The following is a 57671-nucleotide window of genomic DNA, read 5'->3' on the forward strand; positions in this document are numbered from 1 at the left end:
AATATTTTTCGGCAATTTCCTTCGCGCCGGCAGAAGCGGCTTTTTGAGCTTCCGCAAATATAGACTTTATCTCTTTTTCATCGCTTTTTTTAACCCATTTAAGAACCGGCGTTACATCGTTTTTTTCAAATGCAGCTTTCGCCTCCTTTATCAGCGGGCCTTCAATAGTGTCACAATGAGCTAAAACACTTGCCGAAAAAAGAACCGTTAAAACTAATGATAATGCTAAAACCGCTGTCTTCTTCATAATTTCCCTCCTTGTTTTTTATATATCACCATTATTGTAATATATTAGCGGTGTTGTGTCAAACTATTAATATTAACTGCATTAAATTCATTATCCCCTTATTATTCTTTATTAAACCTTTTCTTCATCGCCCTTGTCGGAAAAAGGACTGAATACTTTTCCCCCTGCCATTTAATGAATTTATCTGTACAGTCACTGCATATGTCATAACTGTGTTTTTCGTCAATAACAATATGATGGAATTGCGATGTATAGTTGTCTATCTCTTTTTCACACAGGCTGCATTTCATTTTATGTCCTTTGTTGTTTTTATAAATTATACATCGCAGAAATGACTTGTCAATGGAGGGCTGCCACAATCCCCAAAATAAAAAAGCCACAGGATACTAAACCTGTGGCTTTTTTATTTTATATGGCGGAGGACGAGGGACTCGAACCCCCAAGGGCTTTCACCCGTCTGATTTCAAGTCAGATGCCTTACCATTAGACTAGTCCTCCGAAGGCCAACTGTATAATCTTTTAAAAACCTCGGACAGCACAGGAGCGCTGTCCCTACAAGAGCTTTTTCTATGGCGGAAAGGCCATAGTGCCTTCTACCTTTAATTATCCTATCATATAAAAAAGGCCGAAGGTACCGACTCTTCCTTGCTGTAAATTTCATGGCGGAAAGGGGGGGATTCGAACCCCCGGGCCCAGTCACCCGGACCAACTGATTAGCAGTCAGCTGCCATCGGCCACTCGGCCACCTTTCCGCATAATAATGCTAAGTTAACAAGTTACACAATTATGTAATAAAAGTCAATAATATAAGGTATTATTTAACCTCTTTTTTCACATACTCTGAAGCTTCAACACCGTCAAAATAAAGGCTTTTCAGTATCATATCGCCATTTTTAACGGACGCCTTTACGTATATTTTCCCTCTGTATGTCCACATTACCCTGTCCACTTTGGGGGCAATCTTTTCATTCATAAACAGTTTATTATTAATAAATTCAAAACGCGCGTTCCCTTTTTCTAATATATCACCGGTAAGCCTTACAGTGACAACCGCTTCTGAAGATACTGCTGTTTTGTATTTTAACAGATATTTGACATACGCAAATCCGTCTTTATCAATAGCAAGTACCCCGTCAGCCAATTCATTATTTTTTAATACTACAGTTGCTTTTGCCGTATTGTTTTCATATCTTAATGTGACATACCTGCCTCTAAACGGGTCATAGGGATCAGCCGGGCGCACCAGAAACTTGTATTCAGCGCCGGAATTAAGCGCAAGTTCGCTTTTAATAATTGTGTAAATTGGAAAAGCCGCCTGCCCTGCCAGAAGGATTATTATGACAGCTTTAAAAATCTGAATATAGACAGGGTTATTTTTTTTCATCGGCTGATATCCTTTTGCTTATAAAGTAATTTGCGGCAAGAAATACAATTCCCATTATTATAAACGCAATGCCCCTTGCAAGCAGGCTTAAGTCCATATCAAGAAACCTGAGAACCACAAGAATGCCAAACAGAAACATCCCGGAATTCACGGTCATCATATGCCTGTTTTCAATTCCGAATTTTATTGTCACGGCGCTTAAGTAAACAATGTATATGTTTATAAAGAAAAGCACTGCCGCGACAGATACATCCCCCAGCACTTTTTCCGTTAATGCCACAAAAATATAACACGCAATAACAATTATAAACGACGCGCCGTAATCAAGTATCATTTTCTTTTTAGACTTAATTACATCTATCATCATATATAACGCGCATGCCGGCAGCAGAATAGTAAGAAGGTAATCAAAAATAGCGGCCTGCGCGAAAAACCTGGACGCGTTCCTGTAATGATTCCAGCCGATTGAATTCCACGCCCAGTCGTATGACAAAAGCAGCATCAGGATTGCTATGCCAATTGCAGAAAACCAGTTATATGGTTTTTTAACCGCGGGTTCATCGTCATCATATAAACGCGCGCTTAACATGTAAATAAAGCAGAAAAGCGATGAATAAATTATCATCCACAGCCCCGGCACGCATTTTTCAAGCGTAAGCCCGACAGCCGCGGTAAACGCAGCCGCGGTTATAAAAGATGTCCTTATTACAACCGGCGAATACCTGTCTTCAATAAATAGCTTTATGTAAAAAGGCATTGCTGCCGCTATAAACAGCCAGAACGCGGTGGCAAATCCATCGTGAATCTGAACCGCGGAAGCCCAGGCAATTGCGCCCGCCATATATAGAAAATATACCATTGGGCTTTTTAATACATAGATTATGGGAAAACCCAGCACAAGCCATATAAGAAAGAAGTCCGCTATTTCACCGTGAATGTTATACGTCTGTGAAATCAGCGATATTGTGGCGCCAATAGATAAAAACCAGAAAACAGCCACCCCTTCTTTCCATGATTTTCCCATTCCCTTTTTGTACGTAAGATAACCTGCGCCCATGCCAATGGCAAGGGGTAATAATGAAACCGCAATCTTAAACAGCCTTGGTATCTTGTCCCAGTTGTACCCGATTAAAAGTATTATGCCCAGCCCAATTAATACCGAACCCATCACATAAAATATGGCAAGTACGGGATTTAACGCGTTTTTATCCACAAGGCTGCCGTAATAATTTCTTATTTTTTCGGACACAGCCCCGGATACAACTTTATCAGCTTCCAGCCTTGGAAGTTCATCATAAAGCCATTTGACGTGTTTCCTGTTTTTGTTATTTACCATTATTTTTTCCTTTTTTTGTTGTGTTCCACAGTTTAAGCATCTCTTTTTCGCTTATTTTTTTATGAAGCCTGCCTTCTATTTTACCAAACCTTTTTATGAATTTGTCATTCGCCCTGTGAAGCGCTTCTTCCGGGTTTATCCCGCTGTAATACGCAAGCGCCGCGGTTACAAACATAAGGTCACCAAGTTCTTCTGTCAGCAATTTTTTATTTTTTGATACTATCTCTTTTTTAACTTCCCGGGCTTCTTCTTCCACTTTTTTGAATACGCTTGCCGCGTCTTTCCATTTAAACCCGGTTGTCACTGCCTTGCTTATAAGCCTTCTGCTGCGCAAAAGCGCCGGCATCCCTTTTGGCACGCCTTCCAGCACTGATTTACGTTTCTTTGTTTTCTTTTTTTGTGCTTCCCAGAAATCCTTAACCTGTTTGCCGGTATTAATACCCTTTTTATCGCCAAATACGTGCGGATGCCTTGATATTAATTTATGATTAATTCCTTTTATTACGTCATCAATATCAAATTTGTTTCTGTCTTTTGCAATCTGCGCGTGAAACACCACCTGTAACAATAAATCACCAAGTTCTTCTTTAAGTTCATTGTCATTTTTTTTATTTACGGAATCAATGACTTCATACGCTTCTTCTATCACATATGGAAGCAGCGATTTATGCGTCTGCTTTTTATCCCACGGGCACCCATTAGGGGCGCGCAGAGCGCGCATTATACCGGTCAGTTTTTCAAATTCATTATTTTTTGCCATTTATATCACCTTTTTATCTTTTGCCAGCTTTACCACATAAAGCGCTGTACCAAGCAGCAGAAATGACAGTATTGCAAGCGGGTAGTTTTTTGCCGTAAAATTCTTTGCCATAAGAAAAGCAATCGCTGATATTGTGACAAGAAACATAAATACCGCGGGTATCTTTACAAACAGGTTGTTTTCTTTTCTCTTTGCAAAGTACGCGGTCACGGCCAGAAGCGCAAGGCATGCCAGAAGCTGGTTGGCGGAACCGAACACGGGCCATATTGCCATAGTACCGCTTTTATTAAAAGCGAACAGAGCGGCAACCCCCACTGTTATTGCGGTCGCTAAATACATATTTCCAAGTACAGGGTTATTGGTATTTTTAACTTCAAAAAGTTCCTGAAAAGTGTACCTGCCAAGCCTTGCCGCCGTATCAAGTGTGGTAAGCGCGAACGCGCTTATCACAAGGGCGCAGAAAGAAACCCCTGCTTCAAACGGCAGGCCCATTTTCACGGTAAAAGCGGCTATTCCTTTTATAAATATCTCTTCAGGCTTGCCCACCGACAAAGACAGCATATAGTTCTGCTGTGTCAGCATAGCCGCGGTGATAAGCGCAATTACCGCAAGCATGCCTTCAAGCAGCATTCCGCCGTATCCTACAAACTGCATGTCTTTTTTTGAATCAAGCTGTTTGGATACCGTACCTGACGCAACAATTGAATGAAACCCGGAAATAGCCCCGCATGCAACAGTTACAAAAAGTATCGGAAACATATACCCCACATTTTTTACGTTGAATCCGGTAAACGCAGGAAGTGATATTTCCGGCCTGTATGCTATTACACCGGCAAACCCGGCAATTATTATCATGTAAAGAAGGAAAGAATTCAGATAATCCCTTGGCTGCAGAAGTATCCAGACAGGCGTGACAGAGGCTATAAAGATGTACGCGAATAATATTAAGACCCATACAGTATAAGTAAGTTTTGCCGGGAACACCCCTCCAAACGCTATTCCCGCCAGTAAAAACAAAACCCCTATTACAGTGGAAATAAACAGCGGCGCCTTTTTAACATACACCGCATACCCAAACAGCACGGCAATTAACATAAAAGCGCCCGAAGCTGTTGCCACCTGCGGATAAGCCGTAAAGGTGTTGGCCACAACAATGGTAAAAACCGCAATTATAAGAACAAGCGCAAGCCATGTAAAGACAAGAAAAACCCTTTTGCCGGCTTTGCCAAGATACTCTTCCATAAGCCCGCCGATGGACTTGCCGCCGTTTCTTACCGACACGACAAGCGACGCAAAATCGTGAACCGCCCCCATAAAAATATTACCCAATATTATCCATAAAAAAACCGGCAGCCAGCCGAACATGGCGCCGGCTATCGGACCCACAATGGGCCCCACGCCCGCAATTGACGCAAAGTGGTGTCCTAAAAGCACGTACCTTTTTGCGGGTTCAAAATCCACGCCGTCGCGCTGTTCATGCGCCGGGGTTTTTTTTGTATAATCAATTTGAAATTTGCGCGCTATCCACCTGCCATAAGTATGGTAGGCGGTTATAAACAAAGCCGCGGCAATAAGCATAAGCAAAAGTCCCATTAATCATCCCTCCGTAATAATTGATAGAATCTTTCTATTATTTTTTGGCCCAGGTATCTTCCTGGTGGAATATTTCACGCATTTCAAACTTTTTAACTGCCCTGAAAATAAAAAAATATCCAAGAGGATGCACGTTGTTTGACAACAGATCCGGTATCATATGGGAAAGGTATGCTATAGTAAACACGGCGGCAAATGTAATCGCTTCGCCACCGATTAAAAGCCCAATTATCCAGGCAATAGGGACGTATTCCAGACAATGAAAAACAATATGAAGTTTTTTAAAATCCCCGGTGTATGATTTAATAAACATGTGCTTAAAGTCAAATTTTCTTTCTTCCCTGACATAGTCCCAGACATGGTCCACGTCTATCAGAAACCCAAGAAAAAGTGACATTAATAAATACCACACATTATAACCTGTTAACACCCACAGGCTGATGCTTGTAGGCACTGCCACAATTGCGTGCTGTGACGCCTTCATTTATTTAAGGAACCTTTCCGCGTCTGCAATCTGTTTTGTAACACTTTTAACAGAAGGCGACCCTGCCGTTTTCTTCATGTTTACGGATTTTTCCGGGCTTAATGACGCTATCATTTCCGCGTTAAGTTTTGGCGATATTTCCGCCAGTTCCGCCTTTGAAAGCTGCGTGAACTGTTTTTCTTTTTCCACACAGTAACCGACAAGTTTTCCCGTGATTTCGTGCGCGTCCCGAAAAGGCACACCCTGTTCCACAAGGTAATCTGCCACGTCTACGGAATACATAAAAGTATTTTCGTTATTATCTTTTTTAAACGCTATGTTATCAATAAGCCTTGCAGCTATGTGCAGGCATGACTTTATTTCATCCAGTGACCTGAAAAGCGTCACTTTATCTTCCTGCATATCCTTATTGTATGTAAGCGGAAGCCCTTTCATCATTGCCAGCATGGATAATAGATTTCCCATAAAACCGGCTGACTTACCCCTTAAAAGTTCGGCTATGTCGGGGTTCTTTTTCTGCGGCATAAGGCTGCTGCCTGTGGCAAACGAATCATCTATGTCAATTAAGTTAAATTCTGTTGTCGCGTACATTATAATCTCTTCTGCCATGCGTGAAAGATGAACAGATGACAATGAGCAGAAGTAGCAGAAATCCGCGGCAAAGTCCCTGTCAGAAACACCATCCATGCTGTTGGCGGAAATATTCTTAAACCCAAGCGCTTTTGCGGCGTACGCGCGGTCTATCGCGAAATTGCTGCCCGCTATCGCGCCGGAACCAAGCGGCATTACCGACACCCTCTCCCTGAAAGTATTAAGGAGTGTAAGGTCGCGTTTGAACATTTCAAAATACGCCATTGCCCAGTGCGCGGCAGAAACATACTGCGCCTGCTGCATGTGCGTATAGCCTTTTATAAAACTATTTGTATTCTTCTTTGCCAGCTTTAGCAGCGCTTTCAATAACAACTTTAATTCTTTTTCTATAAGCGCGCTGTCTTCTATCACATACAGGCGGGTGTCCGTGGCTACAAGGTCATTCCTGCTGCGTCCGGTGTGAAGTTTTTTGCCGGCGTCCCCGATAAGCGCGGTTAATTCCATTTCCACCGCGGAATGCACGTCTTCATATTTGGAAAAATCTATGCGGCTCTCCATGGCAAGCACTTTTTTCAGCCCTGACGTTATCTTTTTTTCCTCCGCGCCGGTAATTATGCCCGCGCGTGAAAGTGCGCCCGCGTGCGCTATGCCCGCGGCCACGTCATGCTTAAAAAGCCTTTTATCAAATGACACCGACGCGTTAAATTTGTCCGCTTCCGGATCTATCTGTTTTTTGAACCTGCCCTGCCATGTCTTCGCCATTTTTCACCTTTGTAAAATATATTTATTTTTTCTTCCTGTTTATCTGGTTGAAAATCTTAAGCTGCAATCCGTAAAGGTTAATGAACCCTTTGGCGTCTTTCTGAGAATAAACTTCGTCTTCTTCAAATGTCGCGTAAGCCATTGAATACAGGCTGTTAGGCGATGTCTTGCCCGCCGGTATTACGTGGCCTTTAAAAAGTTTAAGCTTTACGTCGCCGGTCACCGTTTCCTGTGTCTTGTCAATAAAAGCGGAGATGGCTTCCCTTAAAGGCGCGAACCACATTCCATTATATATCAGTTCCGTGAATTTAAGTTCCAGCTGCTGTTTATAGTGCGCGGTGTCCCTGTCCAGCGTAATTTCTTCCAGTTCTTTATGCGCGGCAAATAAAAGCGTTCCGCCGGGTGTTTCATATACTCCCCTTGACTTAATGCCTACAAGCCTGTTTTCAACCATGTCCACAAACCCTATGCCGTGCTTTCCGCCAAGTTCGTTTAATTTTGTGATAAGCGCAACGGGCTCCATTTTTTTGCCGTTAATCCCGACAGGAATCCCTTTCACAAAATTAATTGTGACATACTGCGGCGTCTCTGCCGCGTTTTTAATTGTGGATATCCTGCTTAACACTTCTTCCGGACACTCTTTAGCCGGGTCTTCAAGTATTCCGCCTTCGTGCGAGATATGCCATAAATTATCGTCTTCCGAATATGGTTTCTTTTTTGTGACAGGTACCGGCACTCCGTGCGCTTTGGCGTAATCAATGGCCTCTGACCTTGAACGGATTGTCCAGTTGTCATCTTTCCACGCGGCTATAATAGTAAGCTGCGGCGCAAGCGCTTTATACGTAAGTTCAAAACGCACCTGGTCATTTCCCTTGCCTGTGGCGCCGTGTGATACCGCGTCCGCCCCTTCTTTTAATGCTATTTCCACCTGCGCCTTGGCGATTATCGGCCTGGCAATGGATGTGCCCAGCAGATATTTGCCTTCATAAACCCCGCCTGACTTTATCATAGGGAACACGTATTCTTTCATGAATTCTTCTTTTTTATCAAGCACGTACACTTTATCCGCGCCGCTGGCTATGGCCTTTTTTTCCGTGGCTTTAAAATCATCCTTCTGGCCCACGTCCACCACGCACGCTATTACTTTACAGCCGTATGTTTCTTTTAACCACGGCACGATTACGGATGTGTCAAGCCCGCCCGAATACGCAAGTACAACCTTATTTACTTTCTTTGCCATTTTCTTTTCCTCGCTTTTTAGTTTTATAAGCCGCCATTTTGGGGCGGTTTTATTTATTTCCCATCAGCAGAGCCATTACGCCTTTTTGCACGTGCAGCCTGTTTTCCGCTTCATCAAAAACCACCGACTGGGGCCCGTCTATAACCTCTGCCGATATTTCTTCGCCCCTGTGCGCTGGCAGGCAGTGCATTACAATAGCGTCTTTTTTTGCAAGCCTTACAAGTTCCGAATTTATCTGAAACCCGGTAAAGTCTTTTTTTCTTTTTTCCGATTCCTCTTCCTGCCCCATGCTTGTCCAGACATCGGTGTAAATTACGTCCGCGTTTTCAACAGCCGCGCGCGGGTCATTTGTAAATATAAGATCTGTCCCGTTATCAGCTGCGGATTTTTTTGCCCTGGCAAACACTGCCGGGTCCGGTTCGTACCCTTTTGGGGAAGCCACCCTTAAATTTAAATCCGCTTTGGGCGCTCCAAACATCCATGAATTGCAGACGTTATTGGCATCGCCCACGTAGGCAACTGTAATTCCCTTTAATACTTTCTTCTTATCTTTTATGGTAAGTATGTCCGCCAGTATCTGGCAGGGATGCGTAAAATCAGTAAGCCCGTTTATAACCGGTATGGTCGCGTTTGCCGCAAGTTCTTCCACTTCGCTGTGGTCATACGTCCTTATCATTATGCCGTCCAGATAGCGCGATAAAACCCTTGCGGTATCCGCCACTGTTTCGCCGCGTCCAAGCTGAAGTTCGCTTGGGCTTAAGTACAGCGCCGCGCCGCCAAGCTGAAACATCCCGATTTCAAAAGAGACCCTTGTGCGCGTGGAACTTTTTCTGAAAATCATTCCCAGCGCTTTTCCAAGAAGGGGGACAAACATCTCTCCGCTTTTCTGCTTTTCCCTGATATTCTCTGATACTGAAAGTATAAGAGAAATTTCATCCTTTGTGTATTCATCAAGCGTCAGCAGGTCTTTTTTTGAAAGTTTGTTAATCATTATTACCTCCGGATATTTTCTTTCTTCTTTAAAAACATATCATGCAAGCGACCGGTTGATTACCTTTACGGCTTTATCAGCCTGCTTTTGCGTTATTATCAAAGGCGGCACAAGCCTTAAAACATTTGGCTTGCACGCGTTAATGATAACTCCCTGTTTAAACGCCCTTGCCGCGGCTTCATTCGCGTTATCGCCTGTAAGTTCAACACCTATAATAAGCCCCATTCCTCTTATATCCTTAATTACAGGGTTATTAAGTTTCTTTAAATCTTTCATTAACTTATTGCCCTTTGTCAGCGCCATTTTTAACATTGATTTTGTGTTTACCTGTTTCAATACCGCATAACCTGCCGCGCACGCCACGGGATTTCCGCCCATTGTTGTGCCGTGGTCGCCCACTGTATAGACATCTTCAAGTTTTTCAGAAATTATAACAGCTGACAGCGGAAGCCCGCCGCCTAAACCTTTTCCAAGGGTCATCATATCGGGTTCAAACCCAAAGTTCTGATACGCAAAAAGTTTTCCCGTGCGGCCAAGCCCTGTCTGCACTTCATCCGCGATTAAAAGGACATTCTTTTTTTCGCACAGCGCTTTTAATTCCTTAAAATAGTTTTTATCAGGAAACAATACGCCGCCTTCCGCCTGAATGGGTTCTACCAGGACAGCGGCGGTCTTGTCATCTATAAGTTTTTCCACGGAAGAAATATTATTAAAGTCCGCGTACATAAACCCTTCGGGAAGCGGCTTTAAATATTTGTGGAATTTTTCCTGCGCTGTTGCCGTAAGGGCCGCGATTGTCCTGCCGTGAAAACTGTTGCGCATTGTTATAACTTTATAAGCGCCGTTTTTATGCAGCATTCCCCACTTGCGGACAATCTTAATTGCCACTTCTGTGGCTTCCGCGCCGGAGTTTACGTAAAAGACCTTGCTGCCGAAAGAATTTTTTACAAGCAGTTCCGCCAGTTTAATCTGATTTTCGCTGTAAAACCAGTTGGAAGTGTGAGTGTACTTTTTTATCTGCGCTGTCATGGCGGCGTTGACCACGGGATTATTATAGCCAAGCAGGTTTACAGCAACACCCGCCAGAAGGTCTATATACTTTTTCCCGGCAGTATCTGTAATTTCCGCGCCTTTCCCCTTTGCGAAGACCGCGTCGTAGCGCTTGAAAGTATTGCCTATGTATTTTTTATCGTCAGCTTTTAATTTGTTATTCATATTTTTATCCGGCACTTATTTAACTATTTCCGTGCCTGTCCCCTCCTTGGTGAATATTTCAAGAAGCATAGAATGTTCTTTTGTACCGTTTATTATGTGCACTTTTTTAACGCCCGCTGCCACTGTTTCTTTCGCGGAATTAAGTTTGGGAATCATGCCGCCTGTTATCTGTTTATTTTTTATATTTTTCGCAATGTCACCGGCGCGCAGCGTAGCCACATATTTGCCGTTAATTTTAACGCCGTCAGTATCCGTAATATAAATAAGTTTGTCGGCTTTCAGCGCCTTTGCCACTTCTGCCGCCGCTAAATCCGCGTTTATGTTATAACCGTTGCCCTGCGCGTCCGTGCCTATAGGCGCTATTACCGGCAGGTACCCTTTTTCTTCAAGCGTGTCCAAAAGGCCGGTGTTTACTTTTGTCACTTCGCCCACAAAACCTATATCCACTTTACCTTCCTTTTTTTTCTTTGCTATAAGCAGGTTGCCGTCTTTGCCGGACAAACCAATGGCGTTAAGGTTGTGAAGGTTTAAGCTGCGGACTATATCTTTATTTACTTTCCCGATAAGCACCATGGACGCGATATCAAGCATCTCTTTATCCGTTACCCTGTGCCCCTGCACAAAGACCGCTTCTTTGCCAAGTTTTTTTGCCATTGCGGAAATTTCATCGCCGCCGCCGTGCACCAAAACCGTACGCACGCCTACGTAATTAAGCAGGGCCACATCTTCCATGAAGAAGTTTTTAAACTTTTCTTCCGCCATGGCGCTGCCGCCGTATTTTATAACAAACGTCGCGCCCGTAAATTTTTTGATATACGGAAGCGCCTCTGTAAGTACCCGTGCCTTTTCAATAGCGTTTACCATTTTTTTGCTCCTTGTTGTCAACCGTTCTACCTTCCAAGCCTCTAAGCCTCCAACCATCCAAGCCTCTGCCTTAAAGAATGTACTTACTTAAATCCCTGTCCTTCACCATATCTTTCAGCTTGCCTTCCACCCAGTCCTTTGTGACAAGGCGTTTTTCTTTTTTACCGTAAGGCGCGTCAAACAGCACGTCTTCAAGCACCTTTTCTATTATAGTATGCAGCCTTCTTGCGCCTATATTTTCCGTGGTCTCGTTTACTTCAAACGCAAGCTGTGCCAAAGCTGTTATTGAGCCGTCGTCAAAATCAAGTTTCACGTCATCTGTTTCAAGCAGCGCCGAATACTGTTTTATCAGCGAATTCTCCGGTTCTTTTAATATTCGCTCAAAATCGTTCTGCGTCAGGCTGCTAAGTTCCACCCGTATCGGAAACCTGCCCTGCAATTCCGGTATTAAATCTGACGGTTTGGAAACATGAAACGCGCCCGCCGCAATAAACAATATGTGGTCTGTCCTTACCGTTCCGTATTTTGTCATGACAGTTGTGCCTTCCACTATCGGAAGGATATCGCGCTGCACGCCTTCGCGTGATACATCAACGCCGCTTCCATGGGCATTACTGCTTGCAATCTTATCAAGTTCATCAATGAAAACAATGCCGTTTCCTTGCACAAGTTCAAGCGCTTCTTTTGTCACCTTGTCCATATCCACAAGCTTTGCGGTTTCTTCTTCCAGTATAATCGCCCTGGCTTCGCGTATTGTCACTTTTTTCTTTTTAACCTTGGCGCCGCCCAGATTTTCCATCATGTCCTGAAGCCCCATTCCAATATCTTCCATTGACTGCCCCGACATTATTTCAAACATGGGCGCCTGCCTGGGCCTTGTATTTATTTCCACATATTTATCTTCCATCTCGCCGCGTTTTAACTGCTGCCTGAATTTTTCCCTTGTATCCTTAAACCTTTCGGTTTCCTGCTTCTGCTGCTCTATTTCTTCTTCGGTCATCATTGATTTTTTCTGCTGCCTTACCGGCGGCACTAAAAGGTCCAGCAGCCTGTCTTCCACAAGGCCTTCGGCTTTTACTTTTACCATAGCCATATGGTCATCGCGCACCATATTAACGCCCGCCTGCATAATGTCTTTTACAATTGATTCCACGTCACGGCCCACATAGCCCACTTCGGTAAACTTTGACGCTTCCACTTTTATGAAAGGCGCGCGTACAAGTTTTGCAAGCCTGCGCGCAATTTCTGTCTTACCCACGCCGGTGGGCCCTATCATCAGAATATTTTTCGGCGTCACTTCTTCCTGCATATCAGCCGGAAGTTTCTGACGCCTTATCCTGTTGCGCAGCGCGACTGCCACGGCTTTTTTTGCATTATCCTGCCCTATAATATATTTATCAAGCTGTTCAACTATCTCTTTTGGTGTAAATTCTTTTGCCATCATATGCCCCTATAGTTCTTCTATTGTGATGTTATCGTTTGTGTAAATACAGATTTCCGAAGCAATCTTCATTGATTCAGCCACAATTTCACGCGCGGACTTATCCGTAAACCTGCTCATCGCGCGCGCCGCGGCAAGCGCGTATGTGCCGCCGGAGCCGATTGCCGTAATTCCGTCTTCAGGCTCTATTACTTCGCCGTTGCCGGATACAACATATGTCTTTTCGCTGTCTGCCACTATTAAAAGCGCGTCAAGCTGCTTTAACATCTTATCCGTGCGCCAGTCTTTGGCAAGTTCCACGGCCGCCCTTTGAAGCAGCCAGTTATGTTCCTTTAATTTCGCTTCAAACCTGTCAAAAAGGGTGAATGCGTCCGCGACCGAACCCGCAAAACCCGCGATTATTTTATTCTTTCCTTCAATGGTGCGGACTTTTTTGGCGCTCTGCTTCATTATAGTATTGCCCATTGTCACCTGCCCGTCGCCGCCTATGACCGTCTTTCCGTTTTTCCTGACACAAAGTATCGTTGTCGCGTGAAACATATTTTCCTCCAATATAATAAGGGAAATGTAGAATATAAGTATATCATAATGAAGGATTAAATTTCAATGGCTTTAAGGCCGCCTTAAATCCCTTTTCCTTATAATATAAGGGCTGATAATACCCGATTTACACAGCATCATAGCCGGCCGGCGGCTTTTTGGCTAAACTTTTTCAATTGACTAATCCCGCCATAATTGTTATTATTACCCACACGATAAACGTTGCTTTTTGAGACAGTATAGACTGATTAAATATACCCTGCTGCGTTCGTGTTGAGGTCATTAATTTTGGTCCAACGCCTTTAAACTAGGGAGCCTTTTATTTGTGCCAAGTGCACGCCCCGCAAGGGGAAGCCGGAAGCACAGATGTTGGCACCCACCTGTTGACAGGGCCCAAAATCCGGCTTCTCACGGCGATTGGCGGGGTTAATTTTGTGCGGCGGAGAGAAAAGAATAATGTTGATAAAATATATTAAAAAATCCGAAAATATAGGTAATAACACATTACCGGTTATCGGTGGCGTCCTTCCCTTTTTATATAATCAAGGGGCAGGAACCGTTTAATATTTTTTTTCACGCAATTTTTCTCTCCAAAAAACTCTTTTTTCTCCTCCGCGCAAAAACGGAATCCTTATATTATTAAGGATTAAAACAAACATTGGACAATTTTTGGAGGAGGTTTAGGAAATGGAGTATTTAATTGTAGCAATACTCGCCCTTATTGTGGGCGTGGCAGCAGGCTTTTTTGGACGAAAAATTTTCGCGGAAGGCCAGATTTCAAGCGCCAAGAAGTACGCTGAACAGATAGTGGAAGGGGCCAAGAAAGAAGCGGGTTCCATCAAGAAAGAAGCGGAACTTGAATCCAAAGACACCATTTTAAAAGCACAGGCTGACTTTGACGCGAAAACCCGCGAAACAAAAACAGAAATAGCCAACGTGGAAAAAAAGGTGCGCCAGAGGGAAGAAAATCTGGACAAGAAAATGGAAATAATTGACAAAAAAGAAAAAGACCTGTCCGTCAAAGAAAAATCCTTAACCGACCTGGAAAAGAAACTTTCAACACGCGACCAGGAACTTGATGCCGTAATAGGCGAACAGCGTAAGAAACTTGAAAACATTTCCGGCTTATCAGCGGAATCCGCCAAACAGGAACTTATCCGTTCCATGATGGACGCTGCCAAACAGGAATCGCTTTTAATGTTAAGGCGCCTTGAAGAAGAGACAAAAGAAACTGCGGAAAAGAAAGCCCGCGACATAGTTTCAATAGCCGTACAGCGCATCGCCGCTGACCACACTTCGGAAATCAGCGTGTCTGTTGTCCCCCTTCCAAGCGATGACATGAAAGGCCGCATCATCGGCCGCGAAGGAAGAAACATTAAGACCCTTGAAACAGCCACAGGCGTTGACTTTATCATTGATGACACTCCCGAGGCTGTTACAATTTCAGCGTTTGATCCGGTAAGAAGAGAGATAGCAAAACTTGCACTTCAGAAACTTATCCAGGACGGCAGAATACACCCGGGAAGAATTGAAGAAGTTGTCGAGAAAACAAAACAGGAAATGGACCAGCGCCTTAAAGAAATCGGCGAACAGGCCGCTATGGATGTGGGAATTCCCAACATTCATCCGGAAATTATCAAGCTTCTGGGTAAACTTCAGTACAGGACAAGCTACGGCCAGAACGTATTAAAACACTCCGTTGAAATGGCTTACATCACTTCCATACTTGCGTCAGAACTTGGAATTGACCCCACCCTTTCAAGGCGCGCCGCGCTTCTTCACGATATCGGCAAAGCGATTGACCATGAAATACAGGGCAGCCACGTTGCGCTTGGCGTTGATGCCGCAAGAAAATACGGCGAATCAGAAGCCGTACTTCACGCGATAGCAGCCCACCATAATGACATTGAACCAAAAACAATAGAAGCCGTGCTTGTACAGGCAGCTGACGGAATATCCGCCGCAAGGCCGGGAGCAAGGCGCGAGACTTTGGAAAATTACGTAAAACGCCTTGAGAACCTTGAAAAGATTGCATCCGCTTTTGAGGGCGTTCAGAGAACATTTGCCATACAGGCAGGCCGCGAAATAAGAATTATGGTGGAAGCGGATAAGATTGACGACAACAGGTCATTCATGCTTTCCAAAGAAATAGCCAAAAAGATAGAAGAAGAACTTGAATACCCCGGCCAGATTAAGGTAACTGTAATCCGCGAAGTAAGGGCCGTGGAATACGCAAAATAAATAATTAATAAACGTACCGGCGCCGTGTAAAAACGGCGCCGGTACATAAAAAGCAAGAGGTAAAGCAAATGGTAAATGTTCTGTTCATCGGCGACATTAACGGAAGGCCCGGCAGGGACGCTGTAGAACAGCTTCTTCCGGGTTTGATAAAAGAAAAACAGATTGATTTTGTAATAGCCAACGGCGAAAATTCCGCTGCCGGATTCGGCATCACCCCCGACGTATTCAAAAAACTTATGGCAATGGGCATTGACGTTATAACCACCGGAAACCACATCTGGGACAAACGCGACATTATCCCGCTGATGGATATGGAACCCGCCCTTTTAAGGCCTTACAACCTTCCACCGGGAAATCCCGGAGTCGGCTGCGGCGTATATGAATGTAAAAGAAATAATAAGAACATAAAAATAGGCGTTATTTCCATGATCGGGCGCGTCTATATGCATCCGGCAGACTGCCCTTTCAGGGCCGCGGAAAAAGCTTTAGCCGAAGTTAAAAAAGACACGCGCATTGCAATAATAGACATTCACGCCGAAGCCACTTCAGAAAAACAGGCGCTGGCCTTCTTTCTGGACGGCAGGGTTTCAGCTGTCCTTGGCACGCATACGCACGTGCAGACCGCCGACGAAAGAATCTTAAGCTACGGCACAGGTTTTATCACGGACGCCGGAATGACAGGGTCTATGGATTCCGTCATAGGCGTCAAAAAAGAAATCATAATAGAAAAATTTTTAACAGGCATGCCCGCCAGGTTTGAAATATCCGAAACAGACGTGCACTTTAACGGCGTGGTTCTTTCAATAGATGAAACCAACGGAAAGACAACTTTAATAGAAAGGATTGACATAAAAAAATGAACGCTATTGCCGCATCATTAATTCCGGCGCTTCTGTTTTTGTCATCTTTTTTCCTTTACCTTAAAACCCTGTGCCCCGGCGTGTATTTCGGGGACAGCGGAGAGTTAATAGCAATGGCGTACACCCTTGGCATCCCGCACCCTACCGGGTTTCCGTTATACATACTTTTATCAAAACTGTTTTTATATATACCAATTGCCAACCCCGCTTTCAGGATGAACCTGATGTCCGCCGTCTTTGCCGCGGCTTCAATTGTGCTTTTATATCACTGCGTGCTTCTGGTTTTAAGAAATGCAGAAGACAGAAAATTAAAACACATGGCAGCTGTTTTTGCCGCGCTGCTTTTTATGTTTTCATATACGCTGTGGTCACAGTCAGGCATTGCAAGAATATACTCCTTAAACGCCTTTTTCTGCCTTGCGGCACTTGGCAGTTTTTTAAAGTATTCAATGGAAAACGGCAGATTTAAATACCTTGTTCTGCTGGGTTTTATCACCGGCCTTGGCGCCGGGCTGCACCTTTCTTTTATTATATTTTCAGCACTATTATGGCTGTCTATAATTATATCCGAACGTAAAAACTTACTGAAAAAAATACCTGCAATAATATTTTTTATGGCCGCGGGCGCCTCTGTTTATCTTTACATCTTTATCCGCGGGCTGTCAGATACCGTCTTAAGCTGGAAAACCTTTACCCGCCTGGCTGACTTTTTTGGATACTTTTCACAGAAAGACTACAGCGGAAAAATGTTCACGCGCGACCTTTTAGGGTACATCACATTTCTTGGATACGCGGGAAAAACCCTGTTAAGGGAATTTTCAATTCCGGGGATGGCGCTTCTTCTTACAGGTACAATAGCCGCGGGAATATCAAAGTTTAAGCACTTCTGGCTTTTCATTATTATCTTTCTTTCCAACATACTGCTTCTGGCTTTTTACGGAGCTTTTCACGACCTGCAGCTGGCTTTCAGATACTTTATCCCTTCATACGCCGCATTATTAATTCTTGGAACATACGGGCTTTACACCCTTAAAAACAGGATACCGTCAATAAAACTTCAGGCTTTAATCTTCCCCGCCGCGATAATAATTGCATTGCCGTTGGCAATAATAAAAAATTACCATGAAAATGACCGTTCTTTAAATTATATGGCTGTCAATTACCCCGGCGACCTGCTGATGGGAATGCCAAAAAAAGCAAATCTTTTTTCAAACGGCGACAACCAAATATTTCCGCTTACTTACGCCAAGTTTGTCCTTAATAAATACAAGGACATTACCGTATATGACAGCGTAAACACCATATTCAGGGACATTGATAATTTAAGGGTAAAAACAGGCTCTTTAAAAGTGGTGACAAATATCCTTACCGCTTTTGAGCAGAATAAAAGTGACATTTATTCAACCACCAAGCTTGGAGCCCCGGTGCTTAACGAAAGTTTAAACGGATTGTCATATAAAATAACCCCTGATTTTGCCTATTCAAGCAATCTGCCCTGGAAACTTATGCCCCTTAAAAATATACTTTATGATGATAAAATTTATCACGAATTTGAACAACGTGAAGTGGCCGGCATTTACTGGTACAGGCTGGCGGAGATGTACCTGTCCGAAAATAACGAGGATCTTTTTAATTACGCCGCAGGCAGGGCGATTGATATTGGATACGACGCGGTGCCGGTAATAGGCAATATGGCAATTATAATTACCACCCCTCCCCTTTCAAATTTCCCTGTGGCGGAGCAGCTGGTAAAAAAGGCGCTTAAACTGCAGCCTTATAATACAGAGCTTATGTCTAACCTTGGAAGCATCTACGGCAATATGGGCAAATACAGGGAAGCGGCAGAGATGTTCGAAAAGGTTATAAAACTTGAACCAAATAATTTCAACGCGATGATGTTTCTAAACAAAGCAAAAGAACAGATGATGCAGGAATCCATGAAAAAAGCAATGGACAGCGCGCGCGACGCGTTTTTTAATGACGGCATGAAGCTGATGAAAGACAAAAAGTTTAAAGAGGCTGCTCCCTACTTCCAAAATGACCTTGAAAAAAATCCCGCCCTTGCGCGTTCTAATTTTCACCTGGGGCTTATACATTCCATAAACGCAGATTACAATAAAGCCATACCCCAGTTTGAAGCGGCGCTGAAAAAAGAACCCGCGAATTTCAACACATTAAACAACCTTGCCCTTACTTATATAAAGCTGTCCAAAACAGCCAAAGCAAAAGAGTACTTTGACAAATCCCTGAAAATAAACCCCGACCAGGAGCGTGTAAAACAGATGCTGCAGGATTTAAAGTAGTTAAAAGAAGGATATCAATTTTTTTCAAAATTAAAGGTGTGGTAGACGCGGGTCTTTAGCCCGCGGCATTTGATTTGTTATTGGTATTTGCCATGGTAGGCGCGCCTTTTAAGGCGCGGCAGTTGTATTTGCAATGGCAGTATATAAACAATCTACTAATCTTTCGATATATCTGATTTTGCTGTTTAAAAACAGTCTTGAAATGACTTACCTTAACTATTCCTCCAAAACAACGCGCCTTAAAAGGCGCGGCTACCAGAACGAGAAAACACCATCTAAATCTCCATGTCTGAAGCCCGCAGCTGCCAGACATATAAAACAAACATTAAATACTATTTCGTTATCTTCAGCCCGAATTTAAGGTTTGCCTGCACGGCTTTATCCGTAGGGCCTTCGGAGTAGATTCTAAGCAGCGGCTCTGTGCCGGAAAAACGGAATAGAATCCACTCGTTATCCCCAAGTATATACTTGATGCCGTCAAGGCGGCTTACTGAAACTATTTTCTTACCTGCTATGCGCCCTGTTTTTTCCAGCGCGTCAGCTTTAGCCAGTATGCTTTTTCTCTTTTTTTCGTCAAACGTGACATCCACCCTGTCATACCTGTATTCGCCGTATTTTTTGTCAAGGCCTTCCAGTACTTTGCCTATACGTTTGCCTTCTTTGGCAAGAAATTCCAGAATGGTAAGGTTTCCAAAAATACCATCGCGCTCGGGCAGAAAATACCCAAAACCAACCCCGCCGCTTTCCTCCCCGCCTATTACTGTTTTATCTTCTATCATTTTTTCGCCTATATACTTAAAACCCACAGGCGTTTCCGTAAGTTTTATCCCGTACTCTTTTGCCAGTTTGTTAACCAGAAAAGTACCTGATATGGTTTTTACAAAATTGAAATTTATTTTTCTGTACTTTACGTGGTGCAATAACATAAAGACCAGAACTTTATGTGACGTGATAAATTCGCCTTTTTCATTTACAAGCGCCATTCTGTCCCCGTCGCCGTCGATGGCAATGCCTATATCCGCTTTAAGTTTCTTTACGGTTTCACACAGTTTTAAAAGGTTCTGCTTTATAGGTTCCGGATTTATCCCGCCAAAAAGCGGGTCTCTGCTATTATTTATCACAGTCAGTTTTTTATAACCGTCAAGCGCCGCTTCCATGTACCCCGCGCCGGAACCGTACATACAGTCCAGAACTATCTTCATGCCGCTTTTTTTAATGGCGGAAATATCTATAAGGTTCTTTACCGCCTGAATATAATGCGCGTCGTAATTTACCATTTCAAACTTTCCTTTTTTTACGGCCGGGCGCTTGCCTATAAGTTTTTCCACCCTTGCGGTTTCGGCTCCGGACAACCCCGCGCCATACCTGTTTTTAATCTTAAATCCGTTATAGGTATAAGGATTATGCGACGATGTTATCATTATGCCGGCGTCCATCTTAAAATTGCGGACAGACCACGATACCAGCGGGGTATGGACGGCTTTATCAAAAAGTTTTACCTTAAAACCATAACCTGCAAGCCTTTGCGCCGTAAAAAACGCGTAATTTTCCGACATAAACCTGTTGTCATATCCCACTGCCACAACAGGTTTTTTTGCTTCCTTAAGTGTATACAGGGCAAACGCATCCGTTACTTTTGCCAGATTTTCATAAGTAAATCCATCGGCAATTTTCGCGCGCCAGCCGTCTGTCCCAAATTTTATTTCAGCCATTTTTCTGCCCCAGCCTGCTGTAATGTGTTATAACAGTATTATCACCTATGACAGCCCCGTCTAATTCCGAATTTGAAAGTATTACGCAGTGCTTTCCTATTATACAATTCTTAATGATTACATTTTCTTCTATTGAAGTGTCTTCCCAGATAATACTGTTTTCAATTATAGAGTTATTGCCCACAGAGCAATCTTTACCGATTATTGACAGCGGATTTATGGATGCTTTGCCGATAACACAATCATCGCCTATATAAACAGGCCCCCTTAAAAACGCTTTTTTGTCTTTCTTTACCCTTTTGCCGATAAAAATATTGCATTTATTGTTCTTAGGAAACTTTACCGCAGGATCTATGAACTTTTTTTCAAGCACATCAAAATTGGCCTGCATGTATTTATCCAGCCTGCCGATATCAAGCCAGTAAAAATCCGCCTTGTATGCAGATACATTTTCCCCCGCCTTTAATATCTGCGGATAAAACTGGCGCTCTACAGAGTAATTTGTACCAAAGGGCATATAGTTCAGCGCTTTCTTATTAAATATGTAAATACCCGCATTAATCCAGTTATTATTTTTGCTTTCAGCCCAGTTTGGTTTTTCCAGGAACTTCAATACCCTTTGCGCCTTGTCAGTTTCCACAAGGCCGTACGCTGTAGGGTCCTTTACCTGGCGAAGAGCTATTGTTACTAAAGCTTTTTTATTTTTGTGAAAAGCCGCCATCTTTGTAATATCAATATCAGTAAGGATATCCCCGTTTAATATGACAGTTGTGTCGTCAAGGTACTTTTCCGCGTTCTTTATAGCCCCGCCTGTTCCAAGCGGCGAGTTCTCAACTGCATACCTTATTTTCATACCGTACTTTTTTCCCGTACCCAAAACCTTTTTTATCTTTTCAGGCATATGGCATATGCTTAATATCACTTCGTTTATGCCGTGTTTTTTTAAGAGCCCAAACTGGTGTTCAAAAAAATGTTTATCTACGATTGGAACCATACATTTTAAAGTATTAAGCGTCAAAGGCCTTAGCCTTGTGCCTTCCCCGCCTATTAAAATAAGTGCTTTCATTTTGCCTCCGCTGTATGTTTGGTCATATTATAATGATTTAAAGTATTTATACGTTTCTGCTACGCCGTCAATAAGCCTGACTTTGGGAGTCCAGCCGAGTATCTTCTTTGCTTTTTTATTATCCAGAACGTTTGCCAGAATATCGCCTTCCCTGAAAGGCCCCGGTACTGCGGGTGTATTAAACTTCATAACTTTCTGAACCGCCTTATAAAGCTGGTTCACGTCCGTGGGTGTCCCTGTACCTATGTTAAATTCATTATTATCGCCTTTTTTAAGCGCAAGCACATTAGCTGCCGCCACATCGCCCACATATACATAATCCCTGACGCATTTGCCTCCGCCGAATATTATGGGAGCGGCTCCTGACATCATCTTTTTAATGAATATAGCCACAACACCGGCTTCGCCGTGAGGTACCTGGCGCGGACCGTACACGTTGCTATACCGGACGATTGTATATTTCATCTTATGCTGCGCCGCGAAAAATTTAACATAAAGTTCCCCTGCCACCTTGCTTATGCCGTAAGGGCTCTCTGCCGCATAAGGGTGCGTTTCAGCAACAGGAAGTTTTGCAGGCGTGCCGTAAACCGTACCGCCGCTGGATACAAATATTACTTTTTTGACGGCTGCCTGCACCGCGCTTTCCAGCATGTTAATAACACCCATAACATTGATATCAGCGTCAAACGCGGGATTCTTTACAGAATCCGGCACGCTTATCTGCGCAGCGTGGTGGCTTATAACATCTATTTTTTCTTTTTTCATTACATCTGCAAGCTTTTTATCGCGTATGTCCATCTTATAAAACTTAATCCCTTTACTTACGTTTCTCATATTACCCGCAAACATATTGTCCACAGATACCACTTTATGCCCGGCTTTTTTAAAAGCATCCGCGACATTACTGCCAATAAATCCCGCCCCGCCTGTAACAAGTATGTTCATTTTTAATACCTCGCTTTTTCATTTTATAATTCATGTAGAGACGCACCATGGTGCGTCTAAGAGCTGCAAAACGAGACGCAATGTATTGCGTCTCTACTTTAAAGAACAATTCCACAAACAAAAAACTAATATGCCCCTTTATGGTGAAACATTTCAAGGGCGGTTTTTATTATAATTTTAATATCAAACCACAGCGACCAGTTTTCAATATAATACAGGTCGTATTTTATTCTTTCTTCAAGGGATGTATTGCCGCGCAGCCCGTTTGCCGCAGCCCACCCCGTAAGCCCTGCTTTTACTTTGTGCCTTTCAATGTACCGCGGAATTTCGTTTTTAAATTTTTCAACAAAGTGCGGGCGTTCAGGACGCGGTCCCACTATGCTCATCTCGCCTTTCAACACGTTAATAAGCTGCGGAAGTTCATCAATGCTGGATTTTCTTAAAAACGTACCTATTGCCGTACGCCTTTCGTCATTTTCTTTAGCCCACACAGGGCCGGATTTTGTTTCCGCCCCGGTTTTCATTGACCTGAACTTGTACATCCAAAACACCTTATTATCCCTGCCCACCCTGTCCTGTTTGTAAAACACAGGCCCGGGGGAGCTTAATTTGATAAGGACAGCCACAACAATAAAAAGCGGCATCAATATAAGCAGGCTAATGCCGGACACAATTATATCCATTGTCCGTTTTATGACCCTGTTTACCCTTAAATTTAAAGGCAGCTCTTTAACCGTGAATACGGGTATCCCGTTAATTTCGCCATAATCTATATTTTTTGTGATTATTCCAAGTATATCTGTTGCTATCATAAACTTCACGTTTTCATTCGCCAGTATTGTATCCGCGATATCCCGCCTGTTATAATCCGGAAGCCCTACAAAAACTTCGTCAGGATTTAATTTCTTTATTATTTTGCCCAGCTCCTTTACACTGCCAATCACGGTTATACCTTTAAATTTTTTGCCTTTTTTTAATTTATCCGTAACGCACCCTAATATTTTATAACCCATCTCCGGATGCCAATTAATCCTTTCTATCATATTGCCGGCGATATCCCCGGCGCCTACAATTAAAATTGCCTGTGTAAGATAACCCTTTCTGTTAAGCGTGTTGTATATGCCCCTGAAAATTAGGCGCCATAAAAAAACCGCAGCTATTCCAAGCACCATACTGTAAAGCATTACCACCCTTGAATATGATATTTCTCTTAGAAAAAAAGTAATGGCAAGCATCACGCCAAAAGCGCCCGCGGACGCGGCAAATACTGATGTAAGTTCGTCAAAACGCGACCGTCCCACCCTTAAAAAATACAACCCGGCGTAGTTAAAAGCCAATACCACAATAAGCGCAATAAACGGCAGCGCATGTATATAATGCATCAACGGCGGAACAGAATGCCTTAAAGGCACCAGCTGCAGGTAAAACCTTAAATAATACGCCAGAAGAAAAGCACCGCAGAAACACAGCACGTCTCCCGCAAGCAGAAGTATTTTCGCAAAAAACAGCACCTTTTTTTTATCCATTACACATTTACCCCGTTATCTTTTAAAAAGTTTCTTAGGTTCGCGTCAAAACTTTCTTTTGAAAATCTTAAAGCATTTTCCCTGACTTTATTAACATCATATATTTTACCGCGCATTATATCAAGTTTTTTGATAAAGTCCTCTGTCGTTCCGTCATAAAACTCCCCTGTTTCTCCCGGTATTACAACTTCCGTCGCCCCGCCCACATTGTATGCCAGAACCGGGGTTCCGCACGCCTGTGCTTCCGCATTTGTAATGCCAAAATCCTCTTCGCCGGGGAATAAAAACGCCTTTGCCCTGCAGTAAGCATCCCTTATTATGTCTTTTGGAACCCTGCCCAGAAAATGAATATTTTTATTGCCATCCGCAAGCCTTTCAAGTTTAGCAAGCATGGGGCCGGTACCGATTATTATAAGGTGTTCATCCGGCATCTTTAAAAACGCATCCACCAGAAAATCTATTTTTTTATACTCTGTAAGGGCTGATACCGCAAGATAAAAATTCTCCCGTTTCTGCGCGGGGTTAACCGTATAGTACTTCGTGTCCACAGGCGGATAAATCACCGACGCCTGAGCGTTGTAATATTTTTCTATGCGTTTTTTTACGTGGTTTGAATTGGCTATATAATGGCTGACTCTGCCCGCTGTTTTCGCGTCCCATTTTCTAAGATAAGGCATTATTCCCGAAATAAGAGCGTACTTTACAGCGCCGTTTTTTTCTTTGGAAAAATAATTATCAAACTGGTCCCAGGCGTATCTCATGGGAGTGTGGCAGTAACAGAAGTTTTTTATTTTTATATTGTGCTTTACACTTTTTGCCACACAGTGGCTGGATGAAATTATAATGTCATAACCTTTTAAATTAAAACTTTCTATGGCCGCCGGAAAAAGCGGCAAAAAATTCCTGTAAGATTTAAAAACTCCCGGTATATTCTGCAGGAAAGATGTGTGTATCTTATGCTTTTTAATCTTTTCGGAGACGGAATCCATGTCACAGACAAGGGTAAAAATATCCGCATCCGGAAAAATATCAAGTATGGATTCAAGCACAGCTTCGCCGCCTCGCATACCCGTAAGCCAGTCGTGTATGACTGCAGCCTTCATTTTTCACCGCTTTCAAGAAGTCTTTTTATTTCCGCGAAAACTGTATCCACGGAAATATTTTTCATGCAGATATTATCAGTGCAGTTAAGAAACTTTTTTTCATGGACTGTTTCAGGAATATAACACGGCGAACATTTTTCTCTCTGCCATATATTAACACTGTGCTTTCCCCTTACCCCTACAAGGTCAGCAGACGACGGGCCAAAAAGGCCTATTGTCTTTACGCCAAGCGCGGCTGCCATATGCAAAGGGCCTGTATCACCCGCCACAAATATATCCATTTTTGATATTACATAAGCCAGCTGTTTTAAATCCGCGGTCTTTAAAAATTTAACATCAGGCCTTAATTTTATTATTTCTTCCGCCACGTCGATGTCTATTTCCCCGCCAAGTATATACGGCGTAATATTTTTTTCTTTAAGCATATCAATTAATTCAGCAAACCGTGAAACAGGCCATCTTTTGGTCACCATTACAGTGCCGGGGTTTTTGCCGCCCCCCGGAAAAAGCCCTGCTTTTAAACCGCCGCTTAAACTAAATTTAACCACGGTATTTTCCGGCGCTTTTATCAATGTGTGGTTCTCTTTAACCGCAAAACCTGCTCCTTTTACAACAGACAAGTACCTTAAAGCTTCGTGCTGGGCGGGGTCAAACTTAAACTTATGCGTTAGAAAAATACCCTTATTTTCCCAGTTAAAACCGGCGCGGTATTTTGCGCCTAAAGCCGCAATGTAAAGGTTTGACTTAACATCCCTGTGGAAATTTATTATCATATCGTATTTTTCACGCCTTAATTCAGGGAGCGCTTTTAACATTTCCGGAAACGATTGTGATGCCACCACAAATTTTTTATCCACATACGGTATCATATCCACAAGGTCAGAGACCCATTTTATACATAAAAAATGAACTTCGCACCCCGCTTCTTTTAACGCGCGCAGCGAAGGAGTTGCCTGTATTATGTCGCCTATGCAGCATAGTTTGATGACAAGTACCTTTTTTATTTTTGTTACATCCATTTCCGGCCTCTCGTGAATATTATTATCCGCAGCTATAGTGCAGAAAAACTGTTCAAGAAATCAAACCTCAGACGCGCCATGGTGCGTCTCTACATTAAGGAATCAAACCATTGTCTTATATACTAATGCAGATACGCAATATATTGCGTCTCTGCATTAAACAATACAGAACATTAAAATAACAAGTACCAAACACATTAAAACCAGCCTTTTATCCTGTCCCAGACCATATCAACCGTTATAAGTTCCATGCATTTATGACCTTCTTTATTATCACACACTGATTTCTCACAGGGCCCGCATTCTACAGGGACGCTTATATCAGCCATGTTGGCTGCCGGTACCTTTGGCAGCCAGCGTTTATAATTTACCGTGTAGCCGTAAATAACACAGGTCTTTAACCCTGAATAAGCCGCAAAATACTGCGGTCCGGAATCATTTCCCGTAAATATACCGCACTGTTTTATAAGCGCTATGGTCACGCCAAGCGGAAGCGCGCCAATACAATTAATTACATTTTCAGAAAACTGAATCTTGCCGGCATATTTTACATCATCTTTGCCGCCTATCACAAATATCTTTGTATTACCCGCATCAGCAATACGCTTGATAAGCTGATTAAACTTTTCAAGCCCCCACATTTTGGAAGCCGCGCGTGTGAAAGGGTGCACTATTATACGCCTTGCCTGCGCCGCGCCGTTTTTATTTATTATCTGCGCCGCCGCGTCAATATCTGCCTGCGAGCATGGAAAATCTATCCTTATGCTGTCCGCCGCTTTTGAATCTAACAGCCTTAAATTTTTGTCAATTTCGTGCATATCCCTGTCATATGGATACTCTTTATCCAGCATAAAACCGCCGCCGGCACAGCCATAGCCGTAAATGCTGCCGGCATTAATTCGCACCAGATAATTAATGCTCCTTATATCGCCGCGCAGGTCATACGCCTTTTCAAATTCAAGTTTTCTCAGGCGCGACGCCATTGCTTCAAGCTCCGCGCCGCTTCTTTTTCTTTCGGGATAAAACCACGACCTTGAAAGTTCGTGAACAACATCTATATCCGGGTTATTCTTAAGAAGAAAAGCGCAGTCTTTAACGCACAATGCGTGTATTTCATAACCGCTGTTCTGCCTTCTTAATTCGCTGAAAAACGGCAGCGCCTGTATCATGTCCCCAAGCTGGTCAAGCCTTAACGCCAGAATCCTTTTCTTCTTTCCTTTTTTTCTTACCCTTCCATAAAAATAAAAAAGGGCGGAACCCACAGCATCTATTACCGCCATAACCGCCCTTTTTAATCTTTTCTTAAAGACGTATTTTCTCATTTTGCCTTTTTACTGGTTTTTTTCTTTTTACCGCCGGCGCCGGATTTTGGTTCAAGCGCCAGTTTTATCACGTCATCCATCGTCCTTACAAAATGGAACTTAAGCCCTTCTTTTACATATACAGGCAGTTCGTCATAATCTTTTTTATTGTAGTCGGGCACTATGACCTCTTTCACCCCGTTCCTTAAAGCTGCCAGTGTTTTTTCTTTTAATCCGCCGATGGGAAGAACCCTGCCCCTAAGAGTAATTTCGCCTGTCATTGCAAGATCCTGTTTTACCGGCCTTCCCGTAAAAGCGGAAATAAGCGCGGTTGCCATTGTGATACCGGCTGAAGGGCCGTCTTTTGGAATTGCGCCTTCGGGTACATGCACGTGAATATCCGATTTCCCGAATATCTCTTCTTTTATTCCAAGGTGTTTCGCGCGGGAACGGGTGAAACTTAATGCCGCCTGCGCTGACTCTTTCATTACATCGCCAAGCTTTCCTGTCAGCATCAGCCCGCCCTTGCCTTTAACCACGCTGACTTCAATAATTAATACATCGCCGCCAAATTCAGTCCACGCCAGGCCGGTGGAAATTCCCACGTCGTTCACGTTTTTTGTGGGCACATCAAGAAATTTTGGCGCGCCAAGAAACTTCTGCATATTGTCAGGGGCAATCTTTATTTTCTTGAACTTTTTGGGATCTGAAACTTTTTCTTTTGCTATCTTTCTGCACACGGTTTTTATTTCGCGTTCCAGATTTCTGACACCCGCTTCCCTGGTGTGATTTAACACTATGAATTTAAGCCCTTCTTCGGTAAAGTCCGCGTCCTTATCAGTAAGGCCGTGCTGTTTCATCTGTTTGGGTACAAGGTATTTTTCGGCAATTTTGGTTTTTTCAATTGCGGTATAACTGTTTATTTCTATCACTTCCATCCTGTCCTGCAGGGGAAGCGGTATGCCGTAAAGCGTGTTGGCAGTTGTAATAAACATTACGTCAGACAGGTCAAATTCCGTATCCAGATAATGGTCCATAAAAGTGTTGTTCTGCTCCGGATCCAGAACTTCCAGCATTGCCGCCGCAGGGTCGCCCCTGAAGTCGGAACTCATCTTATCTATTTCATCAAGAAGAAAGACCGGGTTTCTTGACTTTGCTTTCCTGATGGACTGCAGGATGCGGCCGGGCATGGCGCCGATATATGTGCGCCTGTGTCCGCGGATTTCCGCTTCATCGCGCACGCCGCCAAGTGAAACACGTACAAAATTCCTTCCCTGCGCGCGCGCTATGGAACGCGCCAGCGATGTCTTTCCGACTCCCGGCGGTCCCACAAAACAAATAATGGGTTCATGAACCCTGTCTTTTACATTCTTTTTAACCGCAAGGTATTCCACAATTCTTTCCTTGGGCTTTTCAAGGCCGTAGTGGTCTTCGTCCAGTATCTTCTGAACTTCTTTTATATCCAGTTTTTCCTTTGTCTTTGTCTTCCATGGGATTCCTATCAGCCAGTCAAGGTATGTCCTTATGACTGTGGCTTCCGCGGACATTGGCATCATCTTTTCCAGCCTGTCTAATTCCTTTAACGCTTTTTCTTCCGCGTCTTTGGGCATTCCCGCCTTTATTATTTTTTCCTTTAACTCTTCAGTTTCATTGTAGGAACTGTCGCCCTTTCCAAGCTCTTTCTGAATTGCTTTTAACTGCTCTGACAGGTAGTATTCACGCTGGCTTTTTTCAAGCTGGCTTTTTACCTTGCCCTGAATCTTTTTTTCTATTTCAAGTATTTCGTTTTCCCTTTTTAAAATAACGGAAAGCTTATGCAGCCTCTGCGCGGGGTCAAGCGTGTTTAAAATATCCTGCTTTTCCTCGTGCTTTAACGCTATGTGCGCGGACATTACATCCGCAAGCCGCCCCGGGCTTTCAATATCCGCAACGGACATTATTGTTTCCGGCGGAATTTTTTTATTCATCTTCACATGTTTCTGAAACTCTTCCAAAGTCAGGCGCATAAGCGCCTCTGTTTCCTTATTCATGGTGTTATCTTCAGTTACATCTTCTATCTGCACTTCAAAAAAAGGTTCATCCATTGTATATTCTTTTATCTTTACGCGCGTAAGCCCTTCCACCAACACCCTTATGGCGCCGTCGGGAAGCTTTAATATCTGAAGTATTTCGGAAAGTGTTCCGGTTTCATAAATATCGCCTTTGCCGGGGTCGTCAGTACGCGCGTCTCTCTGCGCGACTAAAAGTATTATCCTGTCTTTTTCCATCGCGGCTTCAAGCGCCTTAATGGATTTTTCCCGCCCCACAAAAAGCGGTATTACCATATTTGGAAATATAACAAGGTCCCTTAATGCCAGTAAAGGCACTTTCTTGTCTTTTTTATCTTCCCCGCCTGTTATTTTATCTTCTGCCATGTTACTTCTCCCCTATGCTGATTTTTCCCTTACTATCGCGTCAAGCCTGTCTTTCTTTCCGGTTACCACTTCCCCGTCAATTATTACTTTTTTTATTCCCTTTGCCGACGGCACTTCATACATAATATCCAGCATTATATTTTCTATTATGGAACGCAATCCCCTTGCGCCAATCTCTTTTTTAATTGTTTCTTCAGCCACAGCTTCCGCGGCATCATCTGTAAAAATAAATTTTACCCCTTCAAGCTTAAGCATCTTTTCGTACTGAGAGATGATGGAGTTTTTTGGCTCCTTTAAAACTTTCACAAGATCCTCTTTATTCAGTTCGGATAAAGCCGCCACTACCGGCACCCTTCCGATAAATTCGGGGATAATGCCGAACTTTATAAGGTCAGTCGGCAGCACCTGTGAAAGCATACCGTATTTGGTGGTGTCATGTTTTTCCCCGCCATCCCTGCCGTACCCGTAACTTTTTTTATTTACCCTTTTTCTAATAATGGAATCCAGCCCCACAAAAGCGCCGCCGCATATGAACAGGATATTTTTTGTGTTAATTTTAAGAAATTCCTGGTGCGGGTGCTTGCGCCCGCCTTTCGGCGGTACATTCGCAATTGTGCCTTCTATTATTTTCAGCAGCGCCTGCTGCACGCCTTCGCCGGAAACATCGCGCGTGACAGAGAGGTTTTCTGATTTTTTTGCTATCTTGTCAATTTCGTCTATGTAAACAATTCCGCGTTCTGCCTCTGCTATGTTAAAGTCCGCGTTTTCTATAAGCCTTAGCAGAATATTTTCCACATCTTCGCCCACATACCCGGCTTCTGTTAAAGTGGTGGCATCTGCAATGGCAAAAGGCACGTGTAAAATACGCGCCAGCGTTTCTGCCAGTAACGTCTTGCCGGAACCGGTAGGCCCCACCATAAGGATGTTGCTTTTCTGAAGCTCCACCCCTTCGCCGCCGCCTTTGTATATCCTGTTATAGTGGTTGTAAACCGATACAGCCAGTACCTTCTTTGCTTTTTCCTGCGAAATGACATATTCGTCAAGATGCGCCTTTATCTCTTTTGGCGAAGGCAGTGACACAGGCTGTTTTTTACCGCCTGCCTTACTTTCATCAAATATTTTATTCAGCTGCACGGAACATTCCCTGCACAGCGCCCCGTCCCCGCCGGATATTATTTTACCGCACTCTTTTTCAGACCTTCCGCAGAACGAACACGTTATCATTATTTACCCGCCTTTTTATACTGTCTTTCTTTCCATAACTTCATCCACAAGCCCGTACTCTTTCGCTTCCTGCGCGCTCATGTAATAATCCCTGTCTGTGTCTTTTTCTATTTTGCTTAATTTCTGGCCTGTATGCTTTGCCAGAATCTCGCTTAATCTTTTTTTGGTCTTTAATATTTCCTTGGCGTGAATTTCAATTTCTGACGCCTGACCCTGAACCCCGCCCAGCGGCTGGTGTATAAGAACCCTGGCATTGGGAAGCGCGAAACGTTTGCCTGTGGCTCCCGCTGTTAAAAGCACGGCGCCCATGCTTGCCGCCTGCCCCACGCATATCGTGGATACCGGCGCTTTAATAAACTGCATTGTGTCATAAATAGCAAGGCCGGCAGTTACCACGCCGCCCGGGCTGTTTACGTATATGGAAATTTCTTTTTTGCTGTCTTCGCCCTCTAAAAAAAGCAGCTGAGCGATTATAAGGTTTGCCACGTCGTCATCAATTGGCGTTCCAAGAAAGATAATCCTTTCTTTTAACAGCCTTGAATAAATATCAAATGCGCGTTCGCCCCTGTCGCTTTGCTCTATAACCATTGGTATAAGGCTCATTGCTTGTGCCCCCTTTTTTACGGCTGCCATATTATTTGGCTCCCGAAATTTCAAACATTTTGTCCAGAACTTTGTCTTCTGTCAGTTTTGCCCTTAAAGAGTCCCAGTTGTCCTGAGCCTTTGCCTGCTTTACCATCGTGTCCGGATCCTGCTTAATGTCAGCCGCAATTTTTCTGATTTCCGCTTCCACATCCGCGTCGCTTACTTCAATCTTTTCTTTTTCCGCAATCTTCTGCAGTATGTACATCACCCTTATATTTTCTTCAGCCTGCTTTTTATTGCGGCTTCTGAAATCTTCTTTTGTAATTCCCATCTTTTCCATGGAAATTCCCTGCTGTTTCATGGAATTCTCGTAGCGGGATACTATGTTGTCAAGTTCCTGTTCTACAAGCCCTTCGGGTACGTCAAACTTGTTCTGCTCCGCAAGTTTCTTTAAAACTTCTCCGGTATTGTGCTGGCGCACGTCAGACTGCGCGCGCTTTTCAAGTTCGGTTTTTAACGCGGCCTTTAATTCATCCGCCGTCTGCATTCCCGCCATGTTTTTTGCAAATTCATCATTGAATTCAGGGAGTTCAAGGACCTTTATGGCATTTACTTTTACTTTAAACGCGGCGCTTTTGCCTGCGTATCTTTTGTTAAAATAATCAGCCGGGAAAACAAAAGAGATGTCTTTTTCTTCTCCAAGCTTCATGCCCTTAATTCCGTCTTCAAGTTCTTTTAAAAATCCGCCCGCGCCAATCTGGATAAGATGTGATTCCGTGGTAAGCGAAGCATCCGCTTTATTATCAACAAATGCTGACATTGAAACATCTGCAAAATCGCCCTCTTCCACTTTATCTTTTTCCACCTGTTTTAATGTGCCGCGGTACTGCCTTATGCGCTTAATTTCTTTTTCAACATCTTCTTCTTTTACTCCGTTAAATTTCTTAACATCAATTTTTACCTTACCGTAATCAGCAAGGTCAAATTCCGGATTAACTTCCACGATAACCTTAAATTCAACTTCATCTTTTGCGGGCGTTGTATATTTCACATCGGAAAGCGCCGGGTATGTAACAATGTGAAGGTTAAGTTCTTTCATCACATTCTGATACGCTGAAGGAACCACTTCTTTAATTACTTCTTCATGTATTTTATCCATGTAGCGTGATTTTATCATTTCTTCCGGCGCTTTACCCTTGCGGAAACCTTCCACTACGGCGTTCTGCTTAAAACTGTTAAACACTTTACCGTATGTCTCTTTTACTGTGTCTTTATCCACATTAACTTCAACCACTTTCCTGCACTTGCCCTCATCTTTAACCTTCCAATTCATTACGTATTTCCTCCTTGTATTTGAAACAATTAAAATTGTTTCTGGTATCAAAAATAAATATTTGTTAATCGCGGAACATTAACCGCGATTAACAAATATTTACGCAAAGCTCAACGTCCAATATAAAGATGCATGCGCTTCGCTCTGTACAAATATTTATTCTTTGCGGAGAATGTTCCGCAAAAAAATACTGCAAAGATGCACGCGCTTCGCTCTGTACAAATATTTATTTTTTGCGGAGAATGTTCCGCAAAAAAATACTGCAAGGATGCACGCGCTTCGCTCTGTACAAATATTTATTTTTTGCGGAGAATGTTCCGCAAAAAATAAATATTTGGTGCGAGGAGAGGGACTTGAACCCACACCCAATGGACCAGATCCTAAGTCTGGCGCGTCTGCCAATTCCGCCATCCTCGCACTTATTGGCAATAAACTATAATTTAAAAAACTACCGTAACCTTAATTTTACTATATTTTTACCTGAATTCCAAACGCTAATATTGCCGTTTTCCGCCTTTTTTCCTTCAAGAAATACAGCCAATCCGGCACCGGAATTCCTGCATTTTACGGTGTAAACAGCCTTCTTGCCGTAAAATACCTTATCTTCAGCCGATATCACGCCGGGTGCGCTTAAAATTAACTCTTTTACCGCCTGTACTTTGTCCGGTTCGCCAAAATCCCCTTCAATTATTACCCTTTTTCCCTCTGCCATTGTTTTTGCAGCAAAGTCCCTGGACGCCGATATAATTTCATTTACAGCCGTTATATACGCTTTTACCATCATTTTTTCATTTAAAGGGAATTTGATATTGCCCTCTTTTACGTCCACTATTTTCAAAATATTACCGTCAGCGTCTTTCACCGTGCCGGTAATTGCCATATAATTGGCATCTTCACTTACGTTCAGGGAAACCGCCATTTCTTCATCATCTGCCGCCTGTTCAACAGAGTATTCCGCGGAAAGCCCCGCTTTAATTACTTCCGCGGCTTTCGCGGGCAGCACGCCCTGGCCGGAAATTGTAAGCGTAAAAGCCACCCTGTCCTGCGTGAAATTTATTACATCAAAAAAATCCGGTTGTTGTGTATCAGGCACTTCCGGCGTTTCCAGTTTTAAATTCGCCATCTGTTTCTGCCTGCCGTAAAAAATACCTGCGCCATAAAACAATTTACCGTCATTATTATCGGCATCAGTAAGCAGCACTGCTTCGCCGGTTTCATATACAAGGTCTCCCGCGTTTATTTCAAGCCGCGCCCCCGGCGCGTAACCGGTGTTAAAATAACACTTTCCCTTTTTTACCGCCATCGCCGTGTATTTCTGTTTTTTGGAATAATTAGCTTTTCTGAAAAGCACCGAACTGCCCGCGGCGCACCTTACGCACCCTCCGTCTTTTAAGTACATTCCAAATACGGATGTGTCAGATGAAACCGTATCGCCTATGCCCGCGTAATATGACGTGGAAGTATTTGTCATTACCTCTTCCTTGCCGATATAAACTCCCGGCCCGTATGGTATCACCAGCGCTTCATTTACGGCAAATGCAAAAGCCGGCAGCAATAACATAAACACAATAATTATTTTTTTCATTATTTCCTCCTGCACTGCGGTTATTTACAGAACTTCAAGGACTTCGTAGACTGTTAAGTGGTCTTCCTTCCCTTTTATCTTTATATCCGTGTACATTTTAGATTTTATCCTGTCACGCACAAGCGCGTTTGTATTTTCGCTTATTAAAAAAGAAGTTGAAAGTTCCTTATTTAAACTTTCAAGCCTTGACGCCAGATTTACCGTATCGCCGATTACCGTATATTCCATCCTTCTCATTGAACCCATATTTCCGGCAACCACTTTGCCGCTGTTCACGCCCACGCCTATTTTCAGCGTCTTTTTGCCTTCCTGCGCCCACTTTTCATTTAATTCATCAAGTTTTTTCTGCATCTGCCAGCCTGTCCTTACCGCCCTTATAGCGTGGTCCTTATCATAAAGCGGAGAACCAAAAACCGCCATAACAGCATCGCCTATAAATTTATCCAGCGTGCCGCCGTTTTCAAACACAATGTCCGTCATCGCGGTTAAATATTCATTAAGGACGCCAAGCACCTCTTCGGGCTGCATTTTTTCTGACATCGCCGTAAAACCGCGGATGTCGGAAAAAAGCACGGACACTTCTTTTACTTCTCCGCCCAGCTTTATTTCCTGCTTTTTTAATATCTCATCCACAAGCGTTTTGGAAACATACCTGGAAAAAATATTTTTTATCTTGCGGTTCTCTTTTTCTTCCACCGCCACCTTGTACACGCTTATGCTGGAATAGCACAGCACCATGGTAAAAAGCGGGTTTACAAGGTCTATAATATAATTATGCGCGTCAAACAGGTACCTTGAAAGAAATATGAATGCGATAACCTCTGCAAACACCACGATAAGCCCGCGCAGTGTCTTTATCCTGAAAATCATGAAACTTGTAAAAAGCCCTATGGCAAATAACAAAGCAAGGCTGCTGAAACGCCCGATTCTTTTCATCATGGAATTGTTGTAAAGCGTATTGATTACATTGGCGTGAATTTCCACCCCGGGCATTGTGTATCCCGATTCAGAAAAAGGCGTTGAAAAAACATCGTGCAGAATATCCGCAGTGGAACCCACCAGCACTATCTTGTCCTTAAACATATTCTTTTTGATATTTTTCCCGTAATATACCTGATAAAAAGGCACGGTTGTAAAAGTGCCGGCCGGGCCGGCGTAATTTATTATTATCTGGTTTGTGGAATTAATGTCGCCCCACTTGACTTTATTTTCTTCTTTTATTATTTCCAGATTGTTCCTGCGCAGCCCTTTATAAAGCCCAAACGATTCCATTGACAAAGACAGGTATTTTTCGCCGGTCTCACTTTCAATTTTTACAAGCTGGCTGTGCCTTATGCTGGAATCCCTGTCAAACGGGTGATGCACAATTCCGGAAGCGTAAGCCCCGTCTTTCAGCGCGGGAATAGGATATACTTTCGTGGTCTTATCGCCGACTTTTGTCTCTTCATATAATATCGCCATTCCCAATACTACATTACCCGCTTTATCAACCGCTTTGGCAAACTCCGCATCTTCTTTTGGGTTTCTTGCAGTGGGCTCTGAATACACCACGTCGAACGCGATGACTTTAGCGCCCCATGATTTTAAGTTGGAGATTAACTGCGCGTAAAAATTCCTTGGCCATATCCATCGCTCCGGCATTTCAGAAAATGAAGAATCGTCTATCGCCACAATAACCACCGGCGCAGTGGGCTGTACAATGCCCCTTTCCTTAAACCGCCAGTCAATTGACTTATTTTCAAGGCCCTCAAAAAAACCTGTCCGTGTAATAAAAATGGATAATATAGTAGCCAAAAGGCCTATAAATATTATCGCCCGCCTGTGAAAAGTCTGCTTTTTTTCCTTTTTTACAGCTTTCGCTTCTTTTTTCATAATTGTCCATATTATATATGTATTTAAACCGTTTGTCTATAAGGGGAAAAGCTTATTATTAGACGTACCTGGAAGGGTTTTGGATAAAAAAAATGGTGGGCAATCGGGGATTCGAACCCCGGACCAACTGATTAAGAGTCAGCTGCTCTACCAACTGAGCTAATTGCCCGCCTTTTCATTGAAAAGCAGGGTTAATACTACAATAATTTGTTTTCATTGTAAACCCTATAATACTTCAAGCGGGCGTTGGATACCCCGCCTGAATATAACTGATAAGTTTTTAATTATATCCTCTTACAAATCCCGTCCAAATCAACTGTCCAATCTTGCTACATAAAGTACGATAATTCCGTCCAAAAATCAACCTAAAAAAAGCGTGTTTTGGACAAAACACAAATATATAGAGAAACTACCAAATTACTCCTTTTCTATCTCTTCATTCATTCTTTCCCCTATTTTAGCGTTACTGCCACAAAAAAACAATTTACATATTACTATTCCAAACCCCAGTCTTTAAATGACACTTCGGTATATCCATCCAAAGCATGAATGAGAATTACTATTTCTTTATTTGTGTCATCTTTACATTTATAGCTTACGAGCCAAATTTTCGCATCATTATCATACTGTGCTTTTATTAAACTGTAATTCTTACACGCACCTTTAAAAACATTCCCTTTTACATCTTCAAGTTTTTTTTGCGCTATTTTAATCGCGGAAGTTTCAGTAGTTATTCGAGCGCATCCAGATATAAAAAAAACAAATAAACACATTAATATTATTTTTTGCAATAAGGATGTGGATGATAGTGTTTTATTCAATTTCACAACTCCATTATTCTTGGGGTGGGTGACGAGATTAGCTTCACTTCCGCTAAACGCTCTTCTGACATTCAGTCAGCGTTCGACTCGCTTTCTAATCTAGGAGCGCCTTCTATACTTTATCGAACATTCGAGCATTCGACCGCAATCGGGCTTATGATATTCGAATGTTCGAATATCGGATGCTCGATTGCTCGCAAAATTTTGCGATGCAAAATTTTGGGGTAAGTGACGGGATTCGAACCCGCGACCTCCAGGGCCACATCCTGGCGTTCTAACCAACTGAACTACACCTACCACCTATAAAACAACAAAAAACAATTAAAACAAAGTATATTGTTTATACCAAAATATACCGTTCATTTCAAGCCTTTTAATTCTGTTACTTTATCTTCTCCCTTATTTTATCCCCTAACGCGTACCAGCGCTGGGTTGTATTCTCCAGAAAAAAGTAATGCCCCACATACGGAACCAGCAGTACAAGAAGCAAAAATATTGCCGCAAACAGCCATACATCAGGTTTAAATGACGCGGCTGCCACACATACAAAAAGGGCTATGCCGAAAGCAAGCGTCACCATAAGATGAATTAATCTTTCGCGCTGTATCTGCGCGGTTTTTTCCGCGTGCAGTTCAAGCAGCTGCTGCCAGTTATATTTATCATCTTCTTTTAACAGCGCCTCTTTTACCGCGACTTCATGCGCTTTAAAATATTTTGAAATATCCATATGCAATACTCTCCTTATTAATATAATTGGTAATCCTTACCTATTAATGATACAATATAAACATGATAAATGAAAATGAAGGTTTTACAGGACTAGGCATTGCGCCCGGCATTCTTGACATTCTGGCAAAGTTAAAGTTTACGGTACCCACGCCTATACAGCAAAAAGGTATTCCAATAGGCGTTGAAGGCAAGGACATAATAGGAATTGCCCAGACAGGCACCGGAAAAACGCTTGCTTTTGGCATCCCTATGGTTCAAAGGCTTGCCCAGGCAGAAGGCCGCGGGCTTATAGTTGTCCCCACAAGGGAACTTGCCATTCAGGTCAACGAGACCATGATTAAACTTACACCCCCTTTCAAAATGAAAACTGCAGTCTTAATCGGCGGGCAGTCTATGTACCACCAGATACAAAGCTTAAAAGCGGGCCCGCGTATTATCATAGCCACGCCCGGAAGGCTGCTTGACCACATGCAGCAGAAACAGATTAAACTTAATGACGTCCGCATACTTGTGCTGGACGAAGCCGACCGCATGCTTGATATGGGATTCATGCCCCAGATAAACAGGATTCTTAAAGAAGTACCCAAAGAAAGGCAGACCATGCTTTTCTCCGCCACTATGCCTACGGATATTGTTAAAATAGCTTCCACCAACATGAAACTGCCAGTACGCACGGAGCTTGCCCCGCAGGGCACCACGGCTGAACTTGTATCACAGGAAATCTTTGTGGTGCGCGCCGAACTTAAACTTACAATCCTTAATGAAATATTGAAACAGTACACCGGTTCTGTCCTTCTTTTCACCCGCACAAAAAGGGGCGCTACAAAAGTCGCCCGCGGATTAAAGAATGCCGGCGTCGGCGCCGCGGAAATACATTCAGACCGTTCCATGGGGCAGCGTAAAGACGCCCTTGACGGTTTTAAATCGGGCCGTTACCGCGTCCTTGTAGCAACTGACATTGCCGCGCGCGGAATTGACGTAACCGGAATTGAACTGGTTATTAACTATGACCTGCCGGACGACCCAAGCAATTACGTTCACCGCATAGGCCGTACAGGAAGGGCCGGACGTAAGGGCCATGCCATATCGCTTGCCACGCCTGACCAGGGCAGCGATGTAAGAGGGATTGAAAAAATTATACGCTCTGTAATCCCGCTTTCCACTCATCCCACGGTTAATACGGAAAAATTCAGCGCGTCATCTTCAGCTTCAAACCTGGTTTTTTCCAGCAGCCGTATGAAAAACAGGGGCAAAAAGTCCAAGTACAGATAGTTTTTATCTTCCGGTCAAATCATCCAGCAGGCAGGCAAGATTTTTTTCAATTTCAATCCGGTATTCCCCAATAATCCTTTTTAATTCAGAAGAAAAATAAACAGGTTTTTTTTCAAGCACGCATACTGTCCCAAAAAATTCCCCGTCAGGCCATTTAATCGGCAGCCCGTAATACGATATCATGCTGTATTTCATTCCAGGATTCAATTTCCACTGCGGATGCCTGCCCGCGTCAATCACGCTTAACTCTTTGTTTCTGGCAAGGACAGTTTCGCAGTACAGCCCGGAACCAAGAGGCGCTTTGCCTTTTAATTCAAACGGATTATTTTTATTTGTATTTTTCGCGAATATCTCTATATCTTTATGGCCCACCTTTGTTATAAGCGCCGTGGAAACTTTAAGCCTTGCCGCGGCATCATTAAGCATCAATGTCCATTCTTCTTCAAGTATTCCAGGTATTTTTGGTTTGTCGGGCGATGTGACTGCTATCCTTACTTTCTGGTCAGTTTCAAGCATAGTCACATTCGCATATGGCATGATTATATCCTTATTTTTTTAATATTTTTATCCCTTATGTATACAAGTATATCCGCCATATTACGAAAAGCAAGGGACAGGAGAAATTTAATTAGTGACTTTAAGGTTGGTGCGCCCGGTTGGAATCGAACCAACGCACATGGCTTCGGAGGCCAATGCTCTAATCCACTGAGCTACGGGCGCAAATATTACTGCTGCATGGAAGAGAGTCTTCCATAGCCTTCTATAACTGAGCTGAAATATTATTTTCAAAGTATAACACAAACACTCTATCACACGCTATATTTAAGAACAAAATTAATATAGGTTGACGGTTAACCGCTATTTTGTTATATTTTTCATCACGGTTTAAACAGTAATAATTATGAAAATATCAGGCACTTCCTACCTGGTATAATAATTAAATAGTTGAATAGTCGGGGCGTAGCACCTGGCGATTAATGAGGTTTTTTTCTTCATGATAATCGCCTGGTACACTACCTCCAAATATGATAGTTTAATAGATGAATAGTCGGGGCGTAGCGCAGCTGGCTAGCGCACCTGCCTTGGGAGCAGGGGGTCGCTGGTTCGAATCCAGTCGCCCCGACCATTTAATTCTTTGGTTTTTGGCACATATTTAAGTGTGCCCGTAGCTCAGTTGGATAGAGCAGCAGCCTTCTAAGCTGCGGGTCGGGGGTTCGATCCCCTCCGGGCACACCAAAATTATCGGGAGCACCTATGAAACAAAAAACATATTTTCTTGCCTTTGCCGCTTTAGCTTTCCTGCTTTTAACTTCCTGCGTTACCCTTTCAGAACACTGGTTCTTCTTCCCCGAACAGTACAGCGACCTGCCGGCCGGCGAATTAAAAGGGCTTACAATTGAAGAAATAAGTTTTCAAACCGCAGACGGCACAACTTTGTCAGGCATTAACATTTCAAACCCCGAATCAAAAGATTATCTTATTTATTTTTACGGCAATATGGAAAGCATTAAAGAAGCCTCCAAAAGGCTGCTTTTTATGGCTTCAGCGCACAAGTTTAACGTGGTCTGTTTTGACTACCGCGGTTACGGAAAAAGCGGAGGCAAACTTTCCTTTGATAACCTGCCGTCAGACGGCCTTGCCATTTATGATTACACGGCAGAAAAATTCAAGGATAAAATAAACAAACTTTTTATTTTCAGCCAGTCGCTTGGAACCGTTCCCTGCACCGCTGCATGCGCGCAGAGAAAACCCGCGGGAATTGTAATGGAAGCGCCTTTTACAAGCGCGAAAGAAGCGGTGCCTTTAATGACAGAAGGCCTTATATGGCCCTTTAAAGACATCATAAAACTTAAAGCGTCAGATGAGCTTGTAACAAAACCTGACCAGCCCATTGACAATATTAAAAAATTCACCTCCCCCCTTATGATAATACACGGCGAGCAGGATGACTGCTTCCCCATCCGCATCGGGGAAAAACTTTTTAACAGCGCCGGAAGCAAAGAGAAATACTTTATCCGCCTTGAAAATACAAAACACAGCGATGTTGATATTTTCAAAGGCAAGGCATTCGAAGAGATGTATAACTTTTATAACTCCCATAAAAAATGAGCATTCCGATAAGAAAGATAATCCACGTGGATATGGATGCATTTTACGCGTCAGTGGAACAAAGGGATAACCCGTCATTAAAAGGCAGGCCCGTTATTGTGGGCGGCCTTCCCCAAGAACGCGGCGTGGTGTGCGCGGCGTCTTATGAAGCAAGAAAATTCGGAATACATTCCGCCATGGCCATGGCACACGCCGCAAAACTGTGCCCACAGGCGGTAATAATACGGCCGAATTTTGAAAAGTACCAAAAAGCTTCACGGCAGATAAATGAAATATTCCACGAATACACGGACATTGTGGAACCCCTTTCGCTGGACGAGGCATTTCTTGATGTGACCGTTAATAAAAAAAACATGGCAACAGCCACAGAAATAGCAAAAGTGATAAAAGAGAAAATAAAAATTAATACCGGGCTTTCCGCGTCCGCGGGCGTTTCTTTCTGTAAGTTTCTTGCCAAAGCCGCGTCTGATTACAGAAAACCCGGCGGCCTTACAGTGGTGCCGCCGTCTAAAGCAATCAAATTTATAGATAAACTTCCCATAGGAAATTTTTACGGCGTGGGCAAAGTGACAGAAAAAAAGATGCTGTCTTTGGGCATAAAAAACGGCAAAGATTTAAGGGAAAAGACCCTGGAATTTCTTGAAACGCATTTTGGCGGGTCAGGCGAATTCTTTTACCACCTGTGCCGCGCCGAAGATGACAGGCCGGTGGAGACTAACTGGGAAAGAAAATCAGTGGGCCGTGAAATTACCCTGCGGGAAGACACCAATGACCCTGAAATTATAAAAAACACCCTGAAAGAATGCGCTGACGATATATGCGGTTACGCGGCGGAAAATAAGATACTTGCAAAAACAGTCACCCTTAAATTAAAATACCACGATTTCAGGTCTATTACACGGTCACACACACTGGAAAATTTTACAAATAATCCCGAAGAAATACTGTCTGTGGCTGTATCACTGCTGGATAAAACCGATATTATAAAAGTAAAAGTGCGGCTGCTGGGAATATCTGTTTCCAACTTTAAAGAGCCGTTTATTGTTGATTACAGAAGCGTTGATATTTAGAACCTTAAAAACGGGATAAGCCCTAAAAGCATACCCGTTATAAAAAGCCCGCCTGCAAGTTTATTAAACCAGAATGCCCACACCACGTACCAAAGCGGCCAAAGGTCAATATACCCTTCCGGTTTTGCTTCCGGTTTTTTTGTGGCAAGGATATCCAGAAACTTTTTAAACCTGCCGATAGAAAAAAAGCAGATAAGCGTCAACGGCGGGATAATTTTAAAAAATACCAGTATAACAACCGTTACATAAAACATAGCGGAATTAATCCTTGTAAACGTAAGCGCGTTTTTCCAACCCAGCACCACGGGAAGTGTCTTTACCCCTTTTTTAGCATCCGCTTCAAATTTATCCAGATGTTTCCCCAACAACACGTTCATTACCACAAGGCCGTAAGGAATTGAAGCCAGCCACACTTTTACAGGCATCTGCCCGGTCATTACAAAATATGTTCCAACTGTTATCAGCGGCCCCCATATTAAAAATATCGCAAACTCTCCCAGCCCCCTGTATTTAAGTTTAAGCGGCGGCGCCACATAAAAAACGCTGATAAGAAATCCCGCGGCCGCAAAAGCCATTGCCTGCCACCCTACATTAATAAACAGGTATACCGCCGCTAAAAATTCAATAAAACTAAAAATCAGCACTGTAATAATAAGCTGTTTTTCGGTAATTAACCCGGATATGATTGGATGAGGCGCGTACTGCGTCCTTGGATAATCCGCGGTATCAACCCCCTGCTTGTAGTCAAAATAATCATTGATCAGGTTGTTTGAAGCGTGCGCCAGGCACAGTGTTAAGACCACTATCACAAGATACAGCCAGTTTATTTTGCCGTCATACGCCGCGATTATCGCGCCCACAAGCGCCGATGTTATGGTCATTGAAAAAACTTCCGCCCGTGTGAGAATAAGCCACTTGCTTATAAAATCCATCTTCGCGCCCTTGGGCATATTTCCTGTTTCCAGCACAGTCTTCCAGTTATTCAACAGTCCCATATTTATTGCCTCCATAAATTTTATTATTCCACCATTGTATGGATAATATTTGAATTTGTCAAATATCCGCAGTCACTAACCTTAAAAATCAGCCCTTATCTTTTAACTTACATTTTGTTGTTTATTTTTTGTTAAGCACAAAATTTGCTTCCGCAGCCTTAACATACATTACAGCATTCATGAAACTTACCGCCGGGCTTGTGGATTCAGATGGTTGTATGTTCAAAACCTTGTCGTAATTAAGATCCCACATGTGCATTACAGCTTTAGCAAGCTGTTTTTTTACAGATATAAACTCACTGTATTCTTCAGGAGTTTCAGGCTGATACTCTACAAGGGCAATAACTCTGGTTGCCGGAGCTTTTGTGTCATAAAAATAATATACTTTGCTTCCCGGAAATAATTTATCCGTCTGTTTTTTCCACAAAGCGGGTATGATGATAAAAACCTTTCCGTTTTTAAGCCTTTTTTGATACGCACTTTTTGTCCTTAAATAAACCGTATATTGCCCATACGGGAACGGTTCATGAAGCACCACGCAATCTTTGCCGCCGCTTAATAAATTTATTTTTGCGGATATTTCCTTATAAACCGCGGGATTATTATTCTGAATACCGTATCCTGTAAAATAAAAGAAGCCCGTATTTATTCCCGCCAGTATAGAAACAAGAACAATTAAATAAAATCCTTTTTTATTCATGGCATACTCTATAAACGTACCGGAAATAATAATAATAAACGGCAGGACAAGTATGTGCCTCCAGTGGTGGTCTATTGACTTGCCTGAAATTACTGTTAAGACCGCGATAAAGAAACCGGCCAGCATTACCCTGTTCAGCCTGTCTTTAAACTTTGATATCATCAGCACTAGCCCTGATGCCAGCAGAATCAATTCCGGAAATGACAGTATAGGACTGTTTTTTATGAACGCATTGGATGTACTGACAGGTTTTACAAACAGTTCAAAAACATTCACAAATCTCTGCAGTAATCCGGTTTTAGCTTCAGCAGCGCCTACAACAGTCTGCGCTGCCGCCCATTGTATTGTTTCTCCGTTAATCAGATTTATTGCCAGAAAAATAGCCCCAATAACCGCCATTGAAGTAATACCCGCTGCTGTAATTTTGGTTCCTGCCTCTTTTCTATATTCAAAAAACATATACATAAACAAAGGCAGCATCAATACAAAAGACGCATAAGTAAAAATACCAAAAAAACAGGCTGCGCAAACCGCTGATAGTTTTAACAAAGAAGGTTTTTTTACCATTTTGAAGAAAAACAATAACACTAAAAATACAAAAAACGGAACAAAAACATGTTCCAGCCTCATCCTTGCAAGATAAAACGACCAGCCGGAAACAGCATATGCAAATAGAAACGCAATACCGGTTTTTTTATCTTTAATTTCATTACCCATCAGATATACAATGACAGCAGTACAGCCGGTAATACCGGCAGGAATAAGCCTTAACATATCAAGATTTTCCTTAAAAACAGCCAAAAATAACATTACAACCGCGGTACTGGTATATAATAAGGAAGCGCCAAATCTTTTAGAATATGAAAACAGCCCCTTTTCCCCCTGCAGCCTGTTATACGCTTCCACAATTTCATTTCTTTCATCAGCTATAAAATCACCCGGATAGACGGTTATATTAATAAAATGCACAACAAATACAGCTAAAGAATAAAACAGCATAGTTCTTACCATCACATCCGCCACATTTTGCTCTTCCGGGGTTTCAGATTTAATAAAATAATACGCCATTAAAGCCGAAGAAACTGCTGTCAGAATAAATGTCGCAGCACTGTTATTGAACGAATAAATATACATGCCGGAGAGAATAAAAACAAACATGATAAACAGCCTGTTATTATTTTCTGTCCGCATTTACTCTCCTTATATTTAATTTTTTGACATTATACCTTATTGCGGGAATTTATCCAAACTAATCAGCAATATGTATTACAATGGCCATTTTATGGATATATTTTGACTTTTGCCTGTAGTGACTATATAATGAATTTTGACTTTAATATAAATACTTATAAGGAGGGTTTTATATGTTTCAAAAAGACAAAATATGGGTTGCCAAAGGCGGCGCTCCCGTTTATCTTCTTCCAAAAATGGCCAACAGGCACGGGCTTATAGCCGGCGCCACAGGCACGGGTAAAACAATCACCTTAAAAGTAATGGCGGAATCATTCAGCGATATGGGAGTGCCGGTATTTTTAGCGGATATCAAAGGCGACCTTGCAGGCCTTGCCATAAAAGGCACAGAAAACCCAAAAGTTGAAGAGAGAATAAAAAAACTTAAAATTGACGGTTTTGAATACGCGTCATATCCGGTAAAGTTCTGGGACCTGTTCGGCGAAGCCGGCCATCCCGTGCGCACCACAATTTCTGACATGGGCGCAATTCTTCTTTCAAGAATGCTGGGCTTAAACGATACCCAGTCAGGCGTGTTAAGTATTGTGTTCCGTATTGCGGATGACAGGGGCATGCTTCTTTTAGACTTAAAAGACCTTCGCGCCATGATACAGTACGTGGGCGACCACGCTAAAGAATTCACACTTGAATACGGAAATATCTCCGCGCAGAGCGCCGGCGCGATTTTAAGAAACCTTTTAACCCTTGAAGACCAGGGCGGAGCAAATTTCTTCGGCGAGCCCGCGCTTGATATTTTTGACTGGATACAGACCGGAGCCAACGGCCGCGGCTACATTAATATCCTTCACAGCGCAAAACTTTATCAGACCCCCGCCCTTTATTCCACTTTCCTTCTGTGGATGCTTTCCGAACTTTTTGAAATTCTTCCCGAAGCAGGCGACCTGGACAAACCTAAAATGGTTTTCTTTTTTGATGAAGCGCACCTGCTTTTTGACGGCGCCCCAAAAGTACTGCTTGATAAAATTGAACAGGTGGTAAGGCTTATCCGTTCCAAAGCCGTGGGCGTTTACTTTATTACCCAGAATCCGGCTGACCTGCCGCAGAATGTATTAGGCCAGCTTGGCAACCGTGTACAGCACGCCCTGCGCGCTTTTACGCCAGCGGACCAGAAAGCCGTAAAAGCAGCGGCGCAGACTTTCAGGGCCAACCCAAAATTTGACACCCAGACAGCCATAACAGAACTTGCCACAGGGGAGGCCCTTGTATCATGCCTTGACGCGGATGGAAAACCGGGAATTGTGGAACGAGCTATGATATTACCGCCGCAGAGTTTGTTTGGCGCGATAGATGACACTGCACGCGCAAAGGTGATTGCCTCTTCTAACATCGCCGGAAAATATGAACGCCAGGTGGACAGAGAATCCGCATATGAAATGCTGACATCCAAAATTAAACAGGAACAGTCCGCCGCGCTGGCACAACAGGAAATCCTGGCAAAACAGAAAGAACTTGAAAAACAGGAAAAAGAAGCGTATAAAGCCGCTAAACGCGTACCTAAAAAAGAAAAAACTTTCTTTGAAAAAGCAGCAAGTTCCGCAGTCACATCAATAGGCCGCGAACTTGGAAGGACATTGATAAGGGGAGTTTTAGGGTCTTTAAAGAGGTAATTTTTGACGCTTAAATGCTTGGCTGGTTAGATGCTTAGTAAACAGTTCTGCAACGAATTTGTATTCTATCGTAGAGGCGCAATACATTGCGCCTCGTTTTTATACCACATAATTCAAAACAACTTTAAAAACGAGACGCACCATGGTGCGTCTCTACATTATAAAAATTTAAATTCTAACCAAAACCGCGATGCTTTCAATGTGCCTTGTCTGTGGGAACATATCAAATATGGCAAGCTTTTTCATTTCATACGTGTCCTTTAACGCCACAAGGTCCTGCGCCAGCTGTTTGGGGTTACAGGATACGTATATCATCTTTTCCGGAAGTACTTTATTTATAAATTTAACCGTATTCTTGTGCAGCCCCGCCCTTGGCGGGTCAAGTACAAAAATGTTTCTTTTGCCGGTATAACGCGGCGCGAAAGAGTCAAGATTCATGGCATCACAGCAATATGCCGCGGCATTAGGAGTTTTATTTTCGGTAATATTTTTTACCGCGCACTCTATGCCGCTTACGCTGTTATCTATAATTAAAACTTCCTTTGCTTTGTCATGCATAAAGACTCCAAAAGTCCCAACGCCGCCAAACAAATCCGTAAGCGTGTCATAGCCTTCGCCCGCCTCAAAAGCGCAGTACTGCATCATGTCACAGGTAACAGCCGGGTTATTCTGGAAAAAACCCTGGGAGTGGTAATAATACTTTCTGCCGCAAAGGTTCTCGGCAAGGATAGCGGAGCCTTTGATAACCACGGCGTTTTCATCAACACTCTGATCACTGTTAAACTTGCAGTAACCCACAAGCACATTGGGAACGTCATATTCGGCCGCAAACTGTTTTATAAGCTCTATGTGTTCCTCTTTTTTATCGCTGTCAGAGTTTAATATGAAGGTCACGGATGAATCCTTAAGATAAAGGGCGCTTCTTGTTGTGGAATACCTTAAAGTGCCTTTTCTTGATTTGGTATTAAACACATCAATCTTTTCTTTATTTTTATTAAACCACTCTATAACCATAGCCAGCGCCGAATTAAGCCCCGGGTTTGAAATGGCGCATTCACTGAAATTTACCATACTATAAAATTTCCCGCGCCGCCTTAAAGCCGGCCCGTCAGGCGAAATGCAGAAATCCATCCTGTTTCTGTAGCCATAGCCGGATTTAAAATACACCGGCGTGTCTTCGGGCGCGGGCAGGTGATTGGCATTTAAAATATCCAGCACTTCCCTTTTCTTGGTTTCCATCTGTATTTCGTATTTCATATCCTGGTGCGAGCATCCGCCGCACTTTCCAAAAACCGGGCATTTTGCAATACTTTCAATCATTATAATTATCCTTTTATTTTAGAATTTATTATCCCCGTCAAGGATTCTGCCAAGCCCGCCTAAAATAGAGCCTTCTCCGCGTGAACCGCCTGTCTGCGGCATTGCCTTGTATATCCTGTCAGCCAGCCTTGAAAAAGGAAGCGACTGTAAAAATACCTTGCCCGGCCCGGTCAGATTAACAAAGAAAAGGCCTTCGCCGCCGAACAGCGCGGTTTTTAAATCCGCGTTGAATTCAATATTATATTCCACGTTCTCTTCAAACGCCACAAGGCACCCTGTGTCCACCCTTAACTTTTCGCCTTTTTCAAGTTCCATTTCATGCACAGTACCGCCGGCGTGAATAAATACAAGACCGTCCCCGGATATTTTCTGAAGTATAAAACCTTCGCCGCCAAACAGGCCGGCGCCGAATTTTTTGGTAAACGCGATATCAATGTCAGCGCCTTTTGCCGCGCATAAAAACGAATCTTTCTGGCATAAAAGCGTGCCGAACAGTTTTAAATCCACCGGAATTATTTTCCCGGGATACGGCGCGGCAAATGCCACGCGGGATTTTTTTAAACTTTCATTTTTGTATTCCACCAGAAACATGGATTCTCCGGTAAGCATACGTTTACCCACTTTAAACAGTTTGTCCACTACCCCGCCTTCTTTTTCGGAAAAAACCGCTTCCATCTTCATGCCTTCCTTCATATACATCATGGCGCCGGCTTCTGAAATAACAGCTTCCTTTGGGTCAAGCTCCACTTCCACAAACTGCATATCATCGCCAAAAATCTGGTAGTCTATTTCGTGTGCCATTTAATTTTTCCTCCTGCAATTTTTATTTAAACTGCGTTTATCTATCCCGGCGGCCAGCCAAATACCCTTCCGCCAAGCACGTGAAGGTGCAGATGAAAAACAGTCTGCCCCGCGTCCTTATTAACATTAAAAACAGCCCTGTAGCCGTTATCCGCCGTCTTTTCCTGTTTTGCAATCTTTCCCGCGATATACAGCATATGCCCCACAAGCGCTTCATCTTTTTCTTCTATGTCATTTATGGTGGCAATGTGTTTTTTAGGGACTACAAGCACGTGAAGCGGCGCCTGCGGGTTTAAGTCCCTGAATGCAAGCACCGTGTCATCTTCATAAACCACTTCTGATTTAATCTCTTTCTTTGCTATTTTACAAAATATGCAGTCCTGCATTATTACCTCCCTCTATTTGCCGATAATCTCCCCGCACGCGATACCGTTTTGGGCGGATATTATTTTTACTTTTACAATCTCATTAACATACTCTTTTGCGCCTTCCACTTTTACCCTTATATAATTATCTGTATACCCAAAATAAAATCCGCCTTTATCCCCTGATTCCACAAGCAGCTCCAGCACTTTGCCTATATATGATTCCGCGAATGCAGCTTCTTTTTGCGCGGCTATCAATGACAGTTCCTTTGCCCTTTTCTTTTTAATTTCATCGCTTACTTTTCCGGGCATTTTAAAAGCCTGCGTGTCAGGCCTGTCAGAATAAGGAAACACGTGCACCCTGGTAAAGGGCATTGACTTTAAAAAAGCTGCCGTTTCAGCGTGATCTGCATCTGTTTCCCCCGGGAAACCCGCGATAATATCCGTGGTAATGCCGGCATCCGGCATTGCCGTAAGTATTTTATCAACTTGTCCGCGGTAAAACGCCGTGTCATACCGCCTGTTCATTGCCTTTAATATCCTGTCGCATCCGCTCTGCATTGACATATGAAAATGGCGGCATAAAAAATTGCCGCTTGCCGCGGCAAATTTTATTATATCATCACCAAGCTCCAGCGGGCCTATGGAACTTAAACGTATTCGCAGGGGTAATTTAAGGCTTCTTATTTTTTCCAGCAGGCCGCACAATGCGCCGGCTTCATTTTTGTCCGCTCCGTACCTTCCTAAATTAATACCTGTCAGAATTATTTCCCTATAGCCGCTTTTTGACAGCGCCTTAATTTCATTTATAATCTGCCCTTCATCCCTGCTTACGGGTTTACCGCCCCGAACATACGGAATTTCGCAGTACGCGCAGAATCTGTCGCAGCCGTCTTCCACTTTAACAAACGCCTTGTTTTTTTCGGAAAATGTTTCAATAAAAAAAGACGGCGCTTTAGCGCCGGCAGTTTTTAATTCTTCCGGGTAAAGCGCCATGTCATATTTGGAACTGTTAGGCACAAACCAGTCCACACTGGCTGCAATTTCTTCAGGGCACTGCCTTGCGGCAATGCAGCCGGTAAGAAGTATCTTCTTTCCCGCCGCTTTTAATTTTCTTAACTGCCTTGCCGTGTCGCGGTCTATCTTATCCGTAACCGTGCAGGTATTTACAATATAAACATCCGGATCCGGGCTTTCTTCGTTTCCTGCTGCCAGCAGTTCCTTTTTTATCCTCTCGGTATCGTACTGGTTTACCTTACAGCCATATGTGATAAAACCTATCTTCACTTTATAAAGACCGTTTCCGGGATATCAAATGCCCTCATTTCATTTGTCAGGGCAGAAGTCTCTATAGTAAGCGGCAGCCCTGTCCTTGAAAGGAAACTTTTCTTAAGCCTGCTTTCAAATACCTTTCTTTTTTCCGCGTCAACAACCGCAAGGATGCTTCCGTCAGTGCCAAGGTTCATCATCCTGACCGCTTTTACGCCGTCCGTGTCTGCCAGCATATCCAGAAGAATTTCGCTTTCTTCCTCCACTATTTCAAGCCTTGCCTTCATGTTCTTATGGGATTCATTCATAATGTCAATAAGCGCAAGTGAATTTCCCGCAAGTATCGCTTTTTTTGCCTCTGCCACCCTGTCATTTTCCGCGATGAAATAAGCGCAGCGTTTTCTCTGGATTATGGAAAGCTTGCTTCTGTAATCATCAAACTGTTCCGCGGTTATTTCGTCAAGTGTGTCAATGCGCGCGCCGTTTTTCCTCATTATTTCTATGGATTCTGCCACTTCCGCCAGAATCTGTTTCTTCTTTGCCTCAATTGTCTTTTTCTTTACGCCGGAACTTAGCACCATAAACAGATGCCCTTTTATTCCAAAAGGCAGTGTTTCAACAGAACCCGCCTTAATATCAAAATATGTCAGATGCCCCGGCCTTCCTCCGATGGACGGGATAAACTTAACCGTGTTTTTGTCCCTGCCCATGTAATTCACTTCGCCCTGCGCGCATATTTCCGCTATTTCCAGCGCGGACATCTGCCAGTCGGAAAGTTTTCCGGCAATAACAGCCGCCCCGGTTTCAAGCGCTTCCATATGGTTTGACTGAAAAGTATCCGGAATATCATTATCTATATACAGATTCATTCCCGGCACCCTTTTTGACATGCTTTCAAGCATGAACAGCGTGCTTGAAATATAATTTGCCCAGCCATTATCCTGCTTGGACTGCGCGTCATTCAGCATCACCCTTATATTTTCATCATACTTCTTGGAGTACATGTTGACGCTTCTGTCATTTTCCCTTCTTCTCTGCGCCATCATTATAGCGCTTTTATCAAGGTTTCCTGACAGGACTTTTCCCCTGTTAAATTCGTTGGTTTCACCAAGGATGCCTATGCTTCCCGGCACAATTACCCCTGTTATCTTTTCCTTCTTTAAATCAAACCTGCCCGCGGCAAAAAAATCCTTTGCCTTTTTTAAAAGTTCTTCCTCTGTCATCTTAATTCTCCTTATATTTTTATTTTTCCTATGTAATCTTTTAACGGTTTGTCCTGAAGTGTTTCCGCAATAACTTCTTCAAGGGTGGTTCTGCCTTCTTTCATAAGCCTTATAGCGGATTCCCTTATGGTAAACATACCCTGGTCCCACGCTTCCCTTTTCAGGTCGTTCAATGTGCCTTTCTTGAAGATAATTTCCCTAATGCCCATGTTCACGGGCATTACTTCATAAGCGGCCATCCTGCCTTTGTATCCTGTATAATGGCACACAGGGCACCCTTTGCCTTCAAAGAAAGTGCCGCCTTCAAGTATTTCCGGCGGAATTCCGCTTCTTTTTGCTTTTACCAGGTCAATTTCCTTAATCGGTTCCTTGCAGTTTTCGCACACCTTTCTGACCAGTTTCTGCGCCAGAACAGTGACCACCGATGAACCTACATATATCGGGTCAATATTCATGTCAATTAACCTTGTAATTGTGGCCGGCGCGTCATTTGTATGTAATGTTGACAATACAAGATGGCCCGTTAACGCGGCCTTTACAGAAGTGGACGCAGTCTCGTTATCACGAATTTCACCGACAAGTATTATATCAGGGTCCTGCCTTAAAAACGACCTTAACACGTTGGCAAAAGTAAGACCTGCCACGGGATTTACCTGCACCTGTATAATGTGCGGAAGCCTGTATTCCACCGGATCTTCCGCTGTCATTATGTTCATGTGCGGGTCATTGATATGCGATATCATCGAATACAGCGTTGTGGATTTTCCGGAACCCGTGGGGCCCGTTATAAGTATCATGCCATAAGGCGCATCAAGTCCTTTTTCTATGCCGGAAAACTGTTTTTCTGACAGGCCAAGTTTTGTAAGGTCAAGGTTCTGCGCTTCCGAATACAGAAGCCTCATGACTATATTTTCCCCCCACAGGCACGGAAGCGTGGCAACACGAAGGTCAATTGACTTTGTCCCGCCCGGTATTTTGTATGCTATCCTGCCGTCCTGCGGAAGCCTTTTTTCTATGATATTCAACCCTGCCATAAGTTTAAGCCTGGACGTCAGCGCCCTTTTAAACTGCACTTTTGGCGGAGGCATTTCCACAAGCGCGCCGTCTATCCTGAACCTAAGCACTATCTTTTTTTCATAGGGGTTAATGTGTATGTCCGACGCTTTTTTGTTTACCGCGTCTTCTATTATATAGTTTACGTATTTTACAACAGGGCTGTCATTGCCTTCAATGTCGCCTTCTTCGCCATCTTCATCTTTTGGTTTTTTATCCTCAAGAAATTCAATTTCCATATTTTCAGATGAAAATTCAAGTTCTTTCATTGTTTCATCAAGGGCATTGCCTATAGGATAATACTTATCAATGGCATCATTAAGCGAGGACTGCGTGGTCACCACAAAACTAAGTTCAAGTTCCTGGCCGCCCTTAATATCATATTTTAAATTCATGGTCAAAGACGGATCCATGGGGTTTGCCGTGGCAAATATTATCTTGCCCGGCTTTTTTTCAATGGGGAGCAGTTTATATTTTCTGGCTATGTCAGGCGTCATGACTTTTATTACTTCTTCTTCTATATGTATGGCGCTTACATCCACAAACTTTACGCCAAACTGCATGGCAAGAAAGTGATACAGCACGTCTTCCGTGATAAAGCCCAGTTTGACAAGGATAAACCCAAGCGAATCGCTTGTCTTTGACTGTTCTTCAACGGCTTTTTCAAGCTGTTCTTCCGTTACCATTCCCTCTTCTAAAAGAATCTGTCCAAGCTTTTTAGCTTCGTACAATGCCGGCTCCTAAAAATTTTATTGTGCTTAATCCGCTGAAGTTGCCATTATTACTTCTTCAATTGATGTAATACCGTTTTTCCATTTTTCAAGCGCAACCTGCCTTAACGTCCTCATGCCGTCTTTCTGCGCCTGCGCTGTAAGGGCATTTAAATCAGCGCCGGAGTATATAAGATCCGCAAGCGCGCCTGTCATTCCCATTATTTCATAAATAGCCACCCTGCCTTTATATCCCGAGCCATTGCACTTGGGGCAGCCTTCGCCTTTATAAAGTGTAATACCTTCCACTTCCTGCCTTTTTATCAGTATCCTCTGAAGTTCATCGTCAGTGGGTGAATATTCTTTTTTGCAGTTTGCGCATATCCTTCTCATCAGCCTCTGTGCCACAACCATTTTTAGCGCAGACCCCACATAAATGCGGTCAATGCCCATATCAATAAGCCTCATAATGGTGGAAGGCGAATCATTTGTGTGAAGCGTGGAAAATAAAAGATGGCCCGTCAGCGCGGCGCTTATGGCAATGCCCGCAGTTTCTCCGTCGCGGATTTCACCGACCATCATTATGTTCGGGTCCTGCCTTAAGCACGACTTTAATGCCGCGGCAAAAGTAAGCCCTATTTCGCTGTTCATCTGCACCTGTATGATACCGGGCAGCTGATATTCAACCGGGTCTTCAAGGGTGATGATATTCTTTTTTATGTCATTAACAGTGGATAAAGCGGAGTAAAGCGTTGTGGTTTTTCCGGAACCGGTAGGCCCCGTGTGAAGTATAAGGCCGTATGGAAGCGTTATGGATTCCTGATAAACGTCAAGTTCCTGCTGTTCGAACCCCAGCTTTGTAAGGTCAAGCATAAGGTTCTGCTGGTCTAAAATACGCATTACCACGTTTTCACCGTGTATGGATGGCAGTACCGCGACACGAAGGTCAATAATTTTGTTCTGAACTTTTATTTTTATCCTGCCGTCCTGCGCGGCCCTTTTTTCCATGATATCAAGCCTGGCCATAACTTTTATTCTGGACACAATGGCGTTCTTGTAATGATTCGGCGGTGTGGGCTGTTTCTGCAGTACGCCGTCCTGCCTGTACCTTATAACCGTACCCTTTGCCGTGGGATTAATGTGTATGTCGGAAGCTTTTATCTTTACAGCTTCGCTGATAATCGCGTTTACAAGTTTTATAACAGGCGCGGATTCTTCGGTTACCGACGGGTCGTCCTTGCCTGACATTTCTTCTTCAGGAACGCCGGCTTCATCCTTGAACATTGACTGAAGCCCTTCGTCCATATCAGACTTTGGCGTCACCCCATAAACCAGCGCAAGGCAGGACTTAATGGCGCTTTCACTTGTAATAACAAATTTAATTTCTTTTTCCAGCGGTATCGCGGAACGCTCCCTTATTTTGGTCACAAGGTGTTCATCGGGTTCGGATGTGGCAAAATAAATTTTATTGCCTTTTTCTTCATATGGAAGGATGGAATATTTTTCAGCGGTGTCTTTTGAAATCACTTTCAGAAGTTCAGGGGGGGTGTCGTGCCCTATAAGATCCACATATTCAACGCCAAACTGTATGGCAAGAAAATAATACAACGCTTCTTCGGTTATAAAACCCATCCTTACAAGGATGCGTCCCAGGGGCTCCCCTGATTTTTGCTGGTCTTCAAGGGCCCGCTTTATCTGATCTTCTGTGATAAGGTTCTCTTCAAGAAGCAAGTCCCCAAGCCTTTTTGCCATTTAGTCTCCTTGTTATCTGGCCTTCCCATAACGCGCGTTCATCTGCGAATCAAACTTCATGTAAAACATCTCTTTTCTTCTTATCACGTGAAAAAAGAACTCCGGAGATCTGCGCTCCCCGGATTCCTTAAACGCCACTTTGCCTGTGGCGCCGTCATATGATACCGCTTTAAGAAATCCGTTAACATCGGGGTGCCCAAACTTCCCCGCCTTTGCCGCAAGCCCTATAATATTTATCGCGTCATACGCGTGAGGCAGTTTGACATCGGCTTTTATTGCGTACTTTTTTTCATACGCGGTTAAAAACGGCCTTAATTTCTTTATCCCGTACGGGCTGTTTCTGGCGGTATTCACAAACTCGCAGCCGTCAGAAGCCTCTTTTGTTTCTTTTATAAACTTCCGGTCAAAAATAAAATTCGGCCCGGTAAAAACCGAGCCTGTATTTTTTTCAAAACTCTGCTTACAAAGGTTAATGGCATCGTCCTGATTACCTATAAAGTATATGGTCTTAACCTTTATTTCCCTTATCCTCTGAATTACATTTGTAAAATCATACCCCGGTTCAAAGGCCCTGATATACGTGGCATCCACGTTGTTTCTTTTGGAAGTGTCAGCGTATGCCTGCGCCATTTTTTCATACTCTTCATTTCCCGACTGATATAAAACAGCGGCTTTCATACGGTCAAAAAGCGCCGGCGCTATCCTTGCCATTATTGCCGCGGTTTCAGTATTGGAAGCTGTCATCCTGTAGGTATTTCCCTTTCCGGTAAATGAAGCGTAATCTTCGCAGATGGAAATAAGCGGTATTTCTTTGATTGAATTCACCAATTCCGCGTCATTTGCGGAAAAACAGCCTATCACAGCCGCAAGCTCCGCGTCTGAATTTATTTTATCCGCAGCTCCGGTGTCTGTTTCATCAAAGAAAACCGGCATAAATTCATACAATCCTTCAGCCGGCGTCATCTCCGCACACAATATTTCCGCCGCTTTATAAGCAGCATCCACCGACGCGTTTGCCGTATTTCCATAAACACCAATTTTTATTGTATCTTTCGCGGCCGCATTCATATTTACGGCAGCCATAAGGGCTAAAATAAAAACAATTTTTTTCAACTTCTGTTACCTCCGGTGTTAATCTGAAATATCATTATAACAGTACGCCATTTCTTGTCAAGTGGCGGCGTCTGTCTATAAAAGCAAAGTAGTATTTGATTTTCATTATTATATCTTATATGACGCGCCGAAACGTAAAATTGTTGCGCGTATCAGCGATACTATAGTCAGTTTGTGTTTCCCGGTTTGACACACAAGCCGTACATGTGTTATTATGGTGAAAATTTTGTTTTTAAGGAGGAATATCAATGCTTAACAGAAAAGCAATAAGCCACCTTTCCAGCGGCTCTTATTATAAAAGAAAAAGGCTTGGTTTTATTTTTTGGGCCATACTGGCTTTCATTGTGCTTGCCGGAGCTTTCCATTTTTTCGGAAAAAACCTTCAGTACGCCCTTAACGTAAAAAGCGGCGCCGCAAACCTTAAAAAAGGCAAACTTGCAGCCGCAACTTCAAATTTTAATAAAGCCGTAAATATAAAACGCGACGGAGCGCTTGCCATAGACGGCCTTGGCGCGGTGGCATTAAAACAGGGTGATTTTCAAAAAGCGGAAAAACTTTATACAGAAGCCATGGCAGCGGGTTTAAAACCAAACAAAACAATTAATCACTCTGTTATAGGAAATGAATTTATGGATGGAGGGCTTTACAGGTACGCCGAAACGGAGTTTAAGCACGCTGTTGCTTTAAACCAGTTTGACGCCGAAGCCATGTTCGGCCTTGGTTCGTGCGCGCACGCGGCCACAAACCTTGACGAAGCCATAAAATATTACAATAAAGCGCTTCAATACAATCCCAAACTTTCCAAAGCCAGAAAGAATCTTTCCCTTGCTGAAGACGACAGAAATAAAGGGGCGATTTATTACATGTATGACAGAAACGGCGAGCCTTTAGCGCGGTATAACCTTATTCCGGGACAGGGCAAAAAAACCTATATCCTTGACCAGAGAGCGGCTCATATCACCGGTTTTGACAGC

48 protein-coding genes, 8 tRNA genes and 1 other RNA gene (2 of these 57 only partly in view) are annotated in these 57671 nt (G+C 43.2%); 11 read left to right on the forward strand and 46 right to left on the reverse strand.

The window, feature by feature from the left end; translation table 11 throughout:
• The 16 genes from CVV21_04040 to CVV21_04115 form a co-directional block, all read right to left on the reverse strand.
• A protein-coding gene (locus CVV21_04040) for a hypothetical protein (GenBank protein PKL91929.1) crosses the window boundary here: on the reverse strand, positions 1 to 247 show its 5' portion. Its footprint begins 332 nt before the window's first position; only the first 247 of its 579 coding nucleotides appear in the window; the start codon lies at positions 245 to 247; its stop codon lies off the left edge, out of view.
• Between the two features lie 101 nt (positions 248 to 348).
• On the reverse strand, positions 349 to 537 hold the full coding sequence (locus CVV21_04045) for a hypothetical protein (protein ID PKL91930.1): 189 nt from the start codon (positions 535 to 537) through the stop codon (positions 349 to 351).
• A 123-nt stretch (positions 538 to 660) separates the two neighbouring features.
• Positions 661 to 745 (reverse strand) — tRNA-Ser (locus CVV21_04050).
• Between the two features lie 162 nt (positions 746 to 907).
• Positions 908 to 999 (reverse strand) — tRNA-Ser (locus CVV21_04055).
• A gap of 62 nt (positions 1000 to 1061) precedes the next feature.
• Positions 1062 to 1631: a hypothetical protein gene (locus CVV21_04060; GenBank protein ID PKL91931.1), complete on the reverse strand. Its 570-nt coding sequence runs from the start codon at positions 1629 to 1631 to the stop codon at positions 1062 to 1064.
• Entirely contained in the window at positions 1618 to 2967 is a 1350-nt protein-coding gene (locus CVV21_04065) for a hypothetical protein (GenBank protein PKL91932.1), read from the reverse strand. Before CVV21_04065 ends, CVV21_04060 begins: the two co-directional genes overlap by 14 nt.
• On the reverse strand, positions 2957 to 3727 hold the full coding sequence (locus CVV21_04070) for a nucleoside triphosphate pyrophosphohydrolase (protein PKL91933.1): 771 nt from the start codon (positions 3725 to 3727) through the stop codon (positions 2957 to 2959). Before CVV21_04070 ends, CVV21_04065 begins: the two co-directional genes overlap by 11 nt.
• Positions 3728 to 5320 (reverse strand): carbon starvation protein A, encoded by a 1593-nt coding sequence (locus CVV21_04075; GenBank protein PKL91934.1) that lies wholly within the window; start codon positions 5318 to 5320, stop codon positions 3728 to 3730.
• 37 nt (positions 5321 to 5357) lie between these two features.
• A complete protein-coding gene (locus tag CVV21_04080) occupies positions 5358 to 5804 on the reverse strand; it encodes a hypothetical protein (protein PKL91935.1) in 447 nt (148 codons plus the stop codon).
• On the reverse strand, positions 5805 to 7157 hold the full coding sequence (argH, locus tag CVV21_04085) for an argininosuccinate lyase (GenBank protein PKL91936.1): 1353 nt from the start codon (positions 7155 to 7157) through the stop codon (positions 5805 to 5807). It lies immediately after the preceding gene.
• A 22-nt stretch (positions 7158 to 7179) separates the two neighbouring features.
• Positions 7180 to 8397, reverse strand: a complete 1218-nt coding sequence (locus tag CVV21_04090) for an argininosuccinate synthase (protein PKL91937.1) — start codon at positions 8395 to 8397, stop codon at positions 7180 to 7182.
• 49 nt (positions 8398 to 8446) lie between these two features.
• Complete coding sequence (gene argF, locus CVV21_04095; GenBank protein PKL91938.1) at positions 8447 to 9388, reverse strand: ornithine carbamoyltransferase; 942 nt, start codon at positions 9386 to 9388, stop codon at positions 8447 to 8449.
• A gap of 39 nt (positions 9389 to 9427) precedes the next feature.
• The gene (locus CVV21_04100; GenBank protein ID PKL91939.1) at positions 9428 to 10618 is read right to left on the reverse strand and encodes an aspartate aminotransferase family protein; all 1191 of its coding nucleotides are present in this window, start codon (positions 10616 to 10618) and stop codon (positions 9428 to 9430) included.
• Positions 10619 to 11467, reverse strand: a complete 849-nt coding sequence (gene argB / locus CVV21_04105; protein PKL91940.1) for an acetylglutamate kinase — start codon at positions 11465 to 11467, stop codon at positions 10619 to 10621.
• A gap of 70 nt (positions 11468 to 11537) precedes the next feature.
• Positions 11538 to 12908 carry an HslU--HslV peptidase ATPase subunit gene (locus tag CVV21_04110; GenBank protein ID PKL91941.1) on the reverse strand — a complete coding sequence of 457 codons (1371 nt, stop codon included), beginning with the start codon at positions 12906 to 12908 and terminating at the stop codon, positions 11538 to 11540.
• 9 nt (positions 12909 to 12917) lie between these two features.
• A complete protein-coding gene (locus CVV21_04115) occupies positions 12918 to 13448 on the reverse strand; it encodes an HslU--HslV peptidase proteolytic subunit (protein ID PKL91942.1) in 531 nt (176 codons plus the stop codon).
• Between the two features lie 253 nt (positions 13449 to 13701).
• On the opposite strand from CVV21_04115, the gene ssrS reads away from it, so the two are divergent.
• The 4 genes from ssrS (at position 13702) to CVV21_04135 (ending at position 18852) form a co-directional block, all read left to right on the forward strand.
• A non-coding RNA gene (gene ssrS / locus CVV21_04120) (6S RNA) lies at positions 13702 to 13879 on the forward strand.
• A gap of 256 nt (positions 13880 to 14135) precedes the next feature.
• Positions 14136 to 15689, forward strand: coding sequence for a ribonuclease Y (gene rny, locus CVV21_04125; GenBank protein PKL91943.1), 1554 nt, complete (start codon positions 14136 to 14138; stop codon positions 15687 to 15689).
• A gap of 68 nt (positions 15690 to 15757) precedes the next feature.
• Positions 15758 to 16549, forward strand: coding sequence for a TIGR00282 family metallophosphoesterase (locus CVV21_04130; GenBank protein PKL91944.1), 792 nt, complete (start codon positions 15758 to 15760; stop codon positions 16547 to 16549).
• A complete protein-coding gene (locus CVV21_04135) occupies positions 16546 to 18852 on the forward strand; it encodes a hypothetical protein (protein PKL91945.1) in 2307 nt (768 codons plus the stop codon). Before CVV21_04130 ends, CVV21_04135 begins: the two co-directional genes overlap by 4 nt.
• Before the next feature lie 332 nt (positions 18853 to 19184).
• On the opposite strand, the gene CVV21_04140 is transcribed toward CVV21_04135, so the two are convergent.
• The 18 genes from CVV21_04140 to CVV21_04225 all read right to left on the reverse strand — a co-directional run bounded on the left by CVV21_04140 (position 19185) and on the right by CVV21_04225 (position 38085).
• Positions 19185 to 20564 carry a hypothetical protein gene (locus CVV21_04140; GenBank protein PKL91946.1) on the reverse strand — a complete coding sequence of 460 codons (1380 nt, stop codon included), beginning with the start codon at positions 20562 to 20564 and terminating at the stop codon, positions 19185 to 19187.
• Positions 20557 to 21630, reverse strand: coding sequence for a nucleotidyltransferase (locus CVV21_04145; protein ID PKL91947.1), 1074 nt, complete (start codon positions 21628 to 21630; stop codon positions 20557 to 20559). The genes CVV21_04140 and CVV21_04145 overlap by 8 nt, the downstream gene beginning before the upstream one ends.
• Before the next feature lie 27 nt (positions 21631 to 21657).
• Entirely contained in the window at positions 21658 to 22575 is a 918-nt protein-coding gene (locus CVV21_04150) for a UDP-glucose 4-epimerase (protein PKL91948.1), read from the reverse strand.
• A gap of 125 nt (positions 22576 to 22700) precedes the next feature.
• Positions 22701 to 24101 carry an undecaprenyl-phosphate glucose phosphotransferase gene (locus CVV21_04155; protein PKL91949.1) on the reverse strand — a complete coding sequence of 467 codons (1401 nt, stop codon included), beginning with the start codon at positions 24099 to 24101 and terminating at the stop codon, positions 22701 to 22703.
• Complete coding sequence (locus CVV21_04160) at positions 24101 to 25204, reverse strand: glycosyl transferase (GenBank protein ID PKL91950.1); 1104 nt, start codon at positions 25202 to 25204, stop codon at positions 24101 to 24103. Before CVV21_04160 ends, CVV21_04155 begins: the two co-directional genes overlap by 1 nt.
• Positions 25201 to 26223 carry a hypothetical protein gene (locus tag CVV21_04165; GenBank protein PKL91951.1) on the reverse strand — a complete coding sequence of 341 codons (1023 nt, stop codon included), beginning with the start codon at positions 26221 to 26223 and terminating at the stop codon, positions 25201 to 25203. Before CVV21_04165 ends, CVV21_04160 begins: the two co-directional genes overlap by 4 nt.
• Positions 26224 to 26420: 197 nt before the next feature.
• The gene (locus CVV21_04170) at positions 26421 to 27545 is read right to left on the reverse strand and encodes a hypothetical protein (GenBank protein PKL91952.1); all 1125 of its coding nucleotides are present in this window, start codon (positions 27543 to 27545) and stop codon (positions 26421 to 26423) included.
• Positions 27542 to 29938 carry an endopeptidase La gene (locus CVV21_04175; GenBank protein ID PKL91953.1) on the reverse strand — a complete coding sequence of 799 codons (2397 nt, stop codon included), beginning with the start codon at positions 29936 to 29938 and terminating at the stop codon, positions 27542 to 27544. The genes CVV21_04170 and CVV21_04175 overlap by 4 nt, the downstream gene beginning before the upstream one ends.
• Before the next feature lie 12 nt (positions 29939 to 29950).
• Complete coding sequence (locus CVV21_04180) at positions 29951 to 31162, reverse strand: ATP-dependent Clp protease ATP-binding subunit ClpX (GenBank protein PKL91954.1); 1212 nt, start codon at positions 31160 to 31162, stop codon at positions 29951 to 29953.
• Positions 31163 to 31177: 15 nt separating this feature from the next.
• Positions 31178 to 31765: an ATP-dependent Clp endopeptidase, proteolytic subunit ClpP gene (clpP, locus tag CVV21_04185; protein PKL92286.1), complete on the reverse strand. Its 588-nt coding sequence runs from the start codon at positions 31763 to 31765 to the stop codon at positions 31178 to 31180.
• Between the two features lie 31 nt (positions 31766 to 31796).
• On the reverse strand, positions 31797 to 33080 hold the full coding sequence (gene tig / locus CVV21_04190; protein PKL91955.1) for a trigger factor: 1284 nt from the start codon (positions 33078 to 33080) through the stop codon (positions 31797 to 31799).
• Positions 33081 to 33415: 335 nt separating this feature from the next.
• Positions 33416 to 33497: transfer RNA gene (locus CVV21_04195), tRNA-Leu, on the reverse strand.
• A 31-nt stretch (positions 33498 to 33528) separates the two neighbouring features.
• Positions 33529 to 34665, reverse strand: a complete 1137-nt coding sequence (locus CVV21_04200; protein ID PKL91956.1) for a hypothetical protein — start codon at positions 34663 to 34665, stop codon at positions 33529 to 33531.
• Positions 34666 to 34689: 24 nt separating this feature from the next.
• Positions 34690 to 36537 (reverse strand): hypothetical protein, encoded by a 1848-nt coding sequence (locus tag CVV21_04205; protein ID PKL91957.1) that lies wholly within the window; start codon positions 36535 to 36537, stop codon positions 34690 to 34692.
• Between the two features lie 93 nt (positions 36538 to 36630).
• A tRNA-Lys gene (locus CVV21_04210) sits at positions 36631 to 36706 on the reverse strand.
• A 325-nt stretch (positions 36707 to 37031) separates the two neighbouring features.
• On the reverse strand, positions 37032 to 37358 hold the full coding sequence (locus CVV21_04215; protein ID PKL91958.1) for a hypothetical protein: 327 nt from the start codon (positions 37356 to 37358) through the stop codon (positions 37032 to 37034).
• Between the two features lie 220 nt (positions 37359 to 37578).
• Positions 37579 to 37655: transfer RNA gene (locus CVV21_04220), tRNA-His, on the reverse strand.
• A gap of 85 nt (positions 37656 to 37740) precedes the next feature.
• Positions 37741 to 38085 (reverse strand): hypothetical protein, encoded by a 345-nt coding sequence (locus CVV21_04225; GenBank protein PKL91959.1) that lies wholly within the window; start codon positions 38083 to 38085, stop codon positions 37741 to 37743.
• A gap of 62 nt (positions 38086 to 38147) precedes the next feature.
• Between CVV21_04225 and CVV21_04230 the strand changes: the two genes are divergently transcribed.
• A complete protein-coding gene (locus tag CVV21_04230) occupies positions 38148 to 39359 on the forward strand; it encodes a DEAD/DEAH box helicase (protein PKL91960.1) in 1212 nt (403 codons plus the stop codon).
• Between the two features lie 3 nt (positions 39360 to 39362).
• Here the strand turns inward: CVV21_04230 and CVV21_04235 are convergent, their stop codons facing one another.
• Positions 39363 to 39896, reverse strand: coding sequence for a hypothetical protein (locus CVV21_04235; protein ID PKL91961.1), 534 nt, complete (start codon positions 39894 to 39896; stop codon positions 39363 to 39365).
• Positions 39897 to 40003: 107 nt separating this feature from the next.
• A tRNA-Arg gene (locus CVV21_04240) sits at positions 40004 to 40079 on the reverse strand.
• A 329-nt stretch (positions 40080 to 40408) separates the two neighbouring features.
• Between CVV21_04240 and CVV21_04245 the strand changes: the two genes are divergently transcribed.
• The 4 genes from CVV21_04245 to CVV21_04260 all read left to right on the forward strand — a co-directional run bounded on the left by CVV21_04245 (position 40409) and on the right by CVV21_04260 (position 42538).
• Positions 40409 to 40485: transfer RNA gene (locus tag CVV21_04245), tRNA-Pro, on the forward strand.
• A gap of 33 nt (positions 40486 to 40518) precedes the next feature.
• Positions 40519 to 40595 (forward strand) — tRNA-Arg (locus CVV21_04250).
• Between the two features lie 18 nt (positions 40596 to 40613).
• The gene (locus CVV21_04255) at positions 40614 to 41468 is read left to right on the forward strand and encodes a hypothetical protein (GenBank protein ID PKL91962.1); all 855 of its coding nucleotides are present in this window, start codon (positions 40614 to 40616) and stop codon (positions 41466 to 41468) included.
• Positions 41465 to 42538, forward strand: a complete 1074-nt coding sequence (locus CVV21_04260) for a DNA polymerase IV (GenBank protein ID PKL91963.1) — start codon at positions 41465 to 41467, stop codon at positions 42536 to 42538. Before CVV21_04255 ends, CVV21_04260 begins: the two co-directional genes overlap by 4 nt.
• Here CVV21_04260 and CVV21_04265 read toward each other — a convergent pair.
• Both CVV21_04265 and CVV21_04270 read right to left on the reverse strand, forming a co-directional pair.
• A complete protein-coding gene (locus tag CVV21_04265) occupies positions 42535 to 43548 on the reverse strand; it encodes a prenyltransferase (GenBank protein PKL91964.1) in 1014 nt (337 codons plus the stop codon). The genes CVV21_04260 and CVV21_04265 overlap by 4 nt on opposite strands.
• A 106-nt stretch (positions 43549 to 43654) precedes the next feature.
• Positions 43655 to 45424: a hypothetical protein gene (locus CVV21_04270; GenBank protein ID PKL91965.1), complete on the reverse strand. Its 1770-nt coding sequence runs from the start codon at positions 45422 to 45424 to the stop codon at positions 43655 to 43657.
• Between the two features lie 173 nt (positions 45425 to 45597).
• Between CVV21_04270 and CVV21_04275 the strand changes: the two genes are divergently transcribed.
• Entirely contained in the window at positions 45598 to 47091 is a 1494-nt protein-coding gene (locus tag CVV21_04275; GenBank protein ID PKL91966.1) for a DUF853 domain-containing protein, read from the forward strand.
• A 168-nt stretch (positions 47092 to 47259) separates the two neighbouring features.
• On the opposite strand, the gene CVV21_04280 is transcribed toward CVV21_04275, so the two are convergent.
• Genes CVV21_04280 through CVV21_04315 form a run of 8 tightly spaced genes read right to left on the reverse strand, consistent with a single transcriptional unit; the run spans position 47260 to position 56697 of the window.
• Positions 47260 to 48411 carry a 23S rRNA (uracil(1939)-C(5))-methyltransferase RlmD gene (locus CVV21_04280; GenBank protein PKL91967.1) on the reverse strand — a complete coding sequence of 384 codons (1152 nt, stop codon included), beginning with the start codon at positions 48409 to 48411 and terminating at the stop codon, positions 47260 to 47262.
• Between the two features lie 18 nt (positions 48412 to 48429).
• A complete protein-coding gene (locus CVV21_04285) occupies positions 48430 to 49212 on the reverse strand; it encodes a TIGR00266 family protein (protein ID PKL91968.1) in 783 nt (260 codons plus the stop codon).
• A 41-nt stretch (positions 49213 to 49253) separates the two neighbouring features.
• Positions 49254 to 49598 (reverse strand): histidine triad nucleotide-binding protein, encoded by a 345-nt coding sequence (locus tag CVV21_04290; protein ID PKL91969.1) that lies wholly within the window; start codon positions 49596 to 49598, stop codon positions 49254 to 49256.
• A gap of 12 nt (positions 49599 to 49610) precedes the next feature.
• Positions 49611 to 50864: a tRNA (N(6)-L-threonylcarbamoyladenosine(37)-C(2))-methylthiotransferase MtaB gene (locus tag CVV21_04295; protein ID PKL91970.1), complete on the reverse strand. Its 1254-nt coding sequence runs from the start codon at positions 50862 to 50864 to the stop codon at positions 49611 to 49613.
• Positions 50861 to 52069, reverse strand: coding sequence for a hypothetical protein (locus CVV21_04300; protein ID PKL91971.1), 1209 nt, complete (start codon positions 52067 to 52069; stop codon positions 50861 to 50863). The genes CVV21_04295 and CVV21_04300 overlap by 4 nt, the downstream gene beginning before the upstream one ends.
• Before the next feature lie 11 nt (positions 52070 to 52080).
• On the reverse strand, positions 52081 to 53853 hold the full coding sequence (locus CVV21_04305) for a type II secretion system protein GspE (GenBank protein PKL91972.1): 1773 nt from the start codon (positions 53851 to 53853) through the stop codon (positions 52081 to 52083).
• A 27-nt stretch (positions 53854 to 53880) separates the two neighbouring features.
• Positions 53881 to 55584, reverse strand: coding sequence for a type II secretion system protein GspE (locus tag CVV21_04310; protein ID PKL91973.1), 1704 nt, complete (start codon positions 55582 to 55584; stop codon positions 53881 to 53883).
• A 12-nt stretch (positions 55585 to 55596) separates the two neighbouring features.
• Positions 55597 to 56697: a hypothetical protein gene (locus CVV21_04315; protein PKL91974.1), complete on the reverse strand. Its 1101-nt coding sequence runs from the start codon at positions 56695 to 56697 to the stop codon at positions 55597 to 55599.
• Positions 56698 to 56945: 248 nt separating this feature from the next.
• Between CVV21_04315 and CVV21_04320 the strand changes: the two genes are divergently transcribed.
• On the forward strand, positions 56946 to 57671 hold the 5' portion of the coding sequence (locus tag CVV21_04320) for a hypothetical protein (protein PKL91975.1). Its footprint extends 1098 nt past the window's final position; only the first 726 of its 1824 coding nucleotides appear in the window; it begins with the start codon at positions 56946 to 56948; the stop codon falls past the right edge of the window.

The organism is Candidatus Goldiibacteriota bacterium HGW-Goldbacteria-1 (assembly GCA_002839855.1).
In the GTDB taxonomy this organism is placed as follows: Bacteria; Oederibacteriota; PGYV01; order PGYV01; family PGYV01; genus PGYV01.

What these genes read in the sequence shown, in the direction of transcription:
- CVV21_04045 (PKL91930.1), bottom strand. Translation starts at nt 537, where the DNA reads ATGAAATGCAGCCTGTGTGAAAAAGAGATAGACAACTATACATCGCAA.
- CVV21_04060 (PKL91931.1), bottom strand. Translation starts at nt 1,631, where the DNA reads ATGAAAAAAAATAACCCTGTCTATATTCAGATTTTTAAAGCTGTCATA.
- CVV21_04065 (PKL91932.1), bottom strand. Translation starts at nt 2,967, where the DNA reads ATGGTAAATAACAAAAACAGGAAACACGTCAAATGGCTTTATGATGAA.
- CVV21_04070 (PKL91933.1), bottom strand. Translation starts at nt 3,727, where the DNA reads ATGGCAAAAAATAATGAATTTGAAAAACTGACCGGTATAATGCGCGCT.
- CVV21_04075 (PKL91934.1), bottom strand. Translation starts at nt 5,320, where the DNA reads ATGGGACTTTTGCTTATGCTTATTGCCGCGGCTTTGTTTATAACCGCC.
- CVV21_04080 (PKL91935.1), bottom strand. Translation starts at nt 5,804, where the DNA reads ATGAAGGCGTCACAGCACGCAATTGTGGCAGTGCCTACAAGCATCAGC.
- argH (PKL91936.1), bottom strand. Translation starts at nt 7,157, where the DNA reads ATGGCGAAGACATGGCAGGGCAGGTTCAAAAAACAGATAGATCCGGAA.
- CVV21_04090 (PKL91937.1), bottom strand. Translation starts at nt 8,397, where the DNA reads ATGGCAAAGAAAGTAAATAAGGTTGTACTTGCGTATTCGGGCGGGCTT.
- argF (PKL91938.1), bottom strand. Translation starts at nt 9,388, where the DNA reads ATGATTAACAAACTTTCAAAAAAAGACCTGCTGACGCTTGATGAATAC.
- argB (PKL91940.1), bottom strand. Translation starts at nt 11,467, where the DNA reads ATGGTAAACGCTATTGAAAAGGCACGGGTACTTACAGAGGCGCTTCCG.
- CVV21_04110 (PKL91941.1), bottom strand. Translation starts at nt 12,908, where the DNA reads ATGGCAAAAGAATTTACACCAAAAGAGATAGTTGAACAGCTTGATAAA.
- CVV21_04115 (PKL91942.1), bottom strand. Translation starts at nt 13,448, where the DNA reads ATGTTTCACGCGACAACGATACTTTGTGTCAGGAAAAACGGAAAGACG.
- rny (PKL91943.1), top strand. Translation starts at nt 14,136, where the DNA reads ATGGAGTATTTAATTGTAGCAATACTCGCCCTTATTGTGGGCGTGGCA.
- CVV21_04130 (PKL91944.1), top strand. Translation starts at nt 15,758, where the DNA reads ATGGTAAATGTTCTGTTCATCGGCGACATTAACGGAAGGCCCGGCAGG.
- CVV21_04135 (PKL91945.1), top strand. Translation starts at nt 16,546, where the DNA reads ATGAACGCTATTGCCGCATCATTAATTCCGGCGCTTCTGTTTTTGTCA.
- CVV21_04140 (PKL91946.1), bottom strand. Translation starts at nt 20,564, where the DNA reads ATGGCTGAAATAAAATTTGGGACAGACGGCTGGCGCGCGAAAATTGCC.
- CVV21_04145 (PKL91947.1), bottom strand. Translation starts at nt 21,630, where the DNA reads ATGAAAGCACTTATTTTAATAGGCGGGGAAGGCACAAGGCTAAGGCCT.
- CVV21_04150 (PKL91948.1), bottom strand. Translation starts at nt 22,575, where the DNA reads ATGAACATACTTGTTACAGGCGGGGCGGGATTTATTGGCAGTAATGTC.
- CVV21_04155 (PKL91949.1), bottom strand. Translation starts at nt 24,101, where the DNA reads ATGGATAAAAAAAAGGTGCTGTTTTTTGCGAAAATACTTCTGCTTGCG.
- CVV21_04160 (PKL91950.1), bottom strand. Translation starts at nt 25,204, where the DNA reads ATGAAGGCTGCAGTCATACACGACTGGCTTACGGGTATGCGAGGCGGC.
- CVV21_04165 (PKL91951.1), bottom strand. Translation starts at nt 26,223, where the DNA reads ATGGATGTAACAAAAATAAAAAAGGTACTTGTCATCAAACTATGCTGC.
- CVV21_04170 (PKL91952.1), bottom strand. Translation starts at nt 27,545, where the DNA reads ATGAGAAAATACGTCTTTAAGAAAAGATTAAAAAGGGCGGTTATGGCG.
- CVV21_04175 (PKL91953.1), bottom strand. Translation starts at nt 29,938, where the DNA reads ATGGCAGAAGATAAAATAACAGGCGGGGAAGATAAAAAAGACAAGAAA.
- CVV21_04180 (PKL91954.1), bottom strand. Translation starts at nt 31,162, where the DNA reads ATGATAACGTGTTCGTTCTGCGGAAGGTCTGAAAAAGAGTGCGGTAAA.
- clpP (PKL92286.1), bottom strand. Translation starts at nt 31,765, where the DNA reads ATGAGCCTTATACCAATGGTTATAGAGCAAAGCGACAGGGGCGAACGC.
- tig (PKL91955.1), bottom strand. Translation starts at nt 33,080, where the DNA reads ATGAATTGGAAGGTTAAAGATGAGGGCAAGTGCAGGAAAGTGGTTGAA.
- CVV21_04200 (PKL91956.1), bottom strand. Translation starts at nt 34,665, where the DNA reads ATGAAAAAAATAATTATTGTGTTTATGTTATTGCTGCCGGCTTTTGCA.
- CVV21_04205 (PKL91957.1), bottom strand. Translation starts at nt 36,537, where the DNA reads ATGAAAAAAGAAGCGAAAGCTGTAAAAAAGGAAAAAAAGCAGACTTTT.
- CVV21_04225 (PKL91959.1), bottom strand. Translation starts at nt 38,085, where the DNA reads ATGGATATTTCAAAATATTTTAAAGCGCATGAAGTCGCGGTAAAAGAG.
- CVV21_04230 (PKL91960.1), top strand. Translation starts at nt 38,148, where the DNA reads ATGATAAATGAAAATGAAGGTTTTACAGGACTAGGCATTGCGCCCGGC.
- CVV21_04235 (PKL91961.1), bottom strand. Translation starts at nt 39,896, where the DNA reads ATGCCATATGCGAATGTGACTATGCTTGAAACTGACCAGAAAGTAAGG.
- CVV21_04255 (PKL91962.1), top strand. Translation starts at nt 40,614, where the DNA reads ATGAAACAAAAAACATATTTTCTTGCCTTTGCCGCTTTAGCTTTCCTG.
- CVV21_04260 (PKL91963.1), top strand. Translation starts at nt 41,465, where the DNA reads ATGAGCATTCCGATAAGAAAGATAATCCACGTGGATATGGATGCATTT.
- CVV21_04265 (PKL91964.1), bottom strand. Translation starts at nt 43,548, where the DNA reads ATGGAGGCAATAAATATGGGACTGTTGAATAACTGGAAGACTGTGCTG.
- CVV21_04270 (PKL91965.1), bottom strand. Translation starts at nt 45,424, where the DNA reads ATGCGGACAGAAAATAATAACAGGCTGTTTATCATGTTTGTTTTTATT.
- CVV21_04275 (PKL91966.1), top strand. Translation starts at nt 45,598, where the DNA reads ATGTTTCAAAAAGACAAAATATGGGTTGCCAAAGGCGGCGCTCCCGTT.
- CVV21_04280 (PKL91967.1), bottom strand. Translation starts at nt 48,411, where the DNA reads ATGATTGAAAGTATTGCAAAATGCCCGGTTTTTGGAAAGTGCGGCGGA.
- CVV21_04285 (PKL91968.1), bottom strand. Translation starts at nt 49,212, where the DNA reads ATGGCACACGAAATAGACTACCAGATTTTTGGCGATGATATGCAGTTT.
- CVV21_04290 (PKL91969.1), bottom strand. Translation starts at nt 49,598, where the DNA reads ATGCAGGACTGCATATTTTGTAAAATAGCAAAGAAAGAGATTAAATCA.
- CVV21_04300 (PKL91971.1), bottom strand. Translation starts at nt 52,069, where the DNA reads ATGACAGAGGAAGAACTTTTAAAAAAGGCAAAGGATTTTTTTGCCGCG.
- CVV21_04310 (PKL91973.1), bottom strand. Translation starts at nt 55,584, where the DNA reads ATGGCAAAAAGGCTTGGGGACTTGCTTCTTGAAGAGAACCTTATCACA.